We start from the raw sequence: 57,671 nt of genomic DNA, 5'->3' as shown, positions 1-57,671 counted from the left end.
CGCGTGTGCCTGCAATGTTGACCACCAGGGTGCTGCCCGAAATACCCGCCACTCCGCGTGACAGACCCGCCTCGGCCACACCCGCAGCCAGCCCCGACGACCGGATGGCCTCGGCGATGCCGAGCAGCTCACGGTCGAGAAGCGGCGCAGTGGCCTCGGGAGTCACATCGCGTGGGGTGACACCCGTGCCGCCCACAGTCACCACCAGGTCCACACCGCCGATGACCGCCATATTGACGGCGTTCTGAATCTCGGCCAGGTCCCCCTCGACTGCCACCACACCGTCGACGACGATTCCCGCCTCCGAGAGCAGCTCGGTAACCAGCGGACCACTGGTGTCCTGGTCGCCGTGGGCTGTCCTGTCGTTGACGATGACGACCAGAGATCGCCCCACCGGTCCCACCTCAAGCTCAGTCATGGAAGCAACCGTAACGGCTCGCACGGACATCTGGGTCATCGGGCGACCTCACCCAGTATCACGTCGGCGGTCTTCTCCGGCCCACCGTTGCCATCGGTAAACGTCAGCGTCACCTTGTCCCCCGGCGCCTTGGAGCGCACCGCTGCCACGAGACCGTCGGCGCTGTTCACCGGGCGGTTGTCTACCTTCGTGACGACCGCACCGTTGGGTATCCCGGCCTTCTCGGCAGCACCACCGGCAACCACCTCAACGATCCTGGCTCCCTGGATCTCTTTATCGTTGCCAACCCGCACCCCCAGGGAGGCGTGCGTGGCGTGACCGTTGGCGATCAGCTGATCGGCGATCCGCTTGGCCTGATCGACCGGAATCGCAAAACCCAGCCCGATCGATCCGCCCTGCGTCTCTCCGCTGGAGTCGCCACCCATGGTCGCGATGGCGGAGTTGATTCCGACCAGCTCGCCGTTCAAGTTGACCAGCGCGCCACCGGAGTTACCCGGGTTAATCGCGGCATCGGTCTGGATCGCGTCCAGCACGGTGTCCTGATTGCCCGCCTGTCCCGCCGTGAACACCGGGCGATTCAGCGAGCTGACGATGCCGGTAGTCACCGTGCCGTCCAGGCCCAGCGGCGAACCGATCGCGACAACCGACTGGCCCACAACCAGATTCGCGGACGACCCGAGCGCGACGGGCGTAAGGCCCGAGGCGCCGGTGATCCGGATCACGGCGATGTCGGTGGCGGGATCGATGCCAACCACGGTGAAGGGTGAGTTCTTGCCGCCCGCGATGGTGGCGGTGGTCTTGGCCCCGGGCTCCCCCGCCGCCTGCACGACGTGCGCGTTGGTGAGCACCAGACCATCGGCAGAGAGGATCACCCCAGATCCCTCTTCGCTCGAACGACCCATGATCGTTTCCAGCTTCACGACGCTCGGAAGCACCTTGGCCGCAACCTGTTCTACGGATCCCGCAGGCAACGAGGCGACCGGCTGGGCGGCAGACGAACGCCCCGGCGAGATGGGGGTCAGACCGGTGCTGCCACCGGTGACAACGGGTGCCCGGTGCTGGCGGTCGGCGACGACCGCGCCCACCGTCCCGCCCAGACCACCGGAGACCAGCGCCAGAACGACAGCACCCACCACGAGCCCGCCACTGCGCCTGCCCCGCGGCGCCTGAGACTGCTGCGGAGCGGGGCGCTGTGGGTTCGGCGGCGCAGACGGGTAGCCGTATGCCTGTCCCTGGTACTGGTGACCTGCCTGGGCATGGTGTGTCGGGGCTTGATGCCCATGTTGCCCGGAGTAAGGGCCGGACGGCCGGTAGGACCAGCTGCCGTGGGGGTCGTTGGTCATAGGAACTTCCTCACACGTCCTTCATAGGCGTTCACGATCAACTAGCTCGGGTGCCACGCTGCCGGAGGGGACTGAGAATCCAATGAGATCTCCCTCTCGTTTGGCACAGAGTTTCTGCGGCCAGTCGTATCCCCCATACTTGGCGACCTGCCTGGTCCCGGCCGGCCCGGAAGCACTACGTGCATGGACGTGCCCGGGGACGGGTTACCGTCGACCAGCGCACCGGACTCCGTCTCCTCGACCTTGATGGCGCCACCATGTTTCAGCACAACCTGTTTCACGATGGCCAACCCCAAACCGGAGCCCGGCATTCCCCGGGCCGGGGTGGCGCGATAGAACCGCTCGAAGACCAGATCCCGTTCGGCGGGCGGGATCCCAGGACCGCGATCGGAGATCACCAGCTCGGCGTGCGCAGCGTCAACCTGAGCCAGCCGCACCGACACCGTGGTGCCCGATGGGCTCCACTTCGCGGCGTTGTCGAGCAGATTGAGAACCGCTCGGGACAGTCCCGCCGCATCCCCGTAGACCTGCCACGGCTGCATGATGACGTCAAAATCGATGTCGTTGCGGCGGCGTCGAACTCGTTCCAGCGCACCCTCCACCACCTCGACCATGTCGACCGGCTCGTGCACGATGTCGGCACCGTCGCCTCGCGCCAAGTCAACCAAATCGCCTACCAGTGTGGACAATTCTTCGATTTGGGCGATCACATCGAGTTGCAGCGCCTCCATCTCCTCGTCGGGGAGACGCGGAGCACCCGGTTGCATGGCGGCCATCAGCAGCTCGGTGTTGGTACGCAGCGAGGTCAGCGGGGTGCGCAGCTCATGGCCCGCATCGGTCACCAGCCGCGCCTGACGATCTCGCGACTCTGCCAGGGCACGCAGCATCGTGTTGAAACTGATGGTGAGTCGTGCCAATTCGTCGCTACCCGTGACGGCAATGGGCCGCAGGTCGTCGGTTCGGGCCACTCGTTCGGCGGCGTCGGTAAGCCTGGCCACTGGCCGCAACCCGGTACCGGCCACCACGGCGCCAGCCGCGGCCGCCACCGCCACACCCACGCCGCCGACGATCAGCAACACCCAGCCCAGTCGTCGCAGCACGGTATCGGTGGGGTCGAGCGATTTGGCCATGATCAGCGTACTGCCGTTGTCGAGCCTAAGAGCAAGCACGCGTTGGTGATTGACGGTGCGCAACGACTGTTCCAGCTCGCCGCGGGTCACCGCCTGCTCGGGTGCGCCGTAGGGAATGGTCTGTCCCTGCTGGGTCGCCGAGAACGTGATCAGCCCCGGGAAGATCAGCTTGGCGTTGACGTCGGCCGAGTACGCGGTGCCCTCGATGGCGCGACGCGGATCCACCGACAGCAGCCCGCTGCCGATGAGCAGGTTGGCGCGATCATTGAGCTGTTTGTCGACATCGCGATACAACGCGGTGGATACCAACAGGTATGACGCGACGGCCATCAGCACCACGACCATCGCCACCATCGACATCGCGAGCAGCATCACGCGCCAGCGCAGCGATACCGATGAGCTGGTTGCCCGCAGCGGGGAAAATATTGCCGTGCTGGAGCCCCGTATCCGCCTCGGCATTCGTAGTGTCGCCATGGGGATTACGGAGGGGTCTCCCGCAGCACATAGCCGACACCGCGGACCGTGTGAATGAGCCTGAGCTCCCCCTCGGCTTCCGTCTTGCGCCGCAGGTAGCCGACGTACACCTCAAGCGCATTGCCGGATGTCGGGAAGTCGAATCCCCACACCTCTTCGAGGATGCGGCTGCGGGTCAACACGCGGCGGGGGTTGGCCATCAGCATTTCCAGCAGCGCGAATTCGGTGCGGGTCAGGCTGATGGACCGAGTGCCTCGGTACACCTCGCGGGTGATCGGGTCGAGCGTGAGGTCGCCGAAGCTCAGCGTGGCAGCGTCTGCCGATTCATCAACGGTGGTCCGGCGCAGCAGCGCTCGCATCCGGGCCAGGAGTTCCTCGAGCGCGAAGGGCTTGGGCAGATAATCGTCCGCACCCGCGTCAAGGCCGGCCACTCGCTCCGAGACCGAGTCCCGGGCGGTGAGCACCAGGATTGGCAGATCGTCTCCCGTGCTGCGCAAGCGACGGCACACCTCGAGGCCGTCGAGCTTGGGCATCATCACGTCGAGCACCAACGCATCCGGGCGATCGTTGGCGATGACGTTCAGCGCATCGACGCCGTCTTCGGCGAGATCCACCGAGTACCCATTGAAGGACAGAGACCGTCGCAACGACTCACGCACAGCACGGTCGTCATCGACTACAAGAATTCGCACAGGCACCAGTGTTAACCGTGCGGCTGAGATATTACTGAGGAAGCCTGAGAATCAGGTCTCGGAAGATTCAGCGACGGTCGAAATCGATGAGCCCGAGGCGGGCAGCCTTGAGCAGGCGACGGGGAACCTTGTGGTTCTGTCCGCCGACAGTGACATTGACCAGCTCAGTGGCAGTGGCCTTCCACTGCGAGCGCCGGCTACGGGTGTTGGAGCGGGACATTCTCCGCTTGGGGACGGCCATGGTCGCGCCCTCTCCTTATTTCTCAGGTTTCTGTGTCATTCGCCCGCGCCGCGCCAGCATGTTGGGCGCAGCGAGCGACAATCAACACACGATAGCCGGTGGCTGACATGAGCTGCAAATTTGCCCCAATCGATCCAGGCCGGAACGCCGCGTAGTGGCGGTTTCGTCTCGCATGGTGCCACCTGAACGCGTCGTATCGACGCCGTAATCCGGCTCGGCCAACCACTTGGTTGGACCGACAGATTGACGTTTTAGTGGGTGGGGTAATTTGTCAGCGCACGAGCAGTCGATGCCGACCTCGAGAGGACCACCGTGACCATTGCGCCGGTAAGAATTGGGAACTGTTCAGGCTTTTACGGTGACCGAATATCGGCCATGCACGAGATGCTCACCGGCGGTGAGCTCGACTATCTGACCGGCGACTATCTGGCCGAACTGACGATGCTGATCCTCGGCCGCGACCGCGCCAAAGCTCCCGAACGTGGCTACGCCAAGACCTTCCTGCGCCAGCTCGAGCAGTGCCTCGGGCTGGCTCAAGACAAGGGCGTCACGATCGTCGCCAATGCCGGCGGTCTCAACCCCGCGGGCCTGGCAGACGCCATCCGCGCACTCGCAGGAAAACTGGGTGTACCGGCCAAGGTCGCCCATGTCGAGGGTGACGATCTGCTGCCCCGCGCCGCAGAGCTCGGATTGGGGTCGCCGCTCACCGCCAACGCCTATCTCGGCGCCTGGGGCATCGTGGAGTGCCTGAACTCCGGGGCCAACATCGTCGTCACCGGTCGCGTCACCGACGCCTCCGTGATCGTCGGTCCCGCCGCCGCGCACTTCGGCTGGCGACGCGACGACTACGACAAACTTGCCGGAGCGGTCGCGGCCGGGCACATCATCGAATGCGGCACCCAGGCCACCGGGGGCAACTACGCCTTCTTCACCGAGATCCCCGACCTCGCGCACGCGGGGTTCCCGCTGGCCGAGGTATATGAGGACGGATCGTCGGTCATCACCAAGCACGTGGGTACTGGCGGCGCGGTCAGTGTGGGGACAGTGACCGCGCAGCTCCTCTATGAGATCACCGGGGGCCGGTACGCCAACCCCGATGTCACCACCCGGATCGACAGCATCGAGCTGACCCAGGAAGGTCCGGACCGAGTGCGCGTCTCGGGCGTGACGGGCGAGGCACCCCCACCGGACCTCAAGGTGTCGCTGAACGCCTTGGGCGGCTTCCGCAATCAGATGACCTTCGTGCTGACCGGACTGGACATCGACGCCAAGGCTGACCTGACCCGCAAGCAGCTTGAGTCCGCGATGTCTACCGCGCCCGAGGATATCCAGTGGACCCTGGGCCGCACCGATCACCCGAACGCCGACACCGAGCAGGCTGCCAGCGCCCTGCTCCACGTGATGGTGCGTGATTCGGATCCGAACAAGGTCGGCCGTCAGTTCTCCAACGCCGCGGTGGAGCTGGCCCTGGCGAGCTACCCAGGCTTTCACGTCACCACACCCCCCAAGGACGGCGAGCCGTACGGCGTGTTCACTCCGGGATATGTCCCCGCGGAAAAAGTTCCGCATGTCGCGGTCCTCGCCGACGGTTCCCGGATCGATATCGCACAGGCGTCGCAGACGCTGCCGCTCGCCGATGCCCCGGTGGCGGCACTGCCCGAGCCACTACCGGCCGGGCCGCTGCGCCGAGCCCCCTTGGGCATCCTTGCGGGCGCCCGTAGCGGCGACAAGGGTGGCAGTGCAAACGTCGGCGTGTGGGTACGCACCGATGAGGAATACCGTTGGCTTGCACACGCTTTGACAATCGACACGCTGCGGGAACTGCTGCCCGAAACCAAACAATTGGAGGTGGCACGCTACCTGCTGCCCAGACTGCGGGCCGTGAACTTCGTCATCCAAGGCATCCTCGGCAAGGGAGTGGCCTATCAGGCCCGGTTTGACCCACAGGCCAAGGGCATTGGCGAATGGCTGCGTTCCCGTGAGATCGACATCCCCGAATCCCTATTGGAAGGAAAGTGACCGTCGTGAATTCCTGGAACACCCCGGAGCGCAAGGCACTTCGGGAGACGGTGCGTGACTTCGCCGAGCGCGAGATCCTGCCGCATGTCAACGAATGGGAACGTGAGGGACTAATTCCTCGTGAATTACACCGCAAGGCGGGCGATCTGGGCCTCCTGGGTCCCGGCGCACCCGAGGAAGTCGGCGGCGGCGGCGGCGATGCCATCGACCCGGTGATCGTGTGCGAAGAGCTGCATTACGCCGGTGTGCCCGGCGGCGTGTTCGCCTCCCTGTTCACCTGTGGCATCTCCACGCCGCACATCATCGCCTCGGGCGATCAGCGGCTCATCAAAAGCTATGTAAAGCCCACCCTGGCAGGCGATCTCATTGGCTCACTGGCCATCACCGAACCCGGCGGCGGATCCGACGTCGGGCATCTGACTACCTCGGCCAAGCGGGACGGCGATCACTACATCGTCAACGGCGCCAAGACCTTCATCACCTCCGGCGTGCGTGCCGACTATGTGGTGACCGCGGTACGTACCGGTGGACCGGGCGCGGCAGGGGTCTCGTTGCTGTTGATCGACAAGGACACCCCCGGGTTTGACGTCACACGCAAGCTCGACAAGATGGGATGGCGCTCCTCGGATACCGCCGAGCTGTCCTTCACCGATGCACGAGTGCCCGCCGAGAACCTGGTGGGCGGAGAGAACACCGGCTTCGCGCAGATCGCCGGCGCCTTCGTGTCAGAGCGAATCGGCCTTGCTGCCCAAGCATATTCGAGCGCTCAACGCTGTCTTGACCTGACAGTGGAATGGTGCAGGAATCGGCAGACCTTCGGGCGTCCGCTCATCTCCCGCCAGTCCGTACAAAACACTCTGACCGAGATGGCGCGCAGGGTCGACGTAGCACGCGTCTACACGCACGTCCTGGTGGACCGCGCGATCGCGGGCGAGACCAATCTCATCGCCGAGGTCTGCTTCGCCAAGAACACCGCCGTCGAGGCCGGCGAGTGGGTGGCCAACCAGGGTGTCCAGTTGTTCGGCGGCATGGGCTACATGACCGAGAGCGAAATCGAACGGCAGTACCGCGATATGCGCATCATCGGGATCGGCGGCGGCACCACCGAGATCCTCACCTCGCTGGCCGCCAAGCTCCTGGGGTATCAGTCATGACTCAGCTTCGCACCGCCGTCAACACCAACTCTCCCGAGTACCTCGACGCCGCCGGGGCCATGCTGACCAAACTTGCCGAAGTCAACACCGAAACGGCAAAAGCGCTCGCCGGCGGTGGCGACAAATACGTTGCCCGCCACCATGAACGCGGCAAGCTGCTGGCACGTGAGCGCATCGAGCTCTTGATCGACCCCGACTCCCCGTTCCTGGAGCTGTGCCCGCTCGCGGCATGGGGCAGCGACTTCACCGTCGGCGCCTCGCTGGTCACCGGCATCGGCGTGGTCGAGGGCGTCGAGTGCATGATCGTGGCCAACGACCCCACCGTCAAGGGCGGTACCAGTAACCCGTGGACATTGCGCAAGGTGCTGCGGGCCAACGATATTGCCTTCAAGAACCGTCTACCCGTGATCTCGCTGGTGGAGTCCGGCGGCGCGGACCTACCCACCCAGAAGGAAGTGTTTGTTCCCGGCGGGCAGATGTTCCGCGATCTCACTCGGCTTTCGGCGGCAGGCATACCGACGATCGCCCTGGTGTTCGGGAACTCGACCGCCGGCGGCGCCTACATCCCCGGCATGTCTGATCACGTCGTGATGATCAAGGAACGCTCGAAGGTATTCCTGGCCGGTCCCCCGCTCGTCAAGATGGCGACCGGCGAGGAGTCCGATGACGAGTCCCTGGGTGGCGCGGAAATGCACTCCCGGGTTTCCGGTTTGGGCGACTACCTGGCGGTGGATGAACAGGACGCCGTAAGGATCGGTCGTCAGATCGTGTCCCGCCTCAACTGGGTCAAGAAGGGCCCCAAGCCCGCGGCGGTCGTCGAACCGATCGCGGATCAGGAAGAGCTCATCGGCATCGTGCCTGGAGACCTCCGTATACCGTTCGACCCGCGTGAGGTCATCGCACGCATCGTCGATGGTTCGGAGTTCGACGAGTTCAAAGAGCAGTACGGGTCGTCACTGGTGACCGGGTGGGCGCGTCTCCACGGCTACCCCATCGGCATCCTCGCCAATGCGCGCGGCGTGCTGTTCAGCGAGGAAGCACAGAAGGCCACCCAGTTCATCCAGCTGGCCAACCAGACCAACACACCACTTCTGTTCGTACACAACACCACCGGATACATGGTGGGCAAGGAGTACGAAGAGGGCGGCATGATCAAGCACGGGTCGATGATGATCAACGCCGTGTCCAACTCCACCGTGCCGCATCTGTCGCTGATCGTCGGCGCCTCGTACGGAGCCGGTCATTACGGCATGTGCGGGCGCGCTTACGACCCCCGTTTCCTGTTCGCGTGGCCCAGCGCCAAGTCGGCGGTCATGGGCGGTACCCAGCTGGCGGGTGTCATCTCCATCGTCAGCCGTGCCGCCGCGGTGGCACGGGGCCAGGCCGTCAACGAGGACGCGGATGCCGCGATGAGGGCCGCCATCGAGGCCCAGATCGAAGCCGAGTCGCTGCCCATGTTCATGTCCGGGCGTCTCTATGACGACGGGGTCATCGATCCCCGCGACACCCGGGCCGTGCTCGGTATGTGCCTGTCCGCCATCGCTAATGGACCAATCGAGGGGACGTCGAACTTCGGCGTCTTCCGGATGTAGTGATGAGCGCTTGCGTGAAGAACCGAAAGCACAGAAGGGCTTCAAGATGATCACCTCTGTTCTGGTGGCCAACCGCGGCGAAATCGCCCGCCGCGTCTTCGCCACCTGCCGCAAGCTGGGGCTTGGCACGGTCGCCGTCTATTCCGACGCCGACGCCGACAGCCCACACGTCTCCGAGGCCGATGCCGCGGTCCACCTGCCCGGCACATCCAGCGCCGAGACCTACCTGCGCGGTGAGCTGATCATCGCCGCGGCCAAGGCCACCGGCGCCGACGCCATTCACCCCGGCTACGGATTCCTTTCCGAGAATGCCGATTTCGCTCGCGCAGTGGCCGATGCCGGCCTGACCTGGATCGGTCCGCCAGTCACCGCCATCGAGTCGATGGGCTCGAAGATCGAGTCCAAGAAACTCATGGACACCGCCGGCGTTCCGGTGCTGGGACAGCTCGACCCGGATACCGTCACCGCCGATCAGCTCCCGGTGCTCGTCAAGGCGTCCGCCGGTGGCGGTGGCCGCGGCATGCGAGTAGTCGACAAACTCGCTGACCTGCCGGACGAAATCGCTGCCGCACAACGGGAAGCTCAATCGGCGTTCGGGGACCCGACAGTCTTCTGCGAGCGCTACCTGGGCACCGGTCGACACATCGAAGTACAGGTGATGGCCGACACCCACGGCACAGTGTGGGCCGTGGGTGAGCGCGAGTGCTCCATCCAGCGCCGCCACCAGAAGGTCATCGAAGAGGCACCCTCACCTCTGGTGACCCGAATCGACGGCATGCGGGAGCAGCTCTTCGAGGCGTCACGCACCGCCGCGGCGACCATCGGCTATGTCGGCGCGGGGACCATGGAGTTCCTGGCCACGGAGAGCGGCGAGTTCTTCTTCCTGGAAATGAACACACGTCTGCAGGTGGAGCATCCGGTCACCGAGTGCACCACGGGACTCGACCTGGTCGCATTGCAGATCCAGGTGGCAGAGGGCGGCAAGCTTCCTGCCGAACCGCCTGCCATTCATGGCCATTCGATTGAGGCACGCTTATACGCGGAGAACCCCGCGGCCGGGTGGCAGCCACAAAGCGGCACTGTGCACACATTTGAGATCCCTGGAGTCTCCGCGGAATTCCATGTGCCCGGACACCCGGGGCGCAACGGGGTGCGCCTGGACTCGACCATCGTCGACGGCAGCGTGGTGTCGGTTCACTACGACCCGATGCTCGCCAAGGTCATCACGGTGGCACCAACGCGCACCGAAGCTTCCCGGCTGTTGGCGTCGACATTGGAACGCACTCGCCTGCATGGCCTGACCACCAATCGCGACCTGCTGGTCAACGCGTTGCGGCATCCGGCGTTCCTCGCCGGCGACACCGACACATCCTTCCTGGACAAGCATGGCCTCGATGTCCTTTCGAAGCCCCTAGCCGACGAAGCGGCGCACCAGTACTCGGCGCTCGCGGCAGCACTTGCCGATGCCGCGGCCAACCGGGCACATGCCATCGTCTGCGCGGATCTGCCCAGCGGATGGCGCAACCTGGCATCCGGCTACCAGACCAAGGAGTATCGCGAAAGCAGCGAAGCTGTCCATAGCGTGCGCTACCGCCTGACCCGCGCCGGGCTGGAACTCGATGGAGATTGGCCCGTCATCAAACTAGTTTCGGCGACACCGGATCACGTGGCATTGGTGATCGACGGCGTCCGGCGGGGCTTCGACGTCGCACGCTATGACGCGACCGTCAACGTCGACTCACCGCTCGGTCCGGTCGCCCTCACTGTGGTGCCCCGGTTTACTGACCCCAGCACCGAGCTCGCGGCGGGCTCGCTCATCGCGCCGATGCCGGGTGTGGTGCTGCGAGTGGGTGCCGCGGTCGGAGACACCGTCACCGCAGGGACGCCGATCGTCTGGTTGGAGGCCATGAAGATGGAGCACACCATCGTTGCCCCCGCCGACGGCGTCATCGAGATCCTCAATGTCGAACCGGGACAACAGGTCGAGCTGGGTACCGTACTGGCTCAGCTGGCCGCCAACGAAGGAGAGTCATGACCGTCATCAATCCTTATGTCGAGTCCGATGAGCGCAAGGCGCTGCGGCAAGCGGTGGCCTCGCTCACCGGCAACTACGGCCACCAGTACTACCTGGAAAAGTCCAAGACGCATGCTCCCCTGACCGAGTTGTGGGATGAGGCAGGAAAGCTCGGCTTCTTGGGAGTGAACATCCCCGAGGAGTACGGCGGCGGCGGTGCCGGCATGTACGAGCTTGGGCTCGTATTCGAGGAGCTCTCGGCGGCGGGGTGCCCGCTGCTGATGATGGTGGTGTCCCCCGCCATCAATGCCACCATCATCGCCCGCTACGGCACCGATGAGCAGAAGAAGAACTGGCTGCCCTCGATGGCTGATGGCACGTTCACCATGGCGTTCGCCATCACCGAACCCGACGCCGGCTCGAACTCCCACAACATCATCACCACAGCCAAGCGCGACGGTGGTGACTGGATCCTCAATGGGCGCAAGGTCTTCATCTCCGGTGTCGACCAAGCCAACGCCGTGCTGGTGGTGGCGCGCACCGAGGAGGCCAAGACCGGCAAGCTCAAGCCTGCCCTGTTCGTGGTACCCACCGACACCAAGGGGTTCGAGTACACGCCCATCGATATGGAGCTCACGCTCCCGGAACGACAGTTCCAGGTGTTCCTCGACGATGTACGGGTGCCCGGTAATGCGCTCGTCGGCTCCGAGGACGCCGCACTCATGCAGCTGTTCGCCGGATTGAACCCCGAGCGAATCATGGGCGCTGCCAGTGGAGTTGGCCTCACCCGGCTCGCATTGAACAAGGCCACCGACTACGTCAAGACCCGCCAGGTCTGGAAGACACCGATCGGCGCGCATCAGGCCATCGCGCACCCGCTCGCCGAGATCAAGGTCGAGCTGGAACTGGCCAAGCTCATGATGCAGAAGGCCGCCACCCTGTACGACTGTGGCGATGACTGGGGCGCCGCGGAGGCGGCCAACATGGCCAAGTACGCCGCGGCGGACGTGGCCTGCCGCGCGGCCGACCGTGCCGTGCAATCCTTGGGCGGCAACGGATTGACCTCCGAGTACGCCGTGGCGCCCCTGCTGAATCTGTCGCGCTTCGGGCGTATCGCCCCGGTGAGCCGGGAGATGATCCTCAACTTCGTGGCGCAGACGTCCCTCGGCCTACCCCGCTCGTACTAAAGGAAAGGTCCGCCGAATGGCGAAAGAATCTGAGACTCTGGTCCAGTACGAGGTGGAGGGCCGCGCCGCTCGCCTGACCCTCGACTCACCGCACAACCGCAATGCGTTGTCCAGCAGGTTGGTGCTGCAACTGCGGGAGGGACTGCAGCGGGCCGCTGTCGACAAGACGGTGCGTGCCGTGGTGCTGACCCACACCGGCAACACCTTCTGCGCGGGCGCCGATCTGTCGGAGAGTTCAGCGGCGTCGTCCGATCCCCAAGATGTCGCCAAGGATCGGGCCGGCCAACTCACCGCGCTACTGCGCGACATTCTCGAGCTGCCCCTGCCCGTCATCGTTGCCGTCAACGGCCATGTGCGAGCCGGCGGTTTCGGTCTGGTGGGCGCCGCCGATATCGCGGTAGCGGGACCCGACAGCACCTTCGCGCTGACCGAGGCACGCATCGGAGTCGCGCCGTCGATCATCTCGCTGACGCTGCTGCCCAGGCTCACCGGCCGGGCGGCCGCGCGCTACTTCGTCACCGGCGAGAGGTTCGACGCGCGGGTGGCCGCGGAGATCGGTTTGGTGACCACGTCCGTCGACAGTCCCGAGGCAGTCGAGGCCGCGGTCACTTCGTTAGTGGATGACATCGCGCTCGGTTCGCCGCAGGGGCTGGCCGAGTCGAAGAGGCTCACCACCGCGCCGATCCTCGCCGATTTCGATGCGCGTGCAGCCGAGTTGACAGAAACCTCCGCGCGTTTGTTCGTGTCGCCCGAGGCACAGGAGGGCATGTTGGCCTTCCTGCAGAAGCGTCCTCCCGCATGGCAGGTGTGAACCAGACGGCACTACGTGCGTAGTGCGCTGAGCAACACTAATGAACCGCGTGCCTTTAAGCGCCGTTCGTCGTAGGCTCGGCGGTGATGAGCAACCTCCCTGAGCGGGTTACCGCATCGATGCGGGCCGCAGACGCCGATCGCATGCGCGTCGCACAGCTGTTGTCCGACGCTGCCGCGCAGGGTCGGCTGGAGCTCTCTGAGTTCGAGGAGCGCCTCACGAAGGTGTACTCGGCAAATACATACGGTGAGCTTGATCAGCTCAGCGCGGACCTGCCCGCAGTTGCTACTTCTCAAGTTCGCGGTCAAGACAGCAAGCCAGCCCCCTCGACGGTGCTGATGGCAATCATGAGCGGATTTGAACGACGCGGTCGCTGGAACGTGCCCGGCAAGCTCACCTCATTCGCGCTGTGGGGTGGCGGCGTGCTGGATCTGCGCTATGCCGACTTCACCTCCAACGAGGTGGAGATCCGCTCCTTCTCCATCATGGGCGGCCAGACGATCCTCATACCGCCGGAGGTCAACGTAGACGTCAAGGGCGTCGCGGTGATGGGTGGCTTCGATCACTCGGCGAGCGGCAGAGGCGTAGAGGGTGCCCCGCACATAACGGTCAAGGGGTTCTCACTGTGGGGTGGAGTGAACGTCAAGCGGAAGCGGCGCAAGCGGCGCGAGTCGCTGGGAGAGCGCTAACAAGATCCAGAGCGCCGAAGCGCCACAGCGCATTCGCAACCTGACGGCGCCGGTCGATATCCAGTTCTGCCGCGAGTACCGCGTCAAGATCATTCAGGGTGAACTCCCCCGCGAGTGCTAAGAGTCCGTCAAGGTTCACCGCGCCACCGAACGCGATATCACGACCACGCGCCACCAGATGGGTTCGGTCCGCGCCGGTGAATGATTGCACCACTCCCGGATAAGCCCAGCCGAATGTGGCACCAACGGGAGGATCGCCGGCGCGCAAGGCCGCCACCTTCGGTGCGCGCAGATACCCGGCGGTGCGCTGTTTCGCCGCCGCCAGTTCCATGGTTGTCGCCAATCCGGACATCGCCCCGGGTTCGCGGAGCGTCTCCATCACCAGCTGATGGACATCCTCGAAGCTGCGCGGCTCGCCTGCCGCATCAAGCCGCGCACCGAAGTGATCGACCATCAAGTCCGAGAAGGATTTCCGGACGTTGAGCGGAAAGAGTGTGATCCCCAGAAACACCGAGGGACCTGCGTTGCGAAAAAGGTGATAGCGCCCACGGGGGATGCACACGAAGTCACCCGGGCACAGGGTGTAGCAGCTCGCACCGGGAAGCAGTCGGTCGAAGTCAAATGAGACCTTGCCCAATGACGGGTTCTCGAACAACTGATATTGGTCAATTCCACCCGCGGGCCACACCCAGAGTTCCTTGACACCCGGACCCAGGTGGAAGATCAGCGATGGCTCGTCATCCTTGTGAATTCCGAAGGGTGTCCATTCCACATCAGCGATGAAGGTGTAAATATCCGCGCCGGACATCAGGTCTCGATCCGGGACAAGACTGCGCACCACGGCCTGGGCCAACGCGGCAAGACCCAGATCCCATGAGGAGACGTCGTTGATGGCGACGCATGCCGGACGATCGTCGGCGTTATCGGCGAGCCACTCGGTCAAGGACTGCGCGCCTTTTGGCGCGCTCCGCGAGAGCCGCTCGGTGAGCTTGAAGTCGAACTCGCTGCCCCGGAATGCGCGCAGTCGCAATCCTTTTCCATCGGCGGTGGTCGCTGAGGTCACCGCCGCCGCTATTCGATCGGTGATCGCCTTCTGGTCCGGCACCAGCCCGGGAATGAAGACCGTTTCTTCATAGCGGGGGGCCCAGTCCGCGACGAACCGGCGCCAGCGGGGGTCATGGACGAACACTATTTTCGCCTCCGTGCTTGCGTCCGGGCGTGCGCGGCCAGTGGGACGGCCACGCACGCCCGCCGTCCGCTCTTAGTGGCTGGCAACCATTTCCGTCGCGGTGACGATTTCGTCGTCCTCAACAACGATCTCAACAGCGATATCGCGCATGGCGGTTCCTTTCATTGAACGGTTAACTGCCCAACTCATCAGAAGCACCGTGGTGGCATCCGTCGCATGGAGCCACTGCGGTGGACCACGCCCAGCCCGCAGGCGCCGTCACTAGATCAGTCGTACGGCCGTAGCCAAAAGTTCCCACCCACGTCGTGCCCCCCGCACCCGCCGAGTCTGCGTCTCACGACGGTTTATGCCCCAGAACCGTCGTGGGACGCAGACTCGGGCACTACTCGGCAAGCGCGACGAGCTCCCACGCACCGCTGCCTGTCAGCTGCAACCGCGACTGGTGGTGGCGGTCGATCGTCGACCTGTGCCCCACGCTGAACACCACGCTGTCGGGCAGCCGTTCCCGCACCAGCGCATACATCGCGTCCTCCAGCCCCTCATCCAGGGCCGAGGTCGACTCGTCGAGGAACACCACTGTCGGGCGCACCAGCAGCACCCGCACGAAGGACACCCGCTGCTGCTCGCCCAGCGAGAGCACGGCCGCCCAGTCGGCTTCTTCGTCCAACCGCTCGGCCAAATGCCCCAGGGAGACATCACGCAAAGCCTGCGTCAACTTATCGTCTGAAACTTCCTCCACCGGAAGCGGATACACCACGGTCTCGCGTAGGTTGCCCAACGGCAGATACGGCAGCTGAGGCAGGAACAGCGTCGCCCAGCCATCGGGACGCGCGACCACACCCGTGGCCTGTGGCCACAGCTGTGCCAGGCTGCGCAGCAGGGTCGTCTTCCCGCATCCCGATGGGCCCTTGACGACGACACTGCCACCCGCGGACAGCTCGAGGTTCAGGCCCGCGATCATGTCCAGCCCCTGCAGATCTCGGACATCGACATCGGTGAGGACCAGGGCGTCGTCCGCGTCGGTCACATCGATCCGCGGCAGCTCGCGGGCCCGGTGGTCGCTGTCGAGCATCTGGTCGATGCGCATGAGCGCGGCCCGATAGACGGTGAATTCGTCATAGCTGTCCCGGAAAAAGGACATTGCGCCACAGACACTTCCAAAAGCCGCGACGGTCTGCAGCAGGTCCCCCACCTTGATCTGCCCGGTGAAGAACCGCGGCGCCTGCACGATGTAGGGGATCATCCCCGTCGTCACATCGCCGACGCCCCGATTCCAGCCGTTCAGTCGCAGCTGCGCGAAGACGATCCGCCACATGTTGGCGATGATGTCGGCGAAGCGTGCATGCAGCAGTTTGCGTTCACGCTCGCCGCCACGATAGAACGCTACCCGCTCCGCACTGTCGCGCAGGCGCACCAACGCATAGCGGAAACTCGCACTGAATCGTTCATTCAAGAAATTCAGCCGTACCAACGGCCGGCCGATCCAGAACGCAAGGACCGTCACGGTGATCGAGAAGACGAATGCGATGAACACCATGGCGCGCGGGATCTCGACTCCCCACAGCAGCAACGGACCCGAGAGCTGCCACAACACCCCGGTGAACATCACGATCAGGAGGGTTTTGTTCACCGCGCCGAGCACCAAATCCACCGACTTGGTGGTGTGCGTCTCGATGTCGATCTGGATTCGCTGATCCGGGTTCTCTACCGGAGTGTCCAGAAAACGGTTGCGGTAGAACGCATCCTTGCTCATCCAGTCGTCGACGAGCCGCGCGTTGAGCCACACCCGCCACCGGATGGCGAGCACTCTCCGCAGGAAGAGATCCACCACCGTGTATGTCACGGTGAGTACTACCAGCACGCCGCTAATCGCGAAGGACGTGAAAAACGCCTGACGCGCGTCCGCCAGTAGTCCAGAGTCATGGGTGACGAGCGCCTCCGAACCAACCTGCAACGCATTCATCAGGTCCTTGTACTGGTACGTGAAGATGACCGTCACGCGCGCCATGTACACGGTGTGCCACATCATGAACGCCACCAGCGCCCACGTGCGCCAAGTGTCGCTCCCCCAGAAGAAGGGCGCGTTTACCCGCCAGAACTGTTGCCCCCATTGAGTGAAACGGGCGATCAGAAAGGCCACCGCAAGGAAGAGCGCCAAGGTGATCACACACGCCTGCAGCGTCCACACCAGCGAGCGCAATGGCTCGCCCGGCCAATCCAAACTGGGCTGAACCATTGGCTCTCCCTCTTAGTGCACCCTAGTGGGCAAAGTGGCGTGCTCCGGTGGTGTACAACGTGATTCCGGCGGCCTTGGCGGCATCGGCCACCAGCTCATCGCGCATGGACCCACCCGGATGCACGATCGCGCGCACTCCGGCCTCCGTCAGCACCTCCAGGCCGTCGGGGAAGGGGAAGAACGCGTCCGAGGCCGCGACGGCACCGGAGACTCGATCCCCACCCCGTGAGACCGCCAATCGCGCGGCGTCGACGCGGTTGACCTGTCCCATGCCGACACCGATAGTGGCGCCACCGGAGGCGACGACGATCGCGTTGGACTTGACGGCCCGCCCGACCTTCCAGGCGAACACCAAGTCCGCCAGCGTGTCCTCGTCCGCGGCGGTGCCGGCCACCAATGTCCAGTTGGCCGGATCGTCACCCTCGGCGTCCAGCGCGTCGCGCTCCTGTACGAGCAGACCACCACTGATGTGTCGCCACTCGGCGCGCCCGGACTGCGACGGGGCCACGCGCAGCAGACGCACGTTCTTCTTGCGACTCAGCACCTCCACCGCGCCCTCTGCGTAACCGGGTGCGACGATCACCTCGGTGAAGATGTCGGCGACCCGCTCGGCCATCTCCACACTCACCTCACGGTTGACGGCTATCACCCCGCCGAAAGCGCTCAACGGATCGCATTCGTGAGCCTTGAGGTGCGCGTTGGCAATCGATATGTCCGACACCGCGATACCGCACGGGTTGGCATGTTTGATGATGGCCGCACAGGCCTTGTCCTGGTCCCACGCGGCACGCCAGGCGGCGTCGGCATCCGTGTAGTTGTTGTACGACATCTCTTTTCCGTGCAGCTGCTCGGCCTGCGCCAAACCGTGCCCGGAGGCACCCGTGTACAGGGCTGCCTGCTGGTGCGGGTTCTCGCCATAGCGCAGCACCGCCGAGCGGTTCCACGTCCCACCGATCCACGCCGGCAATTCCGCGCCCTCAGGCTCCGCGACAGTCGACAGCCAGCCGGCCACAGCCACGTCGTACTCGGCAGTGTGACGGAACGCCTTGGCCGCCAGCACCTTCCGCGCCTCCAGGGTGAACCCCCCGGCATCGACGGCAGCCAGCACGTCACCGTATGCGGCGGGGTCGACGACCACCGCCACGCTCGGGTGGTTTTTGGCAGCGGCGCGCACCATCGAGGGGCCACCAATGTCGATTTGTTCGACGCATTCGTCCTCGGAGGCACCCGAGGCCACCGTGGCGGCAAACGGGTACAGGTTGACCACCACCAGTTCGAAACCCTTGACGCCCAGCTCCGCGAGTTGGGTGAGGTGTTCCTCGCGGCGGGTATCGGCCAAAACGCCGGCGTGCACGTGCGGATGCAAGGTCTTCACCCGGCCATCCAGCACCTCCGGAAACCCGGTCACCTCTTCCACCGGTGTCACCGGAATTGACGCGGCGGCAATGGTTTTCGCGGTAGATCCGGTGGACACCAGTTCCACACCGGCGGCGTGCAAACCGCCGGCGAGCTCTTCCAATCCGGTCTTGTCGTAGACGCTGATCAATGCCCGCCGTACGGGTCGCTGCGTACTCACTTGATGGAGGCCCTTCTTCCGTTCCATGTCAAACCTCTGGTGGCCACCGCGGCCAGCACATCTACCAGCAGCGTCCGTTCCACCACCTTGATGCGTTCATGCAGGCTCGCCTCGTCGTCGTCCCCATGAACGGGGACGGCCTGCTGCGCAAGGATCGGGCCGGTATCCATCCCTGCATCGACCAGGTGCACCGTGCAGCCGGTGACCTTCACCCCATGCGCCAGGGCTTCGGGCACGGCGTGCGCGCCGGGAAAGGACGGCAGCAGCGCGGGGTGGGTGTTGATGACCCGGCCCAAGAACTGTGAAAGAAACAGTGGTCCAAGAATCTTCATGAATCCGGCCGATACCACCAGATCGGGCCGGTGCGCGGCGGTGGCCTCGGTGATCGCGGCGTCCCAGTGTTCGCGGGTGTCGTACTCACCGAGCCGCACGGTGTAGCTAGGAAGCTGTGCGCCAGCGGCGATATCGACGGCATCGCATTGCCGGTCGGTGCCCACCGCGACGATGCGAGCGGGGAAGTCACCCGTGGCCGCGTCTAACAGGGAGCGCAGGAGGGTTCCCGTACCGGAAGCCAGGACCACGACGCGCGCGGGGGCAGACGGGGCAATCTCAACGGCCTGCTGGGGCTCCGATGAGCCGCTAGCGCGAAGAGAATCCGACACCGACACGCCGCTGAGCGTAGCCGGGCTGGTCACGTGGCCGATTCTGGAGGGTCGCTAGAGCCGCTCTCGGGGCCGGGCTCCGGTTCCGATTCAGGTTCCGGCACGGGTTCCAGCGCCGACTCGGGTTCAGGTTCAGGCACGGGTTCGGGCTCCAGTACCGGTTCCGGCCGCGCCCTGGCCGGAAGGCGCGTGGCTCCGCCCAGCATGAACACCGTCAATAGGCCGATGACCAGGAACCAGAAGAACACCCCGGGGCCGAACGTGCCCTGGTCGATCCCCAGGCGTCCGAAGTTCCCCAGCTGTCCTCCGGCGAGCTTGCCGACGATCGCCAGGAATGTTGCCGCTAGAAGTGCCGCCGTGACCACTTTGTGGATCGCGGTGGGCCATGGAACAGGTCGGCGTGCGCATTGCTGGCCGACGGCCACCCCGGATACCGCACCGATGATCATCAGTGCCACCCATGCGGGGCCGAGTGGCGGTGTGGGAACGGCCGCGAGAATCGGCACCGCGGGCAGCTGGCCGCCGAACACAGCGAACGCACTGAAGGCCGCGGTGCCCACATGTGCGCTGGATCCAACCGCCAGCGCGCATGCACCCAGAATGACGTTGGGCGCGTAGAGGAGCGCCAACAGTGTCAGGCTCAGCTGACCTACGAAATCGTTGGTCACCGAGTACAGCTGATCCATCGTCGCCCAGTGGACCACCAGCGACCCCGCCGTCACGGCCGCGGACAGCCCGAACAGCGCGAGTACCCCGGCGGCAGCGCCACGGGCGGCCTCCATCGGCCACGACGGCAGCTGTAGCACCGCCGCGAGCCGCCTGCCTGCCCGCAGTAGGACGCCGGCAATTGCACCGGCCGCGTGAACACCGAGGACAGAACCGAATGCGCGCAAGGCGTTCGGTGATTGCAGCTGAGTCAGCACCGTCGATGCGTCATGGATGATCGCCAGCGATATCGCCGTCATGAGGAGCGGGCCGGCCAGGGCCGAGACGATCACCCACCGGATCACGTACCAGGAAGCGGTGGGGGCGATTGTCGAAGCGACGGTTCGGGCGACACCCCACACCATTGCGGCTGTTGGCAAGAGCGGCAGCACCTCGATGACTCGCCCACCGATTGAGATCGGTACCAGGTGGGTGCCCAGCCACATGCTGGCCACCGCACCGAACGTCCCGGTCATGTCGCTGTTGGCAATCACCAACTGCACCAAGACGATTGCCGCAATGATGACCAACGCAACTGCTGACGGGCCAAAGGCAACCGTCAGCAGTGCGCGAGCCTGTGCAGGATTGGCGCGCGAGGTTTGATTCACGCGCCGATCACGGCAGTGAACACCGTCTAGTTGGAGGGACGAGAGGTGCCGAACAGATCGTCACCGCTGGCAGCGGCCGAACCGGCGCTGGCGCTACCCTGCTGCTCACCACCGGGAGCCTGACCGCTGGCCGCACCAAAGGTGGGGTACTGCTGGGTCGGCTGCGACGACGCAGTCTGCTGAGCCGGCTGTGCTGGCGGCGGCGTGAACCCGGTGCTACTGAAGCCCTGCGGCGGAGTCGGAGGCGCCGACTGCGGCGGCTGCTGGCCGTAGCCGCCGTACGACGGTGGCCCGGCGGGAGCGGGCTGCTGCTGGCCGTAGCCCTGCGCACCGGCTTGGCCGTAGCCCTGGGCGGCCTGCTGGCCAAAGCCCTGCTGCTGGCCGTAGCCCTGCGCACCGGCCTGGCCGTAGCCCTGCCCCTGCTTGGGAAGCTGCTGCTGTGGCTGCTGCTGCGGCGGGGTGTAGTACTGGCTCTGCTGCGTCTGGTACTGGCTGCCGAACGGGTTGGTCGCCGGCGAGGCGGTCTTGGCCTTGACGACGCCCACCTCACTGAGCAGGGCGTAGACGGCGACCGCGGCCTGCAGGCCGGACACCACGGCAAGCGTGATCAGGCCCCACCCGATGCCGACCTCGCCGAAGGCGGCCGCGAACGGGTTACCGAACAGTCCACCGAGCACGAAGAGGAATCCGACGATCGACAGGATAGCCACGGGAGCTTGCTTGTCGTCCTTGCCGGAGAGGAGCGAGACACCCGCGGTCAGACCGGCGATCAGCAGTGCGAACTGCGCGAAGCCGAAGACCGGCGACAAGGCCAGGAGGTCGAACCCGCCGAAGCTTCCCGACGTCCCCGAGCTGGCCTTCCCGGTGTAGAACGGCCCGAAGCCGGCAATGAAGCCGATCAGGCTCAGCACCAAGACACCACCGGGCAGGTAAACCCCCAGCGCGCCCGTGTTGGGCTCGGCCACAAAGGACGGGGTGCCGTACGGGTTGGACGGCTGCGCGGGCTGGTATCCGGGCCCACCGGTCGAATACGTCATTACATCTCCTACATCACGGTTTCGGTCGTGGTCTCGGGGTGGATCGCCTCCACGCTACTGCACCCGGCGCCGGTACGGACGCAGACAAGGCCAGACACGGCCAAGGCACATCGGTTAGCTCAAAACCGGTACGCGATATTCGCTGTGGGTTTCCTGAGCGTCGGCCGCCTCGATCTCACGGACCAGTGGCAGCACCTTGGCGCCGAAGTATTCAATCTCCTCCTGGAAGTGCAGGAAACCACCCAGGATCAGATCCACACCCCGCCGCCGATAGGCGACAATCCGCTCGGCGATCTGTTCCGGGGTGCCGATGAGCTGGGTGCGGAATCCGTCGTTGTATTGCACGAGGTCCTCGAACGAGGAATCCGCCCACATTCCCTTCTTGTCTCCAGTGGCCGCGCCGGCCTGTTGAACGGCCGCGCGGAAACCCTCCACGGCGGGGCGGTTCGCCTTCGCGACAATCTCCCGCAATACCTCGCGCGCTTCGGCCTCGGTGTCTCTGGCGATGATGAAACCGTTGAGCCCGAGTTTGACCTCGCGGCCGACGGTTCGGGCGTGATCCCGGACCTCCACGATCTGGTCGGTGATACCGGCGAAGTCCTTGCCGTTGGAGAAGTACCAGTCGGAGTACAAACCGCCGTTGCGGCGCGCGGCCGTCGAGTTGCCGCCCTGGAACAGCTCCGGGGTGTGTAGCGGCTTCGGTTTCAGCGTGAAGTCGTGGATCCGATAGAAGTCGCCCCGGAAGTCGACGTCATCCTCGGTCCAGATCTTGCGCAACACCTGGAGAAATTCGCCGCTTCGCCGATACCGCTCGTCGTGCTCCAACCAGGGTTCGCCCAAGTGGGTGAACTCGTCCTTGAACCATCCGGAGACCACATTGACGGCGAAGCGACCGCCCGACAAGTGATCAGCCGTCGCGCCCAGCTTGGCGAGCACACCGGGCTGCCAAAGCCCCGGGTGAACCGCGGCGATCACCTTGAGCCGCTCGGTGGCCAGCAGCAGCGCCAGGGAGAAGCTGGTGGATTCGTGCTGGTACTCGGCGCCGTAGCTGGCCTCATAACGCACCTGCGTGAGCGCATATTCGAAGCCGTTGTTCTCTGCCGTGCGCGCAAGAGCCACGTTGTAGTCGTAACCCCAGTCCGTGCGCTGCTCAATGGTGCTGGTGACCAGCCCGCCGCTGACGTTGGGGACCCAGTACGCGAATGTGACGTGGTCAGATATCCGTTCGGTCGTCATGGAGGTATGCAAACAGCGAACCCTTTGGGCGGTCATCCGTCTTACTCACCGTGATCCGTTCCCGGCACGATGTAGCCCCCACTCTCGACAACAAAACTGGAACACGTTCTAATTGGCGGATGGACTACGGGCTCGTTCTGTTCACCAGTGACCGCGGCATCTCGCCGGACATCGCCGCCAAGGCGGCCGAGGACGGCGGGTTTACCACCTTCTACGTTCCCGAACACACGCATATCCCGATCAAGCGCGAGGCCGCACACCCCGGCACCGGCGGCGCGGAACTGCCCGACGACCGCTATATGCGGACCCTGGATCCGTGGGTATCCCTCGGTGCTGCGTGCGCGGTGACGTCGAAGATCCGGCTGGCCACCGCGGTCGCGATCCCCGTAGAGCACGATCCCATTACCCTCGCCAAATCGATTGCCACCCTTGATCACATGAGTGGCGGCCGGGTCACCGTCGGCGTCGGATACGGCTGGAACACCGACGAGCTGGCCGATCACAACGTTCCCGCTGGCCGTCGCCGCACCATGCTGCGCGAGTACATCGAGGCGATGCGCAAGCTCTGGGAGAACGAAGAGGCCAGTTATTCAGGCGAATTCGTCAACTTCGGCCCCAGCTGGGCCTGGCCCAAGACGGTGCAGAAGCATGTGCCGGTGATCGTGGGTGCGGGCGGCACCGAGAAGAACTTCACATGGATCGCCAAGAACGCCGACGGCTGGATGTCCACCCCGCGCGACGAGGACATCACCGGCAAGATCGTGGCACTCAAGGAGAAATGGGCAGCGGCAGGCCGTGCGGACGACCCGCTGATCTACGTGCTGGCGGGCAAGCCGGATCCCGAGCAGCTCGCCGCATGGCGCGAGCTGGGGGTTACCGAGGCGATCTTCGGGATGCCTGATCGCTCCGAGGACGAGGTACGGGCATACATCGAACGATTGTCCGGAAAACTCGCAGCATTCGCCTAATTCACGGAGAACGGCGGCAAGGCGGCGAATTTCTGTCCCACTCTGATGGTGGGCGTCACCCTTGCCACCCATCGACGTAGACGTGACAGCGGATGATCAGGAAACTTATCGTCCCAACGTATTTCGTCGGCGATGTTGTACGGAATGCCCGGCTCGAGATCCGGCGCGTACGGGTGTGGGGGCCACATACGCGATGACGGATCGCCAACCGCCAGCAGCTCTTCCAGCACAGTTGCCTCGCGCACCCCAGTCACCGGCCCCTCCGCGAATGCCCCGCAGACCATCGCGTACGAATGCGCGCGCGGCACGACTATCGATGCCATGAAGGTGAGGCCCTGCGGGGCATCAGCTTTCGGAACCTTCACCACGTACAGCAGCCCCGGGAGCGTGTCGACGCCGACGATGTAGGCCTCGATGACGCCCGCGCGCCGCGCCAGTACCGCTTCGACGAGCGCACGGCGCACCACGCTCAGATCCTCCAGCGGCACCGACAGATAGGGGCCTCGCGAATCCGAGACCCAGAACTGATCACCGGTCGCCGGGTCGTACCAGCCGTCAACGCTCGGCACCAGACCGGATGTGTCGAACGAGAGGCCCACGAACCGAGAAGGTAGCCGGTCACCAGGAGCGCCGATGCCCCGTCCTCCGATTGTTCATGCGTAGGTCACACAATCTCACTGAACGAAACCCGAGATCGCCTGACAGTAGATTCGACGACTCCAGGCAGGCGAAAGGTGCTACCGGAGACGCGATTTCGGCCAGAATGCCGACCTCACCGAGCCTGAGCATCAGCGCGCGACACGACAACGGCGAAACGACAAGGGCCCCGACCGGAAACCGGTCGGGGCCCTTGCGTACGTAACCCGTTACAGGCTCTGCAAGATCTCGCGAGCCAGCTTGGCGGTCTCGGACGGCGTCTTGCCGACCTTCACACCGGCGGCCTCAAGGGCCTCCTTCTTGGCCTGAGCGGTACCCGAGCTGCCGGACACGATGGCACCGGCGTGACCCATGGTCTTGCCCTCGGGGGCCGTGAAGCCCGCGACGTAGCCGACGACCGGCTTGGACACGTTGGCCTTGATGTAGTCGGCCGCGCGCTCCTCGGCGTCGCCACCGATCTCACCGATCATCACGATGATCTTGGTCTCCGGGTCCTTCTCGAACGCCTCGATGGCGTCGATGTGGGTCGTGCCGATGACCGGGTCTCCGCCGATGCCGATGGCAGTCGAGAAACCGAAATCGCGTAGCTCGTACATCATCTGGTAGGTCAGAGTGCCGGACTTCGACACCAGACCGACCGGACCGGTGCCGGTGATGTTGTTCGGCGTGATGCCGACCAGCGCCTCACCGGGGGTGATGATGCCGGGGCAGTTGGGCCCGATGATCCGGGTCTTGTTGCCCTTCTCAAGGTTGTAGGCCCACGCATATGCGCTGTCCTGCACCGGGATTCCCTCGGTGATGACGACCAGCAGCGGGATCTCTGCGTCGATGGCCTCGATGATCGCGTCCTTGGAGAACGCGGGCGGCACGAAGGCGATCGACACGTCGGCGCCGGTCTCCTTGATGGCCTCAGCCACTGAACCGAAGACCGGGAGCTCGACGTCGTTGCCGTCTGCATCCTTGTGCGACACCGTGGTTCCGGCCTTGCGGGCGTTGACACCACCCACGACCTGGGTCCCGGCCTTGAGCATCAGCGCGGTGTGCTTGGTGCCCTCACCGCCAGTGATGCCCTGGACGATGACCTTGGATTCTTTGTTCAGGAAAATGGACATGAGTCAGTGATTCCTTCTCTACTTGCTCGCCAGCTCGGCGGCCTTGTCGGCACCGGCGTCCATGGTCTCGGCCTGGATGACCAGCGGATGGTTGAACTCGGCCAGGATTGCGCGGCCCTCGTCGACCTTGTTGCCGTCGAGACGGACCACGAGCGGCTTGCTTGCCGTGTCACCGAGAGTCTTCAGGGCGCCGACGATGCCGTTGGCGACCGCGTCACACGCGGTGATGCCACCGAACACGTTCACGAAGACGCTCTTGACCTGTGAATCACCCAGGATGACGTCGAGACCGGCGGCCATGACCTCGGCCGAGGCGCCACCGCCGATGTCCAGGAAGTTGGCAGGCTTCACGCCGTTGTGGTTCTCGCCGGCGTAGGCGACCACGTCGAGAGTCGACATGACAAGACCCGCGCCATTGCCGATGATGCCGACCTGGCCGTCAAGCTTGACGTAGTTGAGGTCGTGCTCCTTGGCCTTGAGCTCCAGCGGATCGGTGGAGTCCTTGTCCTCGAACTCGGCGTGGCCGGGCTGACGGAAGTCGGCATTGCCGTCCAGGGTGACCTTGCCGTCCAGGGCCAGGATCTGATCATCGGGGGTACGCACCAGCGGGTTGACCTCAACCAGGGTGGCGTCCTCACCGACGAACACCTCCCACAGCTTCTGGATGGTCACCGCGGCGGCATCCAGCACCGCGGCGGGCAGCTTGCCCTTCTCGGCGATCTCACGGGCCAGAGCCAGATCGACGCCCTTGACCGCGTCAACTGGCACCTTGGCCAGCGCGTCGGGGTTCTCCTCGGCCGTGACCTCGATCTCCACGCCACCCTCGACCGAGCACATGGCCAGGTAGGTGCGGTTAGCGCGATCCAGCAGGAAGGAGATGTAGTACTCCTCGGCGATATCGCTGGCCTCGGCGACGAGGATCTTCTTGACGACGTGGCCCTTGATGTCCAGGCCCAGGATGTTCTGTGCGTGCGTAAACGCGTCATCGGGAGTGGCGGCGTACTTCACGCCACCGGCCTTGCCACGTCCACCAACCTTGACCTGCGCCTTGATCATCACCGGCTTACCGATTTCCTCGGCGATCGCCTTGGCATCCTCGGCGGTGGTGGTAACCCGGCCCGGCGTCGTCGGCACGTTGTGCTTAGCGAACAGCTCCTTGGCCTGGTACTCGAAAAGATCCATCTAGCTAGCCCATCTTCCTCATCGAACGTCGGGTCGGCACTATTGCACTAGGGACTGTAGCCAAGGCCACAGCGACGCCCCTCACTACTTCTGAGTAAGTGGCCGAATTCACCACCTGGTCACTCATAGAATTCATTATTTGGCCACCCGCTGGCAGGGCTCGAACGCGTCTGTAACCGGTTTCAGTTCGGTCACGGGGGGTCGCCATACGGCCGTGATCTGTGGTGAGGTAGCCCCGGCGAGATTCGGCAACGATGCCGCGGCTCGGGAGCCCTATCAGCGACTTCGTGACGCAAGTCACATTTATATGCGTTTCCGCGCATTGAGTTGCGGCTCCCCTTGCCCAACCGTTACCTTCTCTTGGGTTAGATCACGTTTTGGTCACGCTAGATCGTGACGCCGAACGGAAGACTGGCGAGGTTTTGACACAGCATCGAACGACACGCACGCGTGGTGATCGAAGCGCGGCACCGAGTGAGAACGAGATCACCAACATCGTGCCGATCGACGAGTTCGGCCTGAGTGATGCGCTGGAACGCCCCGAGCTTGAGGACTACGACGTCTACGAGAACGCCCCGGAAGAGGGCGCCGAGATGGAGCACCAGGCCGCTCTCGCCCAGATCGAGCAGGACTGGGAAGAGGACACTGACGAAGCCGATCGGATCCGCGCTTCCATTGAGGCCACCGCAGACTGGTTCGCCGCTTCGGCCGCACGCACCAGAGATCCTCGAGACACCCCGACCGACAAGCTGCCCAGGATCAGCAGCGGAGGCGCACACCGTCGCCGCGAGATCGGTCAAGTAGGTAAGACCCGCATCGCCCTGGCAGCCATGGCCGCCGGTGCAGCTGCCGCCGCCGGGTACACCGCGCTGAGCGAGCACGATGCCGCAACGGCCGCAGATCGTCACAGCCTTGCGTTGGGTAGCTCCGCAGCGGTGATGGCCGCCCACGGGCCGCAGTTGATCTCCGGGCCGCTGGCCACCGACACCTCGATTACCGACGAGCAGCTGGCGAAGGCCACCGCCTTCGCTTCCGAGCGAGCGGACCGCGAGAAACGTCTGCTGGCTCCGCGCTTCGTGATGCCCGCGAACGGCACCTTCACCTCCGGCTTCGGTTACCGCTGGGGTGCCCTGCACGGCGGCATCGACATCGCCAACGGCATCGGCACTCCTATCGTGGCTGCGGCCGATGGCGTCGTCATCGCGACGGGCCCGACCGCCGGCTACGGCGCCTGGGTCAAGATCCGCCACTCGGATGGCACCGTGACTCTGTACGGCCACATCAACACCTGGGAAGTATCGGTGGGCCAGCGGGTGATGGCGGGTGACCGCATCGCCACGATCGGCAACCGCGGTAACTCGACCGGTCCGCACCTGCACTTCGAAGTGCTGCTGGGTGGATCGCAGCGCATCGACCCGCAGGGCTGGTTGGCCAACAAGGGCATCACCTTCAGCCGCTTCGGCGACTAATGATTCCGATGGGGCGATCGCCCCATTGAGATCCGTTCGCCGCAATCAACAAACGGCGCCTTGGGCCTCCTCTTCGTGATTCAGTCGATACTCTGACCAATGACGTACTCGCCTGTGCGAATGAACATTTCGGTGCACATATCAACAAGCTCGTCCTCGGCAACATCCAGGGCGCCATTCATCCAGGCAAGGACGGCTTCATTAAGTCCGCCGACCATATAGAGCGCACCAAATACCGCCTTGCCTGCCGACCGCGGCCATAGATCTTTCCGGAACTGCACAAACCCAACGCTGAGCAGCAGACCCGTCATCGATGCGGTGACGTCATCACGTCGCGCAACCAAGGCGGGATAGGTGTAGCCCTCTGTCATAACGATTCTGACGCGCCGAGGATCGGCAGTCAGCCAGTTGATTGCCGCGGCGACGCCCGCACGCATCGACGCCCGCACACCGAGTGCTGCATCGGTCGCTTCAGCCAGGACGAACTCGCGCATGGATTGCAACTGTTGCTCGAATAATTGCACGATGACCTCATCGAGGTCTTTGAACAGGGCGTAGTAGTAGCGCTCTGTCACGCCTGACAGTCGACACATCGCCCCAACAGTGAGGCTTGCGGCACCACGCGTCCCGACGATATCGAACGCCGCTTCGAGCAAGGACTGCCGACGCTGGCGTCCTCGTTCCGCGGCGGAAACGCCAGCGTAAACCCGATTCGGGTTGGCCATCCCACGATTCTGCCATACCTCCTTGTCAGATTTGACAATCTGCGGCATTATCAAGTCACATTGATAGGAGGAACGCAGATGGGCCATGGGGCGCCGAAGTGGGATGCAATCGTGATCGGTAGCGGGACAGGCGGATTGACAACAGCTGCATACCTATCCGCCAACGGCTTGCGGACTCTGGTACTCGAGGCTCAGCCAGTAGTCGGAGGAGCCGCGCAGGAGTTCCAGCGTGGCAAGGTGTTCAGCTTCTCAACCGGTGCGCATTACATCGGCGACTGCGAGCTGGACGGCGTGATCCCGACTGTATTGCGCGGAGTCGGCCTAGAAGACGAAATCAAATACAACAACATGGATCCCGATGGTTTTGACCGCTTGATCGCCCCGGGGCTGGACCTTCGCGTGCCCCGCGGGTGGCGGCAATTCGAAATCCGGCTGACACGAATGTTTCCCAAGGATGCGACAGGCATACGACGAACGCTCAAGACCCTGCGAAAAGCCGCCGAAGCCCTGGAAAAGCTCGGCGCTCCACCAATTCCGAGCCCCCTGGAGCTGATGCGGCATCCCAACACCCTGTTGCCCGTCATGAAGAGCGCGATCACGCTGGAACAGCTGTTTGACCTCCATAGGCTTTCCGAATCAGCCCGCACCGCACTTGGTTACATTTGCGCATTCCTGCTACTTCCGCGGACCAAGATCCCGGCCACAATGTACGCATTCGCGCTCAATCACTACATCAAGTCCGGTGGCTGGTATGTGCGCGGCGGCGTCGCCAGAATCCCGCGCACCCTGGCTCGCGTCATCCGTTGCAATGATGGCGAGGTTCGTCTGCACACGAAGGTAGACAAGATTCTCATAGAGCATGGGCGCGCTAATGGCGTGCGGCTGGAAACGGGCGAAGAAATCTACTCACCGATTGTGGTCAGTAATGCCGACATAAAGACGACTTACGCATCGCTCATCGACGCGGTCCACACCAAAGCCTGCACCCGTCGCCGAATCGCCAAGGCGCCGCTAACGCCAACACTATTCTCGGTGTATCTCGGCTTGAATATCGATGTACGACAACATATGTCGTCGGAGCATAGGTTCTACCTCAGCTCGCTGAATTTCAATGAGCTGACCGGGAGCCATAACATCCTCTCGGCAAGCTGGACTCAGTACGAGGAGATGGACGAGTACGCTCTCTGGATCACTTCTCCGACGCTCAAAGACACACCCAAACCGGGGAGTGAAGGCTTTAGCTCGATCGAAATCACTACGAGCACACCTCAATCCTATGATTTCTGGGGAGTCCAAGGTGGTGCGCTCGATGGCATCGACTATCACTCCGATCCGGAGTACATCGCGCGCAAATCCGCACTGGAACATCGCGTGATTGAACGCGTGAAACAGCTCATGCCGTTCATAGACGGGCACATTGTCTGGCAAGAATCTTCAACGATGCTGTCCCATGAAGACTGGACACGCACGCGTCTGGGAGCCTGGGCCGGACTCGACTTCTCGCTGAAGAACATCGTCTTTCGCCCTGGGCCGCGCACGGAGATCGATGGCCTGTATCTGACGGGCGCAAGTTCACGGTGTGGCGGGGCCATGCTCGGCACACTCCGTGGTGGACTGGACACCGCTACGGCCATCCTGCAACGCAACCTGTGGAAGGAAGTAAAGTCCGGCAAGGTGTTTGGAAGTGGACTCACCGACAAAACGTTTCGGAACACCGACCAGCCGACACCAGGTTTTCACCAACTCCTGATCACCTCGATCGAGCGCGACACCCCCGATAGTGTGATCATCGAGATGCAGGTCCCCGATGCGTTGCGCGATGAGTATCGCTTCACCGCAGGACAGTACGTGATCATCAGGGGTGAAGCCGCGGGCGAACCAATCCGGCGCAGCTATTCGATCTGTGAACCTGCTGAGACGAGACGACTACGAATCGGCGTCAAACATGCTGCGGGTGGCGTCTTCTCGCCATACGCGCTCACTCTTAAACCCGGCGATACCCTGGACACGAGCACGCCACGCGGGCAATTCGTCCACGTGCCAGATCCGACCAATTCGGGACGCTACGTGTTCATCGCGGCAGGCAGTGGCATAACCCCGGTCATTTCGCTCATCAGCACAATACTGAACAATGAACCTGGCAGCGAGACGGTCCTGCTGTATGGGAACCGAACGCGGCAAGACATTATGTTTGCAGACGAAATCGCCGAACTTGCGGTCCGGTTTGGAAGCCGAATCTCGGTCACCCACTACCTCTCCCGAGAATCTGAGTCAACGCAAGTGTTTCGACAGGGCCGAATCGACAGCCAGGCGCTCGGTGCCAGGCTGTCGGACGACATTCATGCTCCGGATGTCAACGCATGGTTCCTGTGCGGCCCACAGCCGATGGTTCACGACGCCATCGCCACGCTCGACAAACACGGCGTCAAGCCAGCAGCCGTCCACGTCGAGCTATTCGACACTAAATCCACAGGTACTTCCGTCACGGGACGACCGGGCCCGGCGGCACAGGTTACATTGCACACCGACTCAGGCAGTTCGACACTCAGTATCCCCCGAAACACCGACACAGTCTTGGAATACGCAATCCAGCGAACCGATTCGCTTCCCTACTCGTGCCAGTCAGGGAGTTGCGGTACCTGCATAGCCAAAGTCTGTGTCGGACAGGCGGAGATGGAAGACATAGCGGACATGCCGCTTACGGATGGCCAGATCGCTGATGGATACATCCTTGCCTGTCTCGCGCGCCCGATATCCGATGAGCTCACCCTAGATTTCAGGTCCTGCTGACGTGGTCCCAGCGGGAGGCCCCACACCCTAGAGCTTCTGCACGGGCGCGAAGTTGTGCATCAGCTTCACGCGCCCGTCGCTGCCGAAGTCGATGAGCGATGTGGCGCTCTCGCCGACACCAGTCACCTCCATGACCTTGCCCAGCCCGTACTTGTCGTGGCTCACCCGATCACCGGGCTCCAGCACCAGCAGCGGCTTGGTGCGCTTTTTGGACGGAGCACCCAGCGAGCCGCCACCCCCGCGTGATCCACTGGATCCATAGCCCCCGCCGCCGTAGCTTCCGGCACCGGTCGCGATACGCCCCGGCAGCGGATCGGTGCGCCGCCATTCGATCAGATCTTGCGGAATCTCTTGCAGGAAACGCGATTCCGGATTCATCATCGGCTGCCCCCACGACGAGCGCACCTTGGCCCGGCTCAGGTACAGCCGCTGACGCGCCCGCGTGATCCCGACGTAGGCAAGCCGACGTTCCTCGGCCAGCTCCACCGGATCGCCGAGGGCACGCATGTGCGGGAACATGCCGTCTTCCCAGCCGGTAACGAAGACCACCGGGAACTCCAGCCCCTTGGCAGTGTGCAAAGTCATCATCGTGACCACACCGGCGGTCGATTCGGGCAACTCGTCGGCATCGGCGACCAGCGACACTCGCTCCAGGAACGCCTCGAGACTTCCCGGGGGCGCGCCGACATCCTCGTCGTCGACCGGCTGATCTTCCCCAGCCGCCTGAGCATTTGCCGCATCGGCACTGAATTCATGTGCGACGCTGACCAATTCGTTGAGGTTGTCGAGACGCGCCAGCTCCTGGGGGTCGCTGCTGTTCTCCAGTTCATATCGATACCCGGTGTGGTTGAGCACGGCGTCGACTACATCGCCGATATCCGGTAACGCCCCCGGATCGGTGCGTAGGGTGGCGCGGATCTCGTCGAGCATGTCCATGAAGGCCACAATCGCCTTCTCGGAGCGAGAGTTCAGCATCGCGACCTTGCCCGCGGCGGCATCCGCGAGCGCTTCCCCGAAGCCGATACCGGCTGTCTCCGCGTGTACGGCAACACACGCCTCGGCCCGCTCCCCGATGCCCCGACGAGGGGTGTTGAGGATCCGCCGCAGACTCACCGCATCGCCCGGGTTGGTCAGCACCCGCAGATAGGCGACGATGTCGCGGATTTCCTTGCGCTCGTAGAACCGCACTCCCCCAATAACTTTGTAGGGGATACCGGTTCGGATGAAGATCTCTTCGAGCGACCGGGAGTTATTGTTGGTGCGATAGAACACCGCGACGTCGCCATAGTTGGCGTCGCTGCGATCGAAGAGTCCGTCGATCTCGCGGGCAATGAAGGACGCCTCATCGTGTTCGTTGTCCGCGACATAACCGACGATCAGCTCGCCCTCGCCGGAATCGGTCCACAGCCGCTTTTCTCTGCGGTTCGTGTTCTTGGCAATGACGGCATTGGCCGCGCTCAATATGTTCTGTGTGGACCGATAATTCTGTTCCAGCAGAATGGTTTTCGCGTTCGGATAGTCGCGCTCGAATTCTTCGATGTTGCGGATCGTGGCGCCACGGAAGGCATAGATGGACTGGTCGGCGTCACCCACCACGCACAGCTCCGCCGGTTCCGGGCTGTCCGGATCGACCGTACGGTCCACGTGAGCACCTACCAGTTCGCGGACCAATATGTATTGGGCATGGTTGGTGTCCTGATACTCGTCAACCAGGATGTGCCGGAACTTGCGGCGGTAGAACTGCGCGATCTGCGGGAACTGCTGCAGCACGGCGACCGTCTCACCGATGAGATCGTCGAAGTCCAGAGCGTTGGCCGCCCGCAGGCGCCGCTGGTACTCGCCGTACACATCGGCGACGATTCGGCGTAGCTCACCGGCCTCATCATCGACGCTGAGGTTGGCCACCGCTTGCTCCGGCGAGATGAGCTCGTTCTTCAGGTTGGAGACGGCGGTCGCCAGCAGCCGTGGTGAGTAGCGCTTGATGTCCAGGCCCATATCGCGGCCGATCATCTGCAACAGCCGCCGTGAGTCATCGGAGTCGTAAATCGAGAAGTTGGAGTTCAATCCGGGCAGCAGTGAGGCCTGGTTCCGCAGGATGCGCACGCAGCTGGAGTGGAACGTCGACACCCACATCGAGTTGGCACGCCGGCCCACGAGGTTCGCGACGCGCTCGCGCATCTCGGCGGCGGCCTTGTTGGTGAAGGTGATGGCCAGGATCTGCCCCGGGCTCACGTCCCGCTCGGCCAGCAGATATGCGATTCGACGGGTCAACACCGCGGTCTTGCCGGACCCGGCGCCGGCGACGATGAGCAGCGCCGACCCCTCGTGCGCGACGGCGGCCCGCTGCTGCGGATTCAGCCCCTCGAGCAACGCCTCGCTGTGGGAACCCGAGGCGCTGGGCATATCAAAAAGTGCTGGTTCAGAAAGATTCGCCATGACCGATCTAACTTACCGCTGACGAGGGACAACCTCGGCCTGACGCACTTCCCGCAAGCGTTCCTCGCATCTCGGCTACACTCTTCGATGTGCTTGACCACCACCAGCGATTTTTCTACGGGTACCGGACTCCGGTGCCCGTGGTCTAGCCGATTCACGAGCCCCGCAGTCCGCTACCGGACTACGGGGCTCCTCTCTTGTGAGGCCCGATTCCGGGGCGGCATTGCGGATCGAACCGCTCCAAGAGAAAGTGTGAGACAGAATGACTACTCAAATGACCGAGAACGCCAGCCACAAAGATGTCGGCGAAGCTACTGAGCCCGCGCCCGATATCGATGAGCTGCGCAAGGAGATCGACCGGCTCGACGCGGAGATCCTGTCCGCGATCAAGCGGCGCACCGAGGTCTCCCGCGAAATCGGTAAGGCCCGGATGGCCTCCGGTGGCCCGCGCCTTGTGCACAGCCGCGAGATGAAGGTCCTCGAGCGCTTCAGCGAACTGGGCCAGGAAGGCCACACTCTCGCCATGCTGCTGCTGCGCCTGGGCCGCGGCAGATTGGGACACTAATCCCGGCTGGAACCGACAGGGAGGGATCCGTTGAGCAACCAAGACAAGGCCGAGGACAAGCCCGACGCCACCGGTGCCGGCACCCCGGAGGCCGAGGGTAAGAACGTCCCCGCCCATGACGAGGTCGCAACGGACAAACCCGCACCGAAGGACGGCGACGACGAGTCGGTGGACTACGACCTGGAGGCCGCCGTCGCCGCCGAACCGACGCCCACACGCAGGTTCGTCGCCAGGCACGCCACCAAGATCGTCATCGGAGTGCTGGCGCTCTGCCTGGTCGCGGTGACGGCGGTGGCCGTCGGGCTCTGGGTCGAGAACAACCGGACGATCGAAGACACACCCCAATCGCGCCCCACCGTGAAGCTCGGCGTGCCTCTCGTGAACCCCGAGGCGCCGACCAGCAGCACGACGACGACCACAAAGTCACGGACCAGGACGAGCAGCACCACCCCTATCGCCACCAGCTCTTCCAGCACGCCCACCAGCACCGGACGCTCGACCTCGACCACAACCACAACGTCGAACACGGGACCCGCAACCACCAGCATCTCGGTGCCGGGCCCCACCACCTCGTCGGTACCACGTGAGTCGACCAAGGAGGAGGAGCGCGAGCTCACGAACGTGCTCAAGGCGTTCTATGCCGCGCTCGGCGCCAAGAACCTCGACGTGCTCAACGCGCTGTCCTGCGTGACGATCACCGACGCGGACCTTGAGGGGCAGCCCGACGATCTGAAGATCAACGTGGACAAGGTCGAAAAGTCGGTCGTCAATGGCGATACCGCCTCATCGCGGGTGACGATCACCGCATCGGCCGGCGGAAAGACCGAGACCAAGACCGGTGTCGCCGGGTTCGCCCGGATCAGCAGCCGATGGGTCACCTGCGCCAACCAATAGGCAGCCCTGCGGCCTCCGAGCGCCACTACTAGGCTCGGTCGCATGACACTCGCAGCGGCGTGGCAGGCACTGGAAACTCATCACAAACAGATCGCCTCCACCCATCTTCGAGAATTCTTCGCCGACGACCCGACTCGGGGAAGTGACCTGACCGTCACGGTCGGCGACCTGTACATCGATTACAGCAAGCACCGCCTGACCCGCGAAACCCTGTCGCTGCTGGTCGATTTGGCCAAGGCGGCCAATCTCGAGCAGCGCCGCGACGCCATGTTCGCGGGGGCGCACATCAACACCTCCGAGGACCGCGCGGTGTTGCACACCGCGCTGCGTCTGCCCCGCGAAGCGCAGCTGGTGGTCGACGGGCAGGACGTGGTCGCCGACGTGCACCAGGTGCTCGATGCCATGGGCGACTTCACCGACCGGCTACGCAGCGGCGAGTGGAGCGGGGCCACCGGGCAGCGCATCACCGCCGTCGTCAACATCGGGATCGGCGGTTCGGACCTGGGACCGGTGATGGTCTACCAGGCACTGCGTCACTACGCCGACGCCGGGATCTCGGCGCGATTCGTCTCCAATGTGGACCCCGCGGACCTGGTGGCCACACTCGCCGACCTGGACCCGGCGACAACACTTTTCATCGTCGCCTCCAAGACGTTCTCGACGCTGGAGACACTCACTAACGCGACCGCGGCACGGCGCTGGCTCGTGGACGCACTCGGCGAGGACGCCGTCTCCAAGCACTTCGTCGCCGTCTCCACCAACGCGAAGCTGGTCTCGGAGTTCGGAATCGACACCGCCAACATGTTCGGCTTCTGGGATTGGGTCGGCGGTCGCTACTCGGTGGACTCGGCGATCGGACTCTCGGTGATGGCGGTGATCGGGCGTGCGGCATTCGGCGAATTCCTGGCCGGGTTCCACACTGTGGACGAGCACTTCCGCACCGCACCCCTGGAAGAGAACGCGCCGGCACTCCTGGGCCTCATCGGTTTGTGGTACTCCAATTTCTTTGGCGCACAGTCGCGTGGGGTGCTTCCTTACTCGAACGACCTGGCAAGGTTCGCGGCCTATCTGCAGCAGCTGACCATGGAATCCAATGGCAAGTCGGTGAAGGCAGATGGTGCACCCGTGACCGTCGATACCGGCGACATCTACTGGGGTGAGCCCGGAACCAACGGTCAGCACGCCTTCTACCAGCTGCTGCACCAGGGCACCCGATTGATTCCGGCGGACTTCATCGGCTTCAGCGAGCCCACCGATGATCTGCCCACCGCCGACGGCACCGGCAGCATGCACGACCTGCTGATGAGTAACTTCTTCGCGCAGACGCAGGTGCTGGCCTTCGGCAAGACCGCCGAGGAGATCGCCGCCGAGGGCACCGCGCCAACTGTCGTCCCCCACAAGGTGATGCCGGGAAATCGGCCCAGCACAACCATTCTCGCTACCAAACTGACACCCTCGACGGTCGGTCAACTGATCGCGCTCTACGAGCATGAGGTGTTCACCGCGGGTACGGTCTGGGGCATCGACTCCTTTGACCAGTGGGGAGTGGAGCTGGGCAAGAAGCAGGCCGTCGCCCTGCTGCCCGTCATCACCGACGACGCATCACCGGCACAACAGACCGACAGCTCCACGGACACCCTGGTGCGCTGCTACCGGCAGGCACGCGGCCGAGCGCGTTAGGTCGCGGCGACGATGACCACCAGCGCCGACGTCTTTGACGTGCGGCGTATCCGGTGGGTGCGGGTGGCGTCAAGGTACGCGCTGTCCCCTTCGTCGAGGACATAACTGACGTCCTCGCACTGCAACTCGATCGACCCGCGATGTACGAACACGAACTCCTGCCCTTCGTGGGAGGACCTATGCTCGGCGAATTCGGTGGATGGGCTAGCCAGGAAGGGCGTCATGATCTTGCCGAGCATCTCAGTGCTCAGCGCGTGAAACTTACTGTCATCCCATGCATCCGCGCCGCGATCCACCACCACCCGGGACTCCTGGGCGTCGTTGGTGAACAGTCGGCTGACGTCGACTTCGAGGGCCTGCGCGATACGTATCGCCACCGACACCGACGGCGTGCTGTGCTCGCGCTCGACCTTCGATAGATAGCTCTTGGTCAGACCGGTGCGGCTGCCCAGTTCTTCCAAGGTCAGGCCACGTTCCCGGCGCAGCGCGCGCACCAGCGATGTCATCAGGTCAGTGTGACACGAAGGTTCCCATCGGCCACTTATCCCGACATGCATACAACAATGTTGACTATATGACACACGGTGTCCTAGAGTGGCAGTCGAACATCCCGAGACCAGAAAGGAGCACGGAAATGGCCAGCACACTTCACGACACCAAGTCCGACCTGATGGATTGCGCCGAGCGCAGCATGGAAACGCACTTCTCCGACTCGGAGTGGACCACACGACAAAAGGTCGCGCTCACGTGCCGAGCACTCTTCGACCGCGGACATGATTCCGGCCTCGCCGGACAAATCACCGCACGCGCGGAGGAACCAGGCACCTTCTACACACAACGGCTCGGACTCGGATTCGACGAGATAACCGAGGAGAATCTGCTACTCGTCGATGAGGACCTGAACGTTCTCGAAGGGTCCGGAATGGCCAACCCCGCCAACCGCTTCCACAGCTGGATCTACCGAGCCCGCCCCGACGTGCGGTGCATCGTGCATACCCATCCGTTCCATGTCGCGGCGCTGTCCATGCTGGAGACACCACTCGTGGTGTCGCAGATGGATATCGCACCCCTGTATGACGACTGCGCCTTCCTGCCCGATTGGCCGGGCGTACCCGTCGGAAACGAAGAGGGTGAAATCATCTCGGCCGCATTGGGTGACAAGAAGGCGATACTGCTCGCCCACCACGGCCATGTCGTCGCCGGCGCCTCCGTCGAAGAATCCTGTTCGCTGGCGGTGTTGATCGAGCGCGGAGCCAAGCTGCAGCTGGCCGCCATGGCGGCGGGTACTATCGCCCCCCTTCCCGACCGGCTGGCCCGCGAGGCCCACGACTGGACGCTCACCCCCAGGCGCAGCATCGCCAACTTCGCGTACTACGCCCGTACCGCGCTCGCCAATCACCCTGAGACCCTGAGGAAAACCACATGACATCCACACCCCAGTTCCGCGGAATCATTGCCTACCCGGTGACTCCCTTCCTTCCCGACGACACCGTGGACACCGATCGACTCGCCGAACTTGTGTCCCGGCTCGTCGATGATGGCGCTCACGCCATCGCGCCGCTGGGGAGCACGGGCGAGTCCGCCTATCTTGAGGAACGCGAATTCGACGCCGTCGTTGACACCACCGTGGCCGCCGTGAACAAGAGGGTGCCCGTCATCGTTGGGGCCTCGGATCTCACCACCGCCAACACCATTCGACGGGCACGTCACGCCCAGCAGGCCGGAGCCGACGCGGTGATGGTGCTGCCGGTCTCGTACTGGAAGCTCAGCGACCGCGAGATCGCGCAGCACTTCGCCTCCGTGGCCGCAGCCATCGACATTCCGGTGATGGCCTACAACAACCCCGCCACCAGCGGCGTGGACATGAAACCTGAACTCCTGGTGTCGATGTTCCGCGATATCGACAACTTCACCATGGTCAAGGAATCGACGGGCGACCTCAACCGGATGCTCGGCATCCAACGCCTCAGCGACGGACAGCTACCCTTCTACAACGGCAGCAATCCCCTGGTGCTCGACGCACTCAACGCGGGCGCATCCGGATGGTGCACCGCCGCACCATGTTTGGTGCCACAGCCGTGCCTGGATCTCTACGAGGCCGTGCGGGCCGGACGCCACGACGACGCCGCGTCGATCTACCAGGGACTCAAGCCGCTGCTTCAGTTCATCGTCGCGGGCGGGTTGCCGACCACCGTCAAGGCCGGATTGGACCTGCAGGGGCGTGCGGTCGGCGATCCGAGGCGCCCATTGCTCCCGCTGGATTCCGAGGGTCGCGAAACGCTGAAGGGCATCCTCGCGTCCACTTCTTAATGATAATGGTTATCATTATCATGTGACCACAGTCCAGCTCTTACCCGTAACCGTGCTCTCCGGATTCCTCGGAGCGGGGAAAACCACCCTTCTCAACCACATCCTTGCCAATACCGAGGGACGTCGCGTCGCGGTGATCGTCAACGATATGAGCGAGGTGAACATCGACGCCGCCCTCGTTGCGGGCACAGGACACCTGGACCGCACCGAGGAACGGCTCGTCGAGCTCACCAACGGCTGTATCTGCTGCACCTTGCGCGAAGATCTGATCGAAGCCGTCGGAGACCTGGCCCGGCAGAACCGATTTGACCAGCTCGTCATTGAGTCGACAGGCATCTCCGAGCCCATGCCGGTAGCCGCCTCGTTCACCTGGGAGTTCGAGGACGGAACCAGCCTCGGCCAGGTCGCCAAACTCGACACCATGGTGACGGTCGTCGACGCCTGCACCTTCCTGCCCGAACTGGCGCGCGGTGAGGCGCTGGCCGACCGCGATATGGCCGCCGCCGACGGCGACGGCCGGTCCATCGCTGATCTGCTCACCGATCAGGTGGAGTTCGCCGACGTTCTGATCCTCAACAAGGTGGATCTGGTCAACGAACGGACCCTCGGGATGGTGGAGACGCTGCTGCGCCGCCTCAATCCGTCGGCGACGATCGTGCGCTCCACCGGCGGCGCCGTCGACCTCGACCTCGTGCTGCAGACGGGATTGTTCGACCCGGACCTGGCCGCCCAAACACCCGGCTGGGACGAGGAGATCGCCGACGGGCACACACCCGAGACCGAGGAATACGGCATCAGCAGCATGACCTTCCGCTCGGACCGCCCGTTTCACCCGCAGCGCCTCAACATGGCGCTGGAATCTCTGCAAGGACTATTGCGCAGCAAGGGATTCTGCTGGATCGCCAGCCGTCCCGATATCGCCGCGATCTGGTCGCAGGCGGGGCCGAATCTGACGATCGAACCCGCCCAGTTCTGGCACGGCACCGAGGTCGCGCCGGGCCAGGAGATCGTCTTCATCGGGGTACGGCTGGACCGCCCGCGCGTGCAGCATCTCCTGGAGTCCGCGGTGCTCACCGACGACGAGCTCGCCGAGGGTTCCGCGGCGTGGCTCGGTTATCCCGATCCCCTGCCGACCTGGGGTGTCATGCACGCCCACTAGCCCCGGCGGCTCATCGCAGCCTTCTTCGCCCGGTTCCCGCAGCGTGGCACAGGCCGGACAACTGCAGGTGCTGGCCGCGGGTGCCACCGACCAGATCGACAGAGCACAGCCATTCTTTGAGGTCATCGGGGCGCGCACGTGGCGATTGGGCGACGTGCCGAGACAGGCCAACGTCGTCAAGATCATCGGGAACTTCCTCATCGCGTCGGCCATTCAGTCGTTGAGTGAGGCCGTCAGCATGGCTGAACGATCCGGCGTGGACTCCGAACTGCTGGTGGACTTTGCTGACCAGCACCTTGTTCCAGGGCCCGGCGTACAGCAGCTACGGCAAGCTCATCGCCACTTCCACCTACCAACCCGCAGGATTCACAACTACCTTGGGCCGCAAAGATGTTGGCCTGGCACTCGATGTTGCGGCGGACACTGGCCTGCGACTGCCGTTCGGCGAGGTACTGCGGGCGGTTCTCGATGAGGCGCTGGCCAACAGACAGGCCGACCTGGGCTGGTCGTCGATCGCCGATCTGCAGCGGGCGCGCGACGCGGGGTGACTATGGCATGAAGTCCGCAGGAAATGCCTCACGTACGCAGGCGAATTGCACTGTCCCGCACATGTCCGAACGCATGCGCGCCGAGGCGCACGTCGGACACTAGCCCGGGACGTGGCCGGCGTCCGGCTCGTGCCCGAAAACGAAGCGGCGACCGGTGATCTGCGCCGGGATGATCCGCACGTAATGCAGTTTCACGGTGGGTATCCATGGGTACAGGCCGCCCCGGTCGGCCTCGTCGATGTCGGCCGACGAGTTCAGTATCTGTGCCGCACCGCGCACGACGACGCTCCAGCCACCGATATCGTTGTGATCGTCCGCCTCGAACAGCACCTCGTCGCTCACGACCGCACCGAAAAGCTTGGTGCCCTCGGCCGTCCGGAACAGCACGGTGCCGCGCTGGGTCACGAAGTTGATCGGGAAGATCTCGGGTCTGCTATCGATCACCACCACCAATCTGCCTAGCTTGGCGCTCGACAGCAGGGTCCAGCTTTCGCACTGTTCGAGCAGGGTCACGGGTTGCGAATCGGGCGTCATGACGCCGATGATCGCCGATCGCAGCATCCCGAACTAGATGCGAAGGTCCCTACGTGAGGGCGGCGATCAGCGAATGAAAATCCTTGATTCCACGTGGATCTACTCCCATATACGTCAGATAGGAGATGCCGAGTTCTTCGCGAAGCGCGAGGACCCGCTCGATGAGCTCCCCCTTGGACCCGTGCAGCAGAGTGGGCGACGCGAGTAACTGATCATCGGAATCATGTGGCCGGTATACGCGCATGAGCCCCAAGTCCGGTGAGCGGTCGATAGCGACATCGAAGATCCCCAAGTTCAGCTCCGGCGAGTCGGCGCGGTGACCGGCCGCCTCCAGTACGTATGCGGCACGTTCGGCGAGATCGGCACGCGTCTTCGCATCGGAGATGGCGATGATATCGGCTTGCTGTGCCGCGAGTTTCAGAATCTTGTCGCCCTTGCCCGCGATCATGATCGGTACGGGAGACTGAACTGGCCGTGGCCAATGATGCGGGCTGGAAAGTAGCCCGCGTACCGCGCCGACGGCATCGGCGAGCTGCTGCACACGGCGGCCCGGACTCAGGAATGGCACTCCCGCTGCCTCGTATTCCTGCTGGACATATCCGGCCCCCAATCCGATCTCGACACGACCGTCGGTGAGACGGTCAGCCGTCGCGATGTCGCGCGCAAGTAGACGCGGAGAGTAGAAACCTGTGGTCAGCACGAAACTTCCAACGCGGATCGTCGTCGAAACGCTCGCAGCGGCGAGCATTACCGGGAAGGGTGCACCGACACCGAGGTGGTCGGGAACCACAATGACGTCAACACCGCAATCCTCGGCCTGCCGCACCTGATCGCGAATCTGACCAATGTCCCCATGAGAGATCAGATTCGCCCCAAACCGAAATCCATGTCTAATCACCGAGATTCCCACCTCTCAAGATCTGGACCAAGCACTTGTTTGGTGTTATGCAGGTCTGAGGCTACCGGTTGCGAGGAGGCAATGACATGGTCTATCGAGTGGTCCAGTGGGCGACCGGTGAAGTGGGCAGGGCCGCGATCAATGCGGTGATCGCACACCCTGAACTACAGCTGGTGGGGTGCTGGGTGCACTCACCGCAGAAGACCGGCGTCGATGTCGGCGAGCTCATCGGCCAGGCACCCATGGGCGTCACAACGACCAACAGTCTGGACGACATCCTCGCTCTGGAAGCCGATTGCGTGATCTATAGCCCGCTGCTCCCCAACCCGTCGGAGGTCACGGCATTGCTCGCCTCAAGCAAAAACGTGGTCACCCCGGTCGGCTGGTTCTACCCCGACACTTCCGGCCATGATCTGGATGCCACTGCCCGCCAGGCCGGAGTCACACTGCACGGCACAGGAATTGATCCCGGCGGTATCACTGATCTATATCCATTGATCTTCTCGTCCATGACCTCTGCTGTCACCTATGTGCGCGCCGAGGAGTACTCGGACATCCGCACCTATGGCGCGCCGGATGTCATCCGATACATCATGAAGTTTGGCGGCACACCCGAAGAAGCAATCAGCGGACCGATGCCCAAACTGTTGGGCGGCGGGTTCAAACAGTCCCTACGAATGATCCTCGACGGTATGGGTTTCACAGAGGTGGAGATCCGACCGAATCTCAAGGTCGCCGTCGCCACCTCGGACATCGATTCTCCGATAGGCGTCATCCGACCCGGATGCGTGGCCGGTCAGCAATTCTCGTGGGAGGCATTTGTCGGGGACGAGGCGGTCGCGCGAATCGCCGTGAACTGGCTGATGGGCGAAGAACACTTGGAACCCGCCTGGACCTTCGGCCCAAGTGGTCCGCGCTACGAGGTCGAGGTGCGCGGCACCCCCTCGTCGTTGTGCACGATCACCGGCTTTCATCCCCACAGCGTCGAGGCCGGGCTCGTCGCCAACGAGGGCGTCGTCGCGACGGCGGCGCACTGCGTCAACTCGGTGCCCTATGTCTGCCAGGCTCAGCCCGGACTCAAGTCATACCTCGACCTTCCGCTCATCGCGGGCAGAGCGCATCCTCGGCTCCACCGGTGGCCGACGGAGCCGAGGACCGCTCCTTAAGCGGGCGTCCTTACGGGATGAACCGGTAGCTCTCGATCCCTCGGACCCGTCGCTCTTCGACGTGCTGGAGGTGGCAGGGTTTGGCAGCCCTCTGAAGAGTCGCCGAGGGGCGGCCCTTCAGGCTCTGCACACCATGTGAGTGCGCTGACATGAGCGATAGATGTGACCAAATCCAGAATGAGATATTCCGCGAAATGCCTTGCAGAACTGCAATATTCAGCGCTTGAGTGCTTCACTCGACTAAGGCGAACCGGCCTTCTCTCCCTCTTCGAAGATGGCTGAGGCGGGTCCGACGATCAGCGGGTCCGGGGCGCCCACGACCTCCACGTCTTTGTTGTCATAGTCGAATTGCGAGAGCACGTGGCGCATCGCCTCCAGCCGGGCACGTTTCTTGTCATTGCTCTTGACCACCGTCCACGGCGCAAAGTCGGTGTCGGTGTAGAAGAACGTGGCCTCTTTGGCCTCGGTGTAGGCGTCCCACTTGTCAAGAGACGCGAGGTCGGTCGGCGAGAGCTTCCAGTGCCGGACGGGGTCGGTGCGCCGGGCCGCGAACCGGGCCATCTGTTCCTTGCGGCTCACCGAGAACCACAACTTGATCAGGTGTGTCCCTGAATTCACCAGCATGCGTTCGTATTCCGGTGCCTCGCGCAAGAATTCGGCACATTGCGCGGGCGTGCAATAACCCATTACCCGCTCGACACCCGCGCGGTTGTACCAGGAGCGGTCCATCAGCACGATCTCCCCGCCGCTGGGCAGGTGGGCCGTGTATCGCTGGAAATACCACTGACTCTGTTCCACCGGTGTCGGCTTCTCCAGCGCCACCACGCGGGCACCACGTGGATTGAGGTGCTCGGTGAACCTCTTGATCGACCCGCCCTTCCCGGCGGCGTCGCGGCCTTCGAAGACGATGCAGATCTTCTCGCCGTTCTCCTTGACCCACAGCTGCAGCTTGAGAAGCTCGATCTGCAATTTGCGCTTGGCCTTCTCGTATTCCTTGCGGGTGATTTTCTCGTCGTAGGGATAGCCCTGTTTCCAGGCATCCTTGGCCTCTTTGTTGCGTTTGATTCCACCGCGCAGACTCGCGAGTTCATCGAGTTCGGCTGCGTAGTCCACCGTGACGGAAGCGTTGTGTTTCTTTTCCTCGCCCATAGATGCAGCATCCCACGTGGGCGCAAAGTCCCACGCCGGAAACCCCCGGCCAGATCAGGCCAGACGTCCGGCCAACCTCGGTGGAATCAGGCGCATGATCAAGGTCACCGGGGCCCACGGCCAGCGCGGCACAGCGGCACGTCCGGGCTCCCTCTCGATGGCATCCACCATCGCCGTCACACCAGTCTTGGTATCCACCATCATCGGCGTGGTCGGCGATTTGGCGCTCAGGTCGGTCTGGATGTAGCCGGGCTCGATGGTGCTGACTTTGATGGGACCGCTCGCGTATTCGGCACGCAGCGACTCACCCAGCGAGGACAGCCCGGCCTTGCTGGCCGCGTAGGCGGCCTTGGTGCCGGGCAGCCCCTTGGCCGCGGTGACCGACGAGATGAGCACCAGGTGCCCGTGGCCCTGCTCTTTGAACAGCGCGAGCGCCGCCTCGATCTGCACCAGGGCACCAATGAGATTGGTTTCGATGGTCTGGATGTTGGCCCACGACTTGCCGCCACCCAGATGCCAGCCCTTGGCGATACCGGCGTTCACGACCACGCGATCCAGACCGCCGAGCTCCTCGCGCAGCTCACCGAAGACCACCGGCACCGAGTCGTGGTCGGTGACGTCCAGGGACCGCACGGCGACCGAGATGCCCGGGTTGGCGGCCAACAGCTCAGCCTTGAGTTCTTCCAGCGCCTCGGTGCGCCGGGCACACAGCGCCAGGTCGCGTCCCTTCGCGGCGAACTGACGGGCCATCTCGGCGCCCAGGCCGGAGCTCGCCCCGGTGATAAGGATCTTCTGTCGCGTCACGTCGCCACTTTATTTGAGGAGCCGCGAGAGCCGACGGTCGGCCAGCACCTTGCCGCCGGTCTGGCATGTCGGGCAGTACTGGAACGACTTGTCGGCGAACGACACCTCCCGCACCACATCGCCGCACACCGGGCAGGGCATACCGGTTCGCGCGTGCACCCGCAATCCGGATCGCTTCTCCCCCTTGAGAGTCGCCGCTTGCTGCCCCACGCTGCGCTCCACCGCGTCGTTGAGGACCGACTGCATCGCCTCGTACAACGCCGCCAGCTGGCCCTCAGTGAGCGCCTTTCCGCTGGCGAAGGGCGACAGCTTGGCCACATGCAGGATCTCGTCGCTGTAGGCGTTGCCAATCCCGGCGATCACTCGCTGGTCGGTGATCACGTTCTTCAGACGTGCGGTGGTGCCGGACAAGATATCGGCCAATCCAGCGGCGGTCAGAGTGAGCGCGTCGGGCCCCAAGGATTCGATCTGCGGCACCGAGGCCGGGTCGGACACGACCCACACGGCCAAACGCTTTTGGGTGCCGGCCTCGGTGAGATCGAATCCCGGAGCCGCAGCGCCGGCGACATTGGCCCCCGGAGCCGCAGCGCCGGCGACATTCAATCCCGGTGCATCGCCAGGCGTTCCAAGATGCACCCGCAGTGCGATGGGCCCCTTGCCCGGCTTGAGCGGCGCTGCCGCCAGCTTGTCCGACCAGCGCAGCCACCCGGCGCGCGACAGGTGGGTAATCAGATACAGATCCCCAGCCTGCAGGCCAAGGTACTTACCCCAGCGCGTCGCGCCCGTGACCGTCCGGCCGTACAGGGCGGTGATCGGCGGATCAAAGGACTTGAGCACCGAGAACGCCGAGACGTCGATGCGGGTGATGGTGGTCCCGGTCGCGTGACGACGCAAGTAATCGGCGAGCGCCTCGACTTCCGGTAGTTCGGGCATGCGCTCAGTCTGCCTCTACTCGCCGACACTCCGCAGGAGGTAAGTGTCCATAATCCATCCATGTTCGGCCCGGGCCGATGCACGAACCTCGGCGATTCGGGCACCTACCTCGCCGACCGCCCCCGACACCAACAGCTCGTGTTCGGTGCCCAGGTAGGCGCCCCACCAGATCTGTGTCGACGGCTCCAGCTGCCGAAACGCACAATCACCGTCGAGCATCACCACCACGGTTCCGGTGCGGGGCCACTCGTCCAGCAACCGGCGCCCGGTCGTGATGAGCACAGGTTCCCCGATACCGTTCAGCACAATCCGGTGCCGTGCGGTGAGCGCGGAAATCGCCGTAATACCCGGCAGCACGTCGTACTCGAATGCATGGGGATCGTCTCCCAGGATCGCATCCAGAATCCGCAGCGTGCTGTCGTAGAGCGAAGGATCCCCCCAGGCCAGAAAGGCGCCAACCCCGTTCTCTGGCAGCTCGGAAGCAATTGCTTTGCCCCACAAGGCAGCCCGTTCTGCATGCCACTGCGACACCGCGCCACGATACTCACCCTTGCCGCGCACCGGGTCGGACAGTTCAACGAAGCGATAGTCCGGGTCGGTGATGTAGCGCTCGCAGATATGGCGACGCAGTTCGACCAGATCGCCCTTCGTGTCGCCTTTGTCGGTAACGAAGAAGACATCGACCTCGTTAAGCGCCGCGATGGCCTGCACGGTCAGGTATTCGGGGTGGCCTGCGCCGATCCCGATGATGCGAATCCGTCGCATAGCGCCTTAAGAAGCAGCCGAATTGGGAGTCAACACCGCCGAGATCTCCTCGGTGATCGCCGATACGGTGAGCAGGTTGCCGATGAAATCGCCCAACTGCTCGTCGCTCTGAGTCTCGACAACACCGGGAGTCACCAACAACGAGGCGGCGATCCGGAAGCTCCACTCGGCTGCGGCCCGGACGTTGATGCTGGCCAGCTGCCCCTCGGTGAGTAACTTGCGGAAGTACGGGGCCAGCAACACGGTCGTCTGGTCGATGAACGGACGGGCCTTGACCGTCAGGTACGGCAGCACCTGCTCGGGGTTCTCCTTGAGGCCCTTCTGCAGCAACGGATGGTGGCGACCGTGCTGGACGATGCGCACGATGGCATCGATGAATCCGGTGCGCGGCGTCTTGGCCGTCGCGAAGACCGGTTCCAGAATCTCTCCGAAACGCAAGAATTCGCGATGGAACAGCGCCTCGATGATCGCGGCCTGGTCGCCCACGTGCTTGTAGACGGTGGGCCGCGACAGGCCGGCCTTCTTGGCGATCAGCGCATGCAGGCGCGCCTCGTAGCCATGTTCCAGCAAGCATTCTTCGGCGGCATCGAGGATTCGACGGCGAATCTCGCCGTGATCGCGGGTGCGGCCACGATGGCTCGACCGGCTCACTTTCATCGGTGCCTACTTTCGTTCGCCACAAAAATTACGTGGCACTTCGCGTCTCATTTGACGCCTCAACCTGCAACGTTTACGTTTGACATCCTAACGGAAAGGGCGGCCAACGGTGACCGCGACCCTCAATAACGGCCCCACTCGCGAGGAGTACTCGGACCGGCTGCTCAAAGGTTCCGTGCGCCGGTCTCACCAGCCGATGGTCGACCTGGACTGGGACGCGCCGTTAGATCCCGACAAGTACTTCCTTCCCTCGAAGGCAATCTCGCTGTACGGCACCGACGTCTGGAACAACATGTCACGCGCCGAACAGATTGAGCTGTCCAAGCACGAGATGGCCAACGTCCTGTCGGTCGGCATCTGGTTCTCGAACATCCTGAATCAGAGCCTGCTGCGCGCTCTCATGCACGCCAGACCGAACAGCAGCGAAACCTTCTATTCGCTCACCGAGATCGGCGACGAGACCCGGCATATGACGATGTTCGGTAAGGCGATATCGCAAGCCGGGGTCGAGCCCTACCGGCTGCCGCTCTACCAGGTGGCTGGTAGAGCGGCAGCCACCTGGTCCTCAGGGCCCGATGCTCTGGGTCGCCGCCCTGATCGGCGAGGAGATCTTCGACGCGATACCGCGCGAGATGATGGACGATCCCGAGCTGCAACCAATGGTCGCTCGGCTCATGCGAATTCACGTCACCGAGGAAGCTCGGCACATCCAGTTCGCCCGTGACGGCCTGCGTCAGCGTGTCGATAAACTGCCGTGGCACGCGCGCTTCATCGTCCGGCACGTCAACGGCTTCGGCGGCCCCATCTTCATGTATCTGTTCACGAATCCGACGATGTACCGCAATGTCGGGTTGCCCGGATATCAAACCCAGCGGATCGCGTACCGCAACAAGAACTTCCGCGAGACGCAACAGCTCGGTTTCGCACCGCTCTACAACTTCCTGACTGGTATCGGCCTGATGGGCGGAACGTCACGCTGGATGTGGCGCAAAGCAAAGTTCGTCGCATGATGGATGACGACCTGTACGACGGCCCCGCGGTCATCACCGCGGGGGAGTTCACCGTCGAGTCCCAGGTGCGGCTGATCGGGTTCTTCAACCCGCTGGACGGCAAGTTCCACTGGCAAGGAACGACCTACGCCAAGCCGGAGGGCGGGGAGCTCAGGGGCGGCACCCAGGTCACTATCGCCGTGGGCGAGACCAGCGCGCCGGGGCGGATCATCGAGCAGACCCCATGGGGCCACTTTTCGGTGGCAGGTGTCGGCGCACCGCCGTACCCGCTACCCGAGATCGAGCTCGACGTCGCCAACTGACTTATCGGTGCGCAGACCACGCCAGCTGGAATGCTTGAGAATGCCGCCGGGCGTCCGATCGCCGTAGCGGACTTCGCCAACCAGCACCGGCTCGACAAACTGCACATCCTTGGCCTCGACCGCCGAAAGCGATGCACTAAAAGGGGATTCATCGCGGTGCAACGGTTCTAGCCGCTCCTTGAGTGACGCCAATTCCTTGTCCGTGAACCCGGTACCGACCCGTCCCGCATAACGAAGGCCGCCTTCGTCCGGAATCCCCATCAGCAGCGCCCCGATCCCGCTGCTGCGCCCGCCCTGCCCCTTCCGCCACCCACCGATGACGACCTCTTGGCTGCTCCAGTTCTTCGCCTTGATCCAGGACTGAGTGCGGCCCGGGGCGTAACTGGAATCGAGCCTCTTGGCGACGACGCCCTCCCACCCCTGGTCATACGAATGCGCCAGCGCCGTAGCACCATCGCCGTTCAAAGGTTCTGGCACGGTCATCGTCTCGGTGCCGGAACCGAGCACGGCGAGCAGTCGGCGCCGATCACGATACTGATTGTGCAGCAATGCTTTTCCATCCAGATAGAGCAGATCGAAAGCCCAGAATTCCGTCTCCGTACCGGCCGTCCGATTTTGCAGCAGCGAGAAGCTGGGCAGCCCCTTCGAATCCAGTACGACAACCTCGCCGTCCAGAATCACACGGTGATCGGCCAATTCGTGGGCGAGCCGCTGCAAGGCGGGGAACTCCGCGGTGACGTCGCGCCCGCTGCGCGCCAAGGCCCTCAGCCGGCCATGGTCGCATTCGAGAATGAGGCGGTAGCCGTCCCACTTGCCTTCGAAGGCCCACTCATCGGCCGCCAGGCCCGCCACAGATCCCGTGGCGGGCAACATCGGCGCGAGGCCGGCCGGCATGGTGGCGGGTGATCGCTGATCCTTCATTCGGTGCGCCAGCCACTGCTTGCCACCGGTTCGGATCAGCGCATACCGCCCCGAGATTCGCGTGCCATGCAGGGTGACAACGACCTCTCCTTTCGCCCCGCCGTCGGGCCCGGAGTCGTCGCGTGGATCGATGAACTTCTCCGTGTCGTAGGTGCCCGAGTCCCAGATGGTCACCTCCCCCGCGCCGTACTCCCCCTTCGGAATGGTGCCCTCGAAGGTCCCGTACTCCAGCGGGTGATCCTCGGTGTGCACCGCAAGGTGGTTGACCGAGGGTTCCATGGGCAGATTCTTGGGAACGGCCCACGAGACCAGCACACCGTCACGCTCCAGCCGGAAGTCGTAGTGCAGTGCGGTGGCGTGATGCTCCTGGATGACAAACGAACTGCCGTGGCCTGCCTGCGGTTCGACGGCAGGCACCGGTTCGGGAGTGCGCGCAGGATCGCGCATGCTGCGGTAGGTGGACAGCCTGTCCTCGACGATCTCGACATCGTCAAGGCCGGCCAGCAGATCACCCTCACGTTCGGCGCGCGCCAGCACTTCGTCGAAACGCAGCTGACGCAGCTCCGGATCGTCCAGTTCCTCCCAGGTACGCGGCGCGGCAACGGTCGGCGCGGCGCGACCGCGCAATGAGTACGGGGCAACCGTCGTTTTGGAACCGCTGTTCTGACTCCAGTCAACGAATACTTTGCCCGCACGCAGCTCCCGGGTCATCGTCGCCGTCACCAGATCCGGCATCGACTGCTCCAGCTGGACCGCGACCTTTCGGGCGACGGTCACCGCACCGGATGAGCTGACCGGTTGCACCAGCGGCACGTACAGGTGAAGGCCCTTGCTACCGCTGGTCACGGGGAAGGTGGTCAGACCGATATCGTCGAGTACCTCGCGCACCGCTCGAGCGACCTGTGCCAGCTGCGACAAGCCCACCCCCTCGCCTGGATCCAGATCGAATACCAATCGCGTTGCCGGACCGGGATTTTCGCCAACGAATCGCCATTGCGGCACATGTACTTCCAGCGCCGCCTGCTGGGCTATCCAGGCCAGCGCCACCGAGGTGTCGATCAACGGGTAGGTGACGTAGCGGGATTTGTGCTCGATGCGCCGCCGCGGAAGCCAATCCGGAGCCGACGACGCCAGGTCCTTCTCGAAGAACGATGGCTGGCCAACTCCATTCGGCCAGCGCTTACGGGTGACCGGACGCCCCACGATATGCGGCAGCATGAAGGGCGCAATGGCGGTGTAGTAGCCGAAAATATCGGCTTTGGTGGTCCCGGTATCCGGGTACAGCACCTTTTCCGCGTTGGTAAGGCGCACAGAAGGTCCCGAAGTTGGCTGCGTGGGCCATACTTGGGATATGCGTTCCATCTGGAAGGGCTCCCTCGCCTTCGGGCTGGTGAACGTCCCTGTCAAGGTATACAGCGCGACCGAGGATCACGACCTCAAGTTCCATCAGGTCCACAACAAGGACAACGGGCGGATCCGCTACAAACGCACCTGCGAAGAATGCGGTGAGATCGTCGAGTTCCGGGACATCAACAAGGCCTACGAGGCCGAGGACGGCCGCACCGTCGTCATCACCGATGAGGATCTCGCGAGCCTGCCCGCCGAGTCCAGCCGCGAGATCGAGGTGCTGGAGTTCATTCCCGCCGCCGAACTCGACCCGCTGATGTACGACAAGAGTTACTACCTGGAGCCGGATAGCAAGTCGTCGAAATCGTATGTGCTGCTGGCACAGACACTCGCGAAGACCGATCGGGTAGCGATCGTGCATTTCGCGCTGCGTAACAAGACACGGCTCGCGGCCTTGCGGGTCAAGGACTTCGGCACGCGTCAGGTGATGATCATCCACACGCTGCTTTGGCCCGACGAGATTCGTGAACCCGACTTCCCGGTGCTGGACCAGGACGTGAAGATCAAACCGGCCGAACTGTCGATGGCTGGTCAGGTGGTGGAGTCGATGGCCGACGATTTTGATCCGAGCCGGTATAACGACACATACCAGTCGCAGCTGCTGGAGATGGTCGAGGCGAAGCTTGAAGGTGGCGAGGCGTTCACCAAGGAAGAGGCGCCCACCGAACTCGACGCTACCGATGTCTCGGACCTGCTGGCCAAGCTCGAGGCGAGCGTCAAGAAACGTCAGGCGGCGAAGGCCAGCACCAACTAGCCACCGGACACCGCAGGCCCCGCGGGAAGGGGCCTCGCCGCATCCCAAAGTTTCGGGTACTCTAACTTTTCTATTCGGTGTACTTGAAATCAGGAGGCGTGGGTGCTCGAGCGGCAAAAGCAAGCGCGACCGGTGCGCGGGTTCTCGCTACTCGGGCCCGCCTTCGTCGCAGCCATTGCCTATGTCGACCCTGGGAACGTCGCCTCGAATGTCAGCGCCGGCGCCAAGTACGGCTTCCTGCTGGTGTGGGTGATCGTCACCGCCAACGTGATGGCCGGGCTGGTGCAGTACCTCTCGGCGAAACTCGGCCTCGTCACTGGGCGGTCACTGCCGGAGGCCGTCGGCGATCGCATGTCACGGCCCACCCGAATCGCGTTCTGGCTACAGGCCGAATTGGTTGCCATGGCAACAGATTTGGCCGAGGTTGTGGGCGGGGCCATCGCACTGTATCTGCTGTTCGACCTGCCGCTGCTCATCGGCGGTGTCATCACCGGAATCGTCTCGATGGTGCTACTTGCCGTACAGGATCGCCGCGGACAACGTTCTTTCGAATATGTGATCTCCGCACTACTGGCCATCATCGCGATCGGATTCCTCGCCAGTGTCGTGGTGGAACCGCCGCCACTGGCCGCGACGGCCGCGGGACTGATCCCACGCTTCCAGGGCGCCGAAAGCCTGATGCTGGCGACGGCAATGCTAGGTGCCACGGTCATGCCGCATGCGGTCTACCTGCACTCCGGCCTGGCCCGGGACCGGCACGGGAATCCGGAAAAGGGCGAGCCGCGACGCAGGCTGCTGCGCGTTACCCGCTGGGACGTGAGCCTGGCGATGCTGTTCGCCGGCGCCGTCAACATGGCCATGCTGCTGGTGGCAGCCACGAATCTGCAGGGTCGCGACGGCGTCGACACCATCGAAGGTGCCCATGCCGCTGTACGCGACAGCCTGGGCCCCACCGTGGCTCTGTTGTTCGCAATCGGCCTGCTGGCATCCGGGCTCGCCTCGTCCTCGGTCGGTGCCTATGCCGGCGCGATGATCATGCAAGGACTCTTGCGCCGCTCCATCCCCATCGTGACGCGGCGGCTCATCACCCTGCTACCTGCGCTGGCGATCCTCGCAGTCGGCATCGACCCCACCCGGGCACTTGTCGTATCGCAGGTGGTGCTGTCGTTCGGCATCCCCTTCGCCCTCATACCCCTCATCCGGCTGACCAGCGATCGAGGGCTGATGGGCACCGATGTCAACCACCGCGTGACGACAATGCTGGGCTGGATCATCGCCGCACTCATCACACTGCTGAACGCGGTGCTAGTTTTCCTTACCCTTGCAAACTAGTTTTGCCTGGGAGTAGGCTGTGGGTTATGAAACGAATCCTGCCTTCGGCCAGTCGATTTGGGCTGGCAATTGGAGTCGTTGCTAGTGGTTTGTTCGTTGGCGGTATCGCCTCCGCAGCCCCGGCAAAGGCCGATCCAGACATTTGCGGCTCGGTGGACACCTACCCGCGAGTGACCGTATGCGCGGACGGCAACTGGGATCGCGGTTGGCGCGGCGGCCACGGCAACGGCTGGGGCAAGGGCCACTGGAAGCACGGCGACTGGGACTGACTCAGCGCCGCTGACAGACCCACCGAACACCCGGATACTTCACAGCGCGAACCGCTAGATAGGCCCGCTGCTCGAGTAGCCATCACCCGAACGCGGTCCGAATCGCCGCGCATAGTCCTCGTGAATCCACACGTCCTTCTGACGCTTGAGCACATCGACCAGGCCCGGATCCAGATCATGCTGCACAAGCCGGTGACGGCGCCACACCTTGTTGAGGGCGTGCGCCATGATCAGCACCCACACGTAGATGGGCACCGTCATTTCCATGTGGACGTATAGCGAGGCGGGCAACAGCCAGAACGGCGCGAGGATGAACAGAGGCGGAATCGCACAGCGCAGAATGTGCCGGCGCACCGCACCCTTGCCCGCCAGATCATGGGCGACCCAGTCCTTCATCGAGTCAGGCAGACGGCGCCCGTAGCAGTAGGCGATGTACTGAAGAAGATTCGGACGATCGGCGGCCATAACTAAATTGTAGACTAATAATTAGTGCACTAACTAATGATTAGGATGGTGAGAATGACCGCAGTCTCACCCGACGTAGACCCGCTGGCCCTGGAGCGACAGGTGTGCTTCGCGCTGGCCGTCACCAATCGCGCGGTGCTCGCCGTCTACCGGCCGCTGCTCGCGCCGCTCGGGATCACCCACCCCCAGTATCTGGTGATGTTGGCACTCTGGGATCACGCCAAGAGCGGGGGCGAGGGCGCGCGGGAGGCCTTGTCCGTCAAGCAGATAGCGGCCCTCTTGCAAACAGATTCGGCGACCATCTCCCCCATGCTCAAGCGGCTCGAGACATTGGGGCTCATCACTCGTCCGCGCAGCGTTGCCGACGAGCGCACCACCCACGTCACCCTCACCACACAGGGCGCCGCGCTGCGCGATGAGGCACTCAAGGTCCCCGCGGCCGTGGTGGAACGTCTCGGGGTCGATCTCGCCGAACTTGAGCACCTACATGCGGTGCTGACCAGGATCAATAGCGCCGCACTCGCCGCCGGCGCCTTGGACACCGGGTAGTCCGGAAGAGCGCCGTGTGGCGTCTGCCACACATCCCTGTACACCGACCGGTTTGCGTGCTGCAATCAGAGGTAGACCGATCGATATACCAGGAGGTCATCATGTGGACGGACACAACCATGCTCATCGCGATAACGCTCGTCACCGTAGCCATGCTCTGGACGGCGAGCGGGGAGAACTCGATGAACTACTACCAACGCGATAGCCAGAAAGGCATGTGGCAGCGCTAGTTTGCGCATGCGGTAGGCGTCTGTTTGTCTGACGTCATGACCAAGGACGAAGCCGCCGAACTGATCACCGCCCGCCGCATCGAGAAGAACCTGACGTGGCAGGAGATCGCGGAAGCGATTGACTCACCGCTGATTTGGACTATTGCCGCGCTGCAAGGCCAGCATCCCGTGCCCGAAGCAAAGGCCGCGAAGCTGGCCGAGCTTCTCGACCTGGAGCCAGAGGTCACCACCGCGCTGCGCAGCCAGCCGTATCGCGGCACGCTGGACGGCGGCGCGCCATCTGACCCGACGATCTACCGGCTGTACGAGGCGCTGAGCGTCTACGGCCCGGCAATCAAGGAAGCCATCCACGAGGAATTCGGCGACGGCATCATGAGCGCCATCAACTTCAAAGTCGATGTCGCCCGCCGCCCCGACCCGGATGGCGACCGCGTGGTGCTGACCTTCGACGGGAAGTTTCTCGACTACCGCTGGTGATCGCTCACAGCAGGCCGCGAATGTTACGGCCCGTGATGGCACCCCATTTGGTGTCGAGGGCGTTCATGAGCAGCTGCCAGTACGGCGCCCACAGCGTGCGCTGTGCCGTGGCGGGCGGCATCGTCTTGTAGGTGGCCGCCTGCTGCGTCCACCGCCATGCCAACCCTCTGGCCACATCGTCGATGCACCAATAGATCAGCTCATTCGGGTTGGTCGTGGTCTTCCATACGAAACCCGTTTTCGGGTCACGCGTGTGGTACCAGAACTGCGGTCCGTCAAGCACATATTGCGGAGCGATATTGGAGTGCCGTTCACCCTTGGCCAGCTCGGTGGGCACCGGTACTTCGGAGATCGCAACTTCCCCAGCCAGACGGCTCAGCACCGCGATACGAACGTCGAGCTGCTCGCGGATCCACTCCGAACTCCCCGGGCTGCCCGGCTCGGGCACTGCCACCGCCGGACCGGCCGGCGATGCGGCCTCGGCGTTGGCCGGCTCATCCGCAGTCCCCTGGGTTGCCTGCTCGGCCGGCACCTCTCCGTCGACATCGACGATCGCCCCACCCGCCCAGTCCACCTTGGCTGGGTTGAGCACTCCGTCTTCTTCCAGCGACAAATCGACCACATAGGCGATATCGACGAGGACGTCGCGGGCGCCGGGTGCCAGGGAAACGCCGGGGCGGCGTGGCCCCAGCAGCGCGACATGCACCATGAAGAACTCGCCATCATCGTCCCGGTCGCAATACTCACGCTCGTACCGGGCGGCATCCGAGGTATCGAACCGGTGTTTGACGGGCGGTTCCAGCAGCACGCTGCAGAACTGCACTGGGTGGTTGGCATCTCCGTCCAACATGCCGAGTTCTGTTGCGGTAATCGGCAGTTCAGCAGCCAGGCTCGGCGCGGCATCGTCCGCCGCCGCGCGGATGGTGAACGTGCGTGCGTCGGGTGGCCAATCGTCTGGCTCCGGCGCGGCCCCCTGGTGACCGGTGAAATCAACCGTCATGTTCTTAACCGTATGGCAATCGTGTACTTCGGGCGACGATGGTGCACCCAGACCTGTTATTTTTACGACAGACCGTCCCCGCTGGGGGGAGCATTCCGGACGTCAAGGAGACTCATCGTGAAGATCAATGTGCCCATCACCGCCGCCGTGGCGGCCGCCGCAGCGGCGGCCGGCCTGGCCCTGATGCCAACCGCCGGAGCCGATACCACTCTCGGCCAGCAGGGTCGCCTCACCAATGGCGACGTGGTCCAGGCCTGGACCGTCAGCGATCTCAAGGTTAGTGCCGACCAGCTGCCCTACCAGGCCAAAGGCACGTTATGGGAAGCCACTGCCACCGACGAGGCCATCCAGGGCAGCGTCATCCCGATCGTCGCCAACTTCAACGCGAAGGCCAAGGACGGCGAGACCTACCGCGTGCTGTACGGCGTGCCCACCGAGCAGGGCGTGAACCCGGGGACCCTGTCGCAGGGCGAAAAGACCAGCGGCAAGATCTACTTCGACGTGACCGGCTCGGCCCCCGAGACGGTGACGTACACCTCCG

53 protein-coding genes and 3 pseudogenes (2 of these 56 cut by a window edge) are annotated in these 57,671 nt (G+C 63.8%); 27 read left to right on the top strand and 29 right to left on the bottom strand.

Going from position 1 to position 57,671, the window contains the following annotated elements:
• The 5 genes from B4383_RS09875 to rpmF form a co-directional block, all read right to left on the bottom strand.
• Window positions 1-418: the 5' portion of a molybdenum cofactor synthesis domain-containing protein gene (locus B4383_RS09875; protein WP_078290617.1), read on the bottom strand. The gene continues 80 nt to the left of window position 1, outside the view; 418 of the gene's 498 nt are visible here — the first part of the coding sequence; its start codon is at window positions 416-418; its stop codon lies off the left edge, out of view.
• A 35-nt stretch (window positions 419-453) separates the two neighbouring features.
• Window positions 454-1,761, bottom strand: a complete 1,308-nt coding sequence (locus B4383_RS09870; RefSeq protein WP_078290530.1) for a trypsin-like peptidase domain-containing protein — start codon at window positions 1,759-1,761, stop codon at window positions 454-456.
• Between the two features lie 41 nt (window positions 1,762-1,802).
• A complete protein-coding gene (locus B4383_RS09865) occupies window positions 1,803-3,338 on the bottom strand; it encodes a HAMP domain-containing sensor histidine kinase (RefSeq protein ID WP_176126578.1) in 1,536 nt (511 codons plus the stop codon).
• A 32-nt stretch (window positions 3,339-3,370) separates the two neighbouring features.
• On the bottom strand, window positions 3,371-4,057 hold the full coding sequence (locus tag B4383_RS09860; protein WP_078290528.1) for a response regulator transcription factor: 687 nt from the start codon (window positions 4,055-4,057) through the stop codon (window positions 3,371-3,373).
• Window positions 4,058-4,124: 67 nt separating this feature from the next.
• Window positions 4,125-4,298: a 50S ribosomal protein L32 gene (gene rpmF, locus B4383_RS09855; RefSeq protein WP_078290527.1), complete on the bottom strand. Its 174-nt coding sequence runs from the start codon at window positions 4,296-4,298 to the stop codon at window positions 4,125-4,127.
• Between the two features lie 312 nt (window positions 4,299-4,610).
• Between rpmF and B4383_RS09850 the strand changes: the two genes are divergently transcribed.
• From B4383_RS09850 to B4383_RS09820, 7 genes are all read left to right on the top strand, one after another.
• Window positions 4,611-6,317, top strand: coding sequence for an acyclic terpene utilization AtuA family protein (locus B4383_RS09850; protein WP_078290526.1), 1,707 nt, complete (start codon window positions 4,611-4,613; stop codon window positions 6,315-6,317).
• A 5-nt stretch (window positions 6,318-6,322) separates the two neighbouring features.
• Window positions 6,323-7,471 carry an acyl-CoA dehydrogenase family protein gene (locus tag B4383_RS09845; RefSeq protein ID WP_078290616.1) on the top strand — a complete coding sequence of 383 codons (1,149 nt, stop codon included), beginning with the start codon at window positions 6,323-6,325 and terminating at the stop codon, window positions 7,469-7,471.
• A complete protein-coding gene (locus B4383_RS09840; RefSeq protein ID WP_078290525.1) occupies window positions 7,468-9,063 on the top strand; it encodes a carboxyl transferase domain-containing protein in 1,596 nt (531 codons plus the stop codon). Before B4383_RS09845 ends, B4383_RS09840 begins: the two co-directional genes overlap by 4 nt.
• A gap of 46 nt (window positions 9,064-9,109) precedes the next feature.
• Window positions 9,110-11,098, top strand: a complete 1,989-nt coding sequence (locus B4383_RS09835) for a biotin carboxylase N-terminal domain-containing protein (protein WP_078290615.1) — start codon at window positions 9,110-9,112, stop codon at window positions 11,096-11,098.
• Complete coding sequence (locus B4383_RS09830; RefSeq protein WP_078290524.1) at window positions 11,095-12,264, top strand: acyl-CoA dehydrogenase family protein; 1,170 nt, start codon at window positions 11,095-11,097, stop codon at window positions 12,262-12,264. Before B4383_RS09835 ends, B4383_RS09830 begins: the two co-directional genes overlap by 4 nt.
• 16 nt (window positions 12,265-12,280) lie before the next feature.
• Window positions 12,281-13,075, top strand: coding sequence for an enoyl-CoA hydratase family protein (locus B4383_RS09825; RefSeq protein ID WP_078290523.1), 795 nt, complete (start codon window positions 12,281-12,283; stop codon window positions 13,073-13,075).
• 86 nt (window positions 13,076-13,161) lie between these two features.
• Window positions 13,162-13,764, top strand: coding sequence for a DUF1707 domain-containing protein (locus B4383_RS09820; protein ID WP_078290522.1), 603 nt, complete (start codon window positions 13,162-13,164; stop codon window positions 13,762-13,764).
• Here B4383_RS09820 and B4383_RS09815 read toward each other — a convergent pair.
• The 7 genes from B4383_RS09815 to sfnG form a co-directional block, all read right to left on the bottom strand.
• Window positions 13,718-14,953 carry a hypothetical protein gene (locus B4383_RS09815; RefSeq protein ID WP_078290521.1) on the bottom strand — a complete coding sequence of 412 codons (1,236 nt, stop codon included), beginning with the start codon at window positions 14,951-14,953 and terminating at the stop codon, window positions 13,718-13,720. The two genes, B4383_RS09820 and B4383_RS09815, sit on opposite strands and share 47 nt — an antisense overlap.
• Before the next feature lie 382 nt (window positions 14,954-15,335).
• Window positions 15,336-17,189, bottom strand: coding sequence for an ABC transporter ATP-binding protein/permease (locus B4383_RS09805; protein ID WP_078290520.1), 1,854 nt, complete (start codon window positions 17,187-17,189; stop codon window positions 15,336-15,338).
• Window positions 17,190-17,211: 22 nt separating this feature from the next.
• Complete coding sequence (gene purH / locus B4383_RS09800) at window positions 17,212-18,792, bottom strand: bifunctional phosphoribosylaminoimidazolecarboxamide formyltransferase/IMP cyclohydrolase (protein WP_139360661.1); 1,581 nt, start codon at window positions 18,790-18,792, stop codon at window positions 17,212-17,214.
• Window positions 18,762-19,460, bottom strand: a complete 699-nt coding sequence (purN, locus tag B4383_RS09795; RefSeq protein WP_078290518.1) for a phosphoribosylglycinamide formyltransferase — start codon at window positions 19,458-19,460, stop codon at window positions 18,762-18,764. Before purN ends, purH begins: the two co-directional genes overlap by 31 nt.
• On the bottom strand, window positions 19,457-20,740 hold the full coding sequence (locus B4383_RS09790) for a DUF6350 family protein (RefSeq protein WP_078290517.1): 1,284 nt from the start codon (window positions 20,738-20,740) through the stop codon (window positions 19,457-19,459). Before B4383_RS09790 ends, purN begins: the two co-directional genes overlap by 4 nt.
• Before the next feature lie 26 nt (window positions 20,741-20,766).
• The gene (locus tag B4383_RS09785; RefSeq protein ID WP_078290516.1) at window positions 20,767-21,777 is read right to left on the bottom strand and encodes a DUF5336 domain-containing protein; all 1,011 of its coding nucleotides are present in this window, start codon (window positions 21,775-21,777) and stop codon (window positions 20,767-20,769) included.
• A 114-nt stretch (window positions 21,778-21,891) separates the two neighbouring features.
• Entirely contained in the window at window positions 21,892-23,013 is a 1,122-nt protein-coding gene (gene sfnG, locus B4383_RS09780; RefSeq protein WP_078290515.1) for a dimethylsulfone monooxygenase SfnG, read from the bottom strand.
• 119 nt (window positions 23,014-23,132) lie between these two features.
• On the opposite strand from sfnG, the gene B4383_RS09775 reads away from it, so the two are divergent.
• On the top strand, window positions 23,133-23,981 hold the full coding sequence (locus B4383_RS09775; RefSeq protein WP_078290514.1) for an LLM class F420-dependent oxidoreductase: 849 nt from the start codon (window positions 23,133-23,135) through the stop codon (window positions 23,979-23,981).
• Here B4383_RS09775 and B4383_RS09770 read toward each other — a convergent pair.
• From B4383_RS09770 to sucC, 3 genes are all read right to left on the bottom strand, one after another.
• Complete coding sequence (locus tag B4383_RS09770; protein WP_078290513.1) at window positions 23,978-24,580, bottom strand: hypothetical protein; 603 nt, start codon at window positions 24,578-24,580, stop codon at window positions 23,978-23,980. The two genes, B4383_RS09775 and B4383_RS09770, sit on opposite strands and share 4 nt — an antisense overlap.
• A 267-nt stretch (window positions 24,581-24,847) precedes the next feature.
• Window positions 24,848-25,750: a succinate--CoA ligase subunit alpha gene (gene sucD / locus B4383_RS09765; RefSeq protein WP_078290512.1), complete on the bottom strand. Its 903-nt coding sequence runs from the start codon at window positions 25,748-25,750 to the stop codon at window positions 24,848-24,850.
• An 18-nt stretch (window positions 25,751-25,768) separates the two neighbouring features.
• The gene (gene sucC / locus B4383_RS09760; RefSeq protein ID WP_078290511.1) at window positions 25,769-26,932 is read right to left on the bottom strand and encodes an ADP-forming succinate--CoA ligase subunit beta; all 1,164 of its coding nucleotides are present in this window, start codon (window positions 26,930-26,932) and stop codon (window positions 25,769-25,771) included.
• 422 nt (window positions 26,933-27,354) lie between these two features.
• On the opposite strand from sucC, the gene B4383_RS09755 reads away from it, so the two are divergent.
• The gene (locus B4383_RS09755; RefSeq protein ID WP_078290614.1) at window positions 27,355-28,401 is read left to right on the top strand and encodes a M23 family metallopeptidase; all 1,047 of its coding nucleotides are present in this window, start codon (window positions 27,355-27,357) and stop codon (window positions 28,399-28,401) included.
• Between the two features lie 80 nt (window positions 28,402-28,481).
• Here the strand turns inward: B4383_RS09755 and B4383_RS09750 are convergent, their stop codons facing one another.
• Window positions 28,482-29,213 carry a TetR/AcrR family transcriptional regulator gene (locus B4383_RS09750; RefSeq protein ID WP_139363106.1) on the bottom strand — a complete coding sequence of 244 codons (732 nt, stop codon included), beginning with the start codon at window positions 29,211-29,213 and terminating at the stop codon, window positions 28,482-28,484.
• On the opposite strand from B4383_RS09750, the gene B4383_RS09745 reads away from it, so the two are divergent.
• Window positions 29,205-31,916, top strand: a complete 2,712-nt coding sequence (locus tag B4383_RS09745; RefSeq protein ID WP_078290509.1) for an FAD-dependent oxidoreductase — start codon at window positions 29,205-29,207, stop codon at window positions 31,914-31,916. The two genes, B4383_RS09750 and B4383_RS09745, sit on opposite strands and share 9 nt — an antisense overlap.
• 27 nt (window positions 31,917-31,943) lie before the next feature.
• Here the strand turns inward: B4383_RS09745 and pcrA are convergent, their stop codons facing one another.
• Window positions 31,944-34,319 carry a DNA helicase PcrA gene (gene pcrA, locus B4383_RS09740; RefSeq protein WP_078290508.1) on the bottom strand — a complete coding sequence of 792 codons (2,376 nt, stop codon included), beginning with the start codon at window positions 34,317-34,319 and terminating at the stop codon, window positions 31,944-31,946.
• Between the two features lie 295 nt (window positions 34,320-34,614).
• Between pcrA and B4383_RS09735 the strand changes: the two genes are divergently transcribed.
• From B4383_RS09735 to pgi, 3 genes are read left to right on the top strand one after another with little or no spacing between them, the layout of a single operon-like run.
• On the top strand, window positions 34,615-34,917 hold the full coding sequence (locus tag B4383_RS09735; protein WP_078290507.1) for a chorismate mutase: 303 nt from the start codon (window positions 34,615-34,617) through the stop codon (window positions 34,915-34,917).
• 30 nt (window positions 34,918-34,947) lie between these two features.
• On the top strand, window positions 34,948-35,811 hold the full coding sequence (locus B4383_RS09730) for a hypothetical protein (RefSeq protein ID WP_286150596.1): 864 nt from the start codon (window positions 34,948-34,950) through the stop codon (window positions 35,809-35,811).
• Between the two features lie 42 nt (window positions 35,812-35,853).
• Window positions 35,854-37,491, top strand: coding sequence for a glucose-6-phosphate isomerase (pgi, locus tag B4383_RS09725; protein WP_078290506.1), 1,638 nt, complete (start codon window positions 35,854-35,856; stop codon window positions 37,489-37,491).
• Here pgi and B4383_RS09720 read toward each other — a convergent pair.
• Entirely contained in the window at window positions 37,488-37,997 is a 510-nt protein-coding gene (locus B4383_RS09720) for an XRE family transcriptional regulator (protein WP_078290505.1), read from the bottom strand. The genes pgi and B4383_RS09720 overlap by 4 nt on opposite strands.
• Window positions 37,998-38,125: 128 nt before the next feature.
• On the opposite strand from B4383_RS09720, the gene B4383_RS09715 reads away from it, so the two are divergent.
• The 4 genes and pseudogenes from B4383_RS09715 to B4383_RS09700 all read left to right on the top strand — a co-directional run.
• Window positions 38,126-38,917 carry an aldolase gene (locus B4383_RS09715; protein ID WP_078290504.1) on the top strand — a complete coding sequence of 264 codons (792 nt, stop codon included), beginning with the start codon at window positions 38,126-38,128 and terminating at the stop codon, window positions 38,915-38,917.
• Window positions 38,914-39,801: a dihydrodipicolinate synthase family protein gene (locus B4383_RS09710; protein WP_078290503.1), complete on the top strand. Its 888-nt coding sequence runs from the start codon at window positions 38,914-38,916 to the stop codon at window positions 39,799-39,801. The genes B4383_RS09715 and B4383_RS09710 overlap by 4 nt, the downstream gene beginning before the upstream one ends.
• A gap of 22 nt (window positions 39,802-39,823) precedes the next feature.
• Window positions 39,824-40,960: a GTP-binding protein gene (locus tag B4383_RS09705; RefSeq protein WP_078290502.1), complete on the top strand. Its 1,137-nt coding sequence runs from the start codon at window positions 39,824-39,826 to the stop codon at window positions 40,958-40,960.
• Between the two features lie 43 nt (window positions 40,961-41,003).
• A pseudogene (locus tag B4383_RS09700) lies at window positions 41,004-41,508 on the top strand (NAD-binding protein); the annotation flags it as partial.
• Window positions 41,509-41,607: 99 nt separating this feature from the next.
• Here B4383_RS09700 and B4383_RS09695 read toward each other — a convergent pair.
• Entirely contained in the window at window positions 41,608-42,042 is a 435-nt protein-coding gene (locus tag B4383_RS09695; RefSeq protein ID WP_078290613.1) for a pyridoxamine 5'-phosphate oxidase family protein, read from the bottom strand.
• Window positions 42,043-42,091: 49 nt separating this feature from the next.
• On the bottom strand, window positions 42,092-42,940 hold the full coding sequence (locus B4383_RS09690) for a TIGR03621 family F420-dependent LLM class oxidoreductase (RefSeq protein ID WP_286144067.1): 849 nt from the start codon (window positions 42,938-42,940) through the stop codon (window positions 42,092-42,094).
• A gap of 86 nt (window positions 42,941-43,026) precedes the next feature.
• Between B4383_RS09690 and B4383_RS09685 the strand changes: the two genes are divergently transcribed.
• On the top strand, window positions 43,027-44,106 hold the full coding sequence (locus tag B4383_RS09685; RefSeq protein WP_078290501.1) for a dihydrodipicolinate reductase: 1,080 nt from the start codon (window positions 43,027-43,029) through the stop codon (window positions 44,104-44,106).
• Between the two features lie 240 nt (window positions 44,107-44,346).
• Here the strand turns inward: B4383_RS09685 and ppk2 are convergent, their stop codons facing one another.
• From ppk2 to B4383_RS09660, 6 genes and pseudogenes are all read right to left on the bottom strand, one after another.
• Complete coding sequence (ppk2, locus tag B4383_RS09680) at window positions 44,347-45,255, bottom strand: polyphosphate kinase 2 (protein ID WP_078290500.1); 909 nt, start codon at window positions 45,253-45,255, stop codon at window positions 44,347-44,349.
• A gap of 54 nt (window positions 45,256-45,309) precedes the next feature.
• On the bottom strand, window positions 45,310-46,059 hold the full coding sequence (locus B4383_RS09675) for an SDR family oxidoreductase (protein ID WP_078290499.1): 750 nt from the start codon (window positions 46,057-46,059) through the stop codon (window positions 45,310-45,312).
• 9 nt (window positions 46,060-46,068) lie between these two features.
• Window positions 46,069-46,536 carry a zinc finger domain-containing protein gene (locus B4383_RS27110; protein ID WP_286144071.1) on the bottom strand — a complete coding sequence of 156 codons (468 nt, stop codon included), beginning with the start codon at window positions 46,534-46,536 and terminating at the stop codon, window positions 46,069-46,071.
• A 213-nt stretch (window positions 46,537-46,749) separates the two neighbouring features.
• A pseudogene (locus tag B4383_RS27105) lies at window positions 46,750-46,992 on the bottom strand (DNA-formamidopyrimidine glycosylase family protein); the annotation flags it as partial.
• A gap of 15 nt (window positions 46,993-47,007) precedes the next feature.
• The gene (gene cobF / locus B4383_RS09665; RefSeq protein ID WP_078290497.1) at window positions 47,008-47,757 is read right to left on the bottom strand and encodes a precorrin-6A synthase (deacetylating); all 750 of its coding nucleotides are present in this window, start codon (window positions 47,755-47,757) and stop codon (window positions 47,008-47,010) included.
• Between the two features lie 6 nt (window positions 47,758-47,763).
• Window positions 47,764-48,414 (bottom strand): TetR/AcrR family transcriptional regulator, encoded by a 651-nt coding sequence (locus B4383_RS09660; RefSeq protein ID WP_078290496.1) that lies wholly within the window; start codon window positions 48,412-48,414, stop codon window positions 47,764-47,766.
• 109 nt (window positions 48,415-48,523) lie between these two features.
• On the opposite strand from B4383_RS09660, the pseudogene B4383_RS09655 reads away from it, so the two are divergent.
• Both B4383_RS09655 and B4383_RS09650 read left to right on the top strand, forming a co-directional pair.
• Window positions 48,524-49,424: pseudogene (locus B4383_RS09655) on the top strand (diiron oxygenase).
• Window positions 49,421-49,726: a DUF4873 domain-containing protein gene (locus tag B4383_RS09650; protein ID WP_078290495.1), complete on the top strand. Its 306-nt coding sequence runs from the start codon at window positions 49,421-49,423 to the stop codon at window positions 49,724-49,726. Before B4383_RS09655 ends, B4383_RS09650 begins: the two are co-directional and overlap by 4 nt.
• Here B4383_RS09650 and B4383_RS09645 read toward each other — a convergent pair.
• The gene (locus B4383_RS09645; protein WP_078290494.1) at window positions 49,694-52,009 is read right to left on the bottom strand and encodes an ATP-dependent DNA ligase; all 2,316 of its coding nucleotides are present in this window, start codon (window positions 52,007-52,009) and stop codon (window positions 49,694-49,696) included. The two genes, B4383_RS09650 and B4383_RS09645, sit on opposite strands and share 33 nt — an antisense overlap.
• Here B4383_RS09645 and B4383_RS09640 point away from each other — a divergent pair.
• From B4383_RS09640 to B4383_RS09630, 3 genes are all read left to right on the top strand, one after another.
• Window positions 51,999-52,808, top strand: a complete 810-nt coding sequence (locus B4383_RS09640; protein ID WP_078290493.1) for a Ku protein — start codon at window positions 51,999-52,001, stop codon at window positions 52,806-52,808. The two genes, B4383_RS09645 and B4383_RS09640, sit on opposite strands and share 11 nt — an antisense overlap.
• A 102-nt stretch (window positions 52,809-52,910) precedes the next feature.
• Window positions 52,911-54,140, top strand: a complete 1,230-nt coding sequence (locus tag B4383_RS09635) for an Nramp family divalent metal transporter (RefSeq protein ID WP_078290492.1) — start codon at window positions 52,911-52,913, stop codon at window positions 54,138-54,140.
• Between the two features lie 89 nt (window positions 54,141-54,229).
• Window positions 54,230-54,409, top strand: coding sequence for a hypothetical protein (locus B4383_RS09630; protein WP_078290491.1), 180 nt, complete (start codon window positions 54,230-54,232; stop codon window positions 54,407-54,409).
• A gap of 54 nt (window positions 54,410-54,463) precedes the next feature.
• Here the strand turns inward: B4383_RS09630 and B4383_RS09625 are convergent, their stop codons facing one another.
• Window positions 54,464-54,874 (bottom strand): DUF5313 domain-containing protein, encoded by a 411-nt coding sequence (locus B4383_RS09625; RefSeq protein WP_078290490.1) that lies wholly within the window; start codon window positions 54,872-54,874, stop codon window positions 54,464-54,466.
• A 54-nt stretch (window positions 54,875-54,928) separates the two neighbouring features.
• On the opposite strand from B4383_RS09625, the gene B4383_RS09620 reads away from it, so the two are divergent.
• The 3 genes from B4383_RS09620 to cynS all read left to right on the top strand — a co-directional run bounded on the left by B4383_RS09620 (window position 54,929) and on the right by cynS (window position 56,130).
• Window positions 54,929-55,423 (top strand): MarR family transcriptional regulator, encoded by a 495-nt coding sequence (locus B4383_RS09620; protein WP_078290489.1) that lies wholly within the window; start codon window positions 54,929-54,931, stop codon window positions 55,421-55,423.
• 101 nt (window positions 55,424-55,524) lie between these two features.
• Window positions 55,525-55,653 carry a hypothetical protein gene (locus tag B4383_RS27100; protein ID WP_286141885.1) on the top strand — a complete coding sequence of 43 codons (129 nt, stop codon included), beginning with the start codon at window positions 55,525-55,527 and terminating at the stop codon, window positions 55,651-55,653.
• A gap of 36 nt (window positions 55,654-55,689) precedes the next feature.
• A complete protein-coding gene (gene cynS / locus B4383_RS09615; protein WP_078290488.1) occupies window positions 55,690-56,130 on the top strand; it encodes a cyanase in 441 nt (146 codons plus the stop codon).
• Between the two features lie 4 nt (window positions 56,131-56,134).
• Here cynS and B4383_RS09610 read toward each other — a convergent pair whose 3' ends face one another.
• Window positions 56,135-57,130 (bottom strand): immunity 63 family protein, encoded by a 996-nt coding sequence (locus B4383_RS09610; protein ID WP_078290487.1) that lies wholly within the window; start codon window positions 57,128-57,130, stop codon window positions 56,135-56,137.
• A 117-nt stretch (window positions 57,131-57,247) separates the two neighbouring features.
• On the opposite strand from B4383_RS09610, the gene B4383_RS09605 reads away from it, so the two are divergent.
• A protein-coding gene (locus B4383_RS09605; RefSeq protein ID WP_078290486.1) for a DUF1942 domain-containing protein crosses the window boundary here: on the top strand, window positions 57,248-57,671 show its 5' portion. The gene runs 506 nt beyond the window's last position; the window shows 424 of its 930 coding nt (coding positions 1-424); it begins with the start codon at window positions 57,248-57,250; its stop codon lies off the right edge, out of view.

It is taken from the genome of Mycobacterium sp. D16R24, assembly GCF_002013385.1.
In the GTDB taxonomy this organism is placed as follows: Bacteria; Actinomycetota; Actinomycetes; order Mycobacteriales; family Mycobacteriaceae; genus Mycobacterium.
Note: the sequence above shows the minus strand (reverse complement) of the source record. Positions and strands in the feature narration are given on the sequence as shown.

Bases quoted from the DNA above. Each gene is read 5' to 3' on its own strand.
- B4383_RS09695 (WP_078290613.1), bottom strand. From the start codon at position 42,042: ATGACGCCCGATTCGCAACCCGTGACCCTGCTCGAACAGTGCGAAAGC.
- rpmF (WP_078290527.1), bottom strand. From the start codon at position 4,298: ATGGCCGTCCCCAAGCGGAGAATGTCCCGCTCCAACACCCGTAGCCGG.
- B4383_RS09625 (WP_078290490.1), bottom strand. From the start codon at position 54,874: ATGGCCGCCGATCGTCCGAATCTTCTTCAGTACATCGCCTACTGCTAC.
- B4383_RS09830 (WP_078290524.1), top strand. From the start codon at position 11,095: ATGACCGTCATCAATCCTTATGTCGAGTCCGATGAGCGCAAGGCGCTG.
- sucC (WP_078290511.1), bottom strand. From the start codon at position 26,932: ATGGATCTTTTCGAGTACCAGGCCAAGGAGCTGTTCGCTAAGCACAAC.
- B4383_RS09735 (WP_078290507.1), top strand. From the start codon at position 34,615: ATGACTACTCAAATGACCGAGAACGCCAGCCACAAAGATGTCGGCGAA.
- B4383_RS09645 (WP_078290494.1), bottom strand. From the start codon at position 52,009: ATGGAACGCATATCCCAAGTATGGCCCACGCAGCCAACTTCGGGACCT.
- B4383_RS09870 (WP_078290530.1), bottom strand. From the start codon at position 1,761: ATGACCAACGACCCCCACGGCAGCTGGTCCTACCGGCCGTCCGGCCCT.
- sucD (WP_078290512.1), bottom strand. From the start codon at position 25,750: ATGTCCATTTTCCTGAACAAAGAATCCAAGGTCATCGTCCAGGGCATC.
- cobF (WP_078290497.1), bottom strand. From the start codon at position 47,757: ATGCGACGGATTCGCATCATCGGGATCGGCGCAGGCCACCCCGAATAC.
- B4383_RS09825 (WP_078290523.1), top strand. From the start codon at position 12,281: ATGGCGAAAGAATCTGAGACTCTGGTCCAGTACGAGGTGGAGGGCCGC.
- B4383_RS09775 (WP_078290514.1), top strand. From the start codon at position 23,133: ATGGACTACGGGCTCGTTCTGTTCACCAGTGACCGCGGCATCTCGCCG.
- B4383_RS09650 (WP_078290495.1), top strand. From the start codon at position 49,421: ATGATGGATGACGACCTGTACGACGGCCCCGCGGTCATCACCGCGGGG.
- pgi (WP_078290506.1), top strand. From the start codon at position 35,854: ATGACACTCGCAGCGGCGTGGCAGGCACTGGAAACTCATCACAAACAG.
- B4383_RS09620 (WP_078290489.1), top strand. From the start codon at position 54,929: ATGACCGCAGTCTCACCCGACGTAGACCCGCTGGCCCTGGAGCGACAG.
- B4383_RS09720 (WP_078290505.1), bottom strand. From the start codon at position 37,997: ATGACATCGCTGGTGCGCGCGCTGCGCCGGGAACGTGGCCTGACCTTG.
- purH (WP_139360661.1), bottom strand. From the start codon at position 18,792: ATGGAACGGAAGAAGGGCCTCCATCAAGTGAGTACGCAGCGACCCGTA.
- B4383_RS09820 (WP_078290522.1), top strand. From the start codon at position 13,162: ATGAGCAACCTCCCTGAGCGGGTTACCGCATCGATGCGGGCCGCAGAC.
- B4383_RS09745 (WP_078290509.1), top strand. From the start codon at position 29,205: ATGGGCCATGGGGCGCCGAAGTGGGATGCAATCGTGATCGGTAGCGGG.
- B4383_RS09610 (WP_078290487.1), bottom strand. From the start codon at position 57,130: ATGACGGTTGATTTCACCGGTCACCAGGGGGCCGCGCCGGAGCCAGAC.
- B4383_RS09715 (WP_078290504.1), top strand. From the start codon at position 38,126: ATGGCCAGCACACTTCACGACACCAAGTCCGACCTGATGGATTGCGCC.
- B4383_RS09660 (WP_078290496.1), bottom strand. From the start codon at position 48,414: ATGAAAGTGAGCCGGTCGAGCCATCGTGGCCGCACCCGCGATCACGGC.
- B4383_RS27100 (WP_286141885.1), top strand. From the start codon at position 55,525: ATGTGGACGGACACAACCATGCTCATCGCGATAACGCTCGTCACCGTA.
- pcrA (WP_078290508.1), bottom strand. From the start codon at position 34,319: ATGCCCAGCGCCTCGGGTTCCCACAGCGAGGCGTTGCTCGAGGGGCTG.
- B4383_RS09750 (WP_139363106.1), bottom strand. From the start codon at position 29,213: ATGGCCCATCTGCGTTCCTCCTATCAATGTGACTTGATAATGCCGCAG.
- B4383_RS09805 (WP_078290520.1), bottom strand. From the start codon at position 17,189: ATGGTTCAGCCCAGTTTGGATTGGCCGGGCGAGCCATTGCGCTCGCTG.
- B4383_RS09840 (WP_078290525.1), top strand. From the start codon at position 7,468: ATGACTCAGCTTCGCACCGCCGTCAACACCAACTCTCCCGAGTACCTC.
- B4383_RS09710 (WP_078290503.1), top strand. From the start codon at position 38,914: ATGACATCCACACCCCAGTTCCGCGGAATCATTGCCTACCCGGTGACT.
- B4383_RS09835 (WP_078290615.1), top strand. From the start codon at position 9,110: ATGATCACCTCTGTTCTGGTGGCCAACCGCGGCGAAATCGCCCGCCGC.
- B4383_RS09785 (WP_078290516.1), bottom strand. From the start codon at position 21,777: ATGACGTATTCGACCGGTGGGCCCGGATACCAGCCCGCGCAGCCGTCC.
- B4383_RS09640 (WP_078290493.1), top strand. From the start codon at position 51,999: ATGCGTTCCATCTGGAAGGGCTCCCTCGCCTTCGGGCTGGTGAACGTC.
- cynS (WP_078290488.1), top strand. From the start codon at position 55,690: ATGACCAAGGACGAAGCCGCCGAACTGATCACCGCCCGCCGCATCGAG.
- sfnG (WP_078290515.1), bottom strand. From the start codon at position 23,013: ATGACGACCGAACGGATATCTGACCACGTCACATTCGCGTACTGGGTC.
- B4383_RS09685 (WP_078290501.1), top strand. From the start codon at position 43,027: ATGGTCTATCGAGTGGTCCAGTGGGCGACCGGTGAAGTGGGCAGGGCC.
- ppk2 (WP_078290500.1), bottom strand. From the start codon at position 45,255: ATGGGCGAGGAAAAGAAACACAACGCTTCCGTCACGGTGGACTACGCA.